This window comes from Bradyrhizobium sp. AZCC 1577 (assembly GCF_036924575.1).
Taxonomy (GTDB): Bacteria; Pseudomonadota; Alphaproteobacteria; order Rhizobiales; family Xanthobacteraceae; genus Bradyrhizobium.
In genome coordinates this window covers 3,482,418-3,539,156 of record NZ_JAZHRQ010000001.1, presented here as the reverse complement: position 1 = coordinate 3,539,156, position 56,739 = coordinate 3,482,418, and the positions used below count along the sequence as shown (strand labels likewise).

Below are 56,739 nucleotides of genomic sequence, written 5' to 3'. Positions count from 1 at the left end.
GTCCGTCGGAGCGACGGAAATTATTCAGGTTTTTCGCCACCCGCACAAGCGCAGCGCTACCTCGGCGAATGTTGCTGCGCCCGCACGAGAGCCATCAAACCCGCATGTTGCATTCCCGGGAACAACCAGGCGGAGGTTTCGTCGAGGCTCAACAGATTGGCTTTCGGAACGGCCCTCCGCTGGGCGTGCCGGCCAAGCCTCGGATGTCAGTGGCCTTTAGCGGACATGTCTGCCAGACCAACTGATGCCGATTTCGTGGGCAAACCGACATGCGGCTGGACGCGCCGCATCCACATCGATGCGTCGATGGGTAGCTGCCGCACTCCGGAACGTCCCCTCCCGCCCCTCGTTTTTCGTTCATCCATCTAGCCGGAGGAGAATCCCATGGCACTGGAGGCAAACGAAACCGGCAACCTGATCGGCAGCGACAAGGTCGAGGGAACTGCCGTCTATGGCGCCGATCGCAATAAGATCGGCTCGATCGAGCGCGTCATGATTGACAAGAAGAGCGGCCGAGTGTCCTACGCCGTGCTCTCCTTCGGCGGCTTTCTCGGCATCGGCGACGACCACTATCCGCTACCCTGGCAATCGCTGAAATACGATACCTCGCTCGGCGGCTACGTCACCGGCGTGACGGAAGCGCAGCTCAAGAGCGCGCCGCATTACGGCAGCGACAACGCCTGGAACTGGAGCGATCCGACCCGGACCCGCGCCGTCAACGACTACTACGGGATCGCGATGTAATCGTGGTTACGCCCTAACCTCCGAAAGGCCCGCCTTGATGGCGGGCCTCTTTCGCTTGGCAGGGGCGAACGCGAACGCAGAAGCCAGCGTTCGCCTGTCAGCGGAGAACTATTCCTGCTGCCTTGCGTTGTGATCTGCGAAAGGCGGAGCAATGGGAAAATTCTTCTTGATCGTTATCGCTGTCAGCGTCGCCGTTTTGCTGGCGATGAGCGCGTACGTCATCAGCCTGTGACAACGATACGGCTTGCCAAACAACTCGATCAAACAGCGCCCGGCCTGGAATCGGCCACTGGTCAGCCAAAAAGCAGGCCCCGGCGCCTCTCGGGGGAAGATTGCGCCAGAGCCTGAAGGGTTGCCTCGTGTCCAAAAACACGATTGCATAATTTTCCCGACCAGGAATCGTTCCCCGCCCGAACGTTACTTCTTCATGGTTCCCGCGGGAGAAAGTAGCATCGCCCTTCTTGTCCACGGCGCCTGCGGTCCCCGCGCCCTGCGTACCGGCGTTCTTGGATGAGGGCCTGGAGTTGCTGGTCGTGGTGCCGATTGCGCCGTTCTTCATGGCGGCTCCGCCCGGTAGCAGCACCTCGGGGTGCGCAAGTTTGTCGCAGGGCGACATCAACGGAGCGAGCAACCGCGCGGACGAGCGGCGAAGGTTCTTCGAGCCCGGCAAAGTTTTGATTAACCATTAATTAATTCGCCAGCGACGATGGCAATGGATCCATGGCCGGGGAGACGGCCGGGGAAAGCACGATATAAGCCGGCTAGACTCATTGCGCAGGGCAGCGCCGGTGATCGGCACACCCTGCGATGATTACCGTATGCTTACTACCAATACACACGGATGGCGGGTGCTGCGGGCATCTGGCGCTCCCGCTCCCTCTTTCTTTTTTGAGGGAACCCGTTAGCATGACCCGGCAAGCCGTGGGGACGCAAGCACACATCCAGTTGTCATTCGCCCGAGAAGCAGGCGATCGAGTATTCCAGAGACCGCAGTGATGGAAACGACAGGTCGCGGCGTACTGGCTACCCCGCAAGTGCGGGGTGTGACCATTTCTTGTGGGGCCATGCTGCTTCTCTTCCTCGTGATCCTGATTCCGGCCTCGCCTGCATTCGCCGAGCCGTGCAGCAAGCCGACGGCGCGCTCCAAGATTGCCGAAACGCTCCGCCTCGCCTCGGAGCAGCGGCCGGTCAATCTCACGTTTCGCACCGGTGCCGACGGCGTGAAACTATCGATCGGCCTCAAGACGAAATATCCCGACGATATGACCATCATCCTGCAGAATGACTTCGAGCAGTTGAACGTAAGGGATGACCGCTTCGATGTCCTGCTACGATTAAGGGGGGCTCGTGAACGGGTCACCGTCCCCTTCAATGCAATCAAATCATTCTGGGATAAGTCCGAGCTGAAGTGCTCCGACGGCTGATGCCTCACTCCGGCGTCGCGCGCCGGATCAGGGCGCAGAGCCCTGTCATCCGTGCGATCGGGTGTTCGACGAACAGGCGGCAGGAAGCGATAGCGCCCTTCAGCGTGTCCGGCGGCGCCGGCGGCTTCAGTTGCTTTGCGAGAGTGGCACCATGCGCGTGCCCGAGCGCGCGAGTCGAAAGCGTCAACGCGTTCAGTCGCCCTTCCCGCTGCAGTGGCGCCAGCATCGTTCGCACCAGCGCTAGATAGGACGGCCAGTACGCCAGATGCCTGTACATACTCGCAATCAGTTGCGGCTGGGTGTCCTCGCCGAACGTATTCAGTTCGGCGACCAGCGTCGCCACCTCGGGGTCCAGCGCCTCCATCGGCGGCAGTTCCGGAATTTTGGTGCCAGGCGCCGTTGGCGCTGTATCGACGGGGCTCACGACATTGGCCGGGCACGGCTCATAATGCGCCAGCAACGCCGAGAGCACGACGAGCGCGAGCGCATTGGTATACTGATAGCTGTCGAGCACGTCACGAATCAGCGCGCGCTCGGTCTCGTCCACGCCTACGGCGAGCAAGGTGTCGATGGAGAAGCCGGGCCAATCCGGCAGCGCGATCGTTCGCCTGACAGCTTCGGCATGCAATGGCGCGTCGCCGAGATAGAGCGGTCGCACCGTCGCCCACGTCCATTCCAGCGCGCCCGGCATGGTCGCGAGGTTGCGCCAGATCAGGTTGACCACGCTGGTGCCGAGCACCTTGCGGATGTCGGCATAGATGTCTGCGATTTCGCCTCTCGCCTCGGATTCGAGAACCGACGGAACGCTCTCAGCCATCACTCTCACTCCGACCGCAGGGGGCAAAGCCAACGGTCGCGCGAACGCGCGCCCGATGACAGGCTCCGCGTACCCACCGACACAAAAAAGGTGGGCACGGCGCAAGCGCGCCTTTGCCCACGCTACGAGATCTACGCAAAAGTCGCGGTTACCGTCCCCAGCCCCTCCAACTCCATCTTCACGGCATCGCCCTGGTCGAGCCACACGGTTTTCAAAAGGCTGCCGGTGAGAACGATCTGCCCGGCATGCAGCCCCGTGCCCTCTTCGGCGAGATGATTGGCAAGCCAGGCCAGCGCGTTGTGGGGATGGCCGAGCACGTCGGCGCCGGTGCCGCGGCCCACCTCCTTGCCGTTGACGAGGGCACGGCCCTTGGCCGTGAGCAGGTCCGGCGCCTTGGTGCGCGCCACCGCCTTGCCGAGCACGCAGCCTGCGGCGAAGAAATCGTCCGCGACCAGCGTCGGCGCGCCCATCGTCTCCCATTTGACGTACCGGTCGTCGACGATCTCGATTGCTGGGTGATACGCCTCGATTGCCTCCATCACCCACTCCGCGGTGAACGGGGCTTCTGACGGAGCGAGACTACGTGCCAGCCGCACCGCGATCTCGCATTCGACGCCGACGCGGACATAATCGCCGAAGCGCAGCTTGGCACCGGAGTCATGCACGCCCTTGGCGAACACGCCACCGCCGCAAGGATGGGGAATGTCGAGATATTCCTGCATCACCGGGCTGGTGCAGCCGATCTTGTAGCCGACCAGCGCGCCGGTCTGCGGCAGCAGCAGATCGTGGACGGCGCGTTGGATCTGATAGCCTTCGGCTTCATCTGCAGGCGCTAGCTCAGGCGGCAGCGCGGCCAGCGGCGCGCAATTGCGGCGGGCGGTAGCGATGTTCTGTGCGGCCGCGAGAATCTTGTCCATCAGCGGCGGCTTTCATGGTTGCAGCCTGTTGCGCTGACCGCCCCTCGCGGTCAGCCGCCAGGCCCTGCCTATTCGTCCCGATAAACCTTCTCGCGCTTCTCGTGACGTTCCTGCGCTTCCACCGACAGCGTTGCAATGGGGCGGGCCTCCAGCCGCTTGAGCGAGATCGGTTCGCCGGTCTCCTCGCAATAGCCGTAGGTGTTGTCCTCGATGCGTTGCAGCGCCGCGTCGATCTTGGAGATCAATTTGCGCTGGCGGTCGCGGGCGCGCAGTTCGATGGCGCGATCGGTTTCGGAAGAGGCGCGATCAGCGAGATCCGGATGATTGACGTTCTCTTCCTGAAGTGTCTGCAGTGTGATCTTCGATTCCCTCAGGATCTCGTCCTTCCACGCCAGCAGCTTGGCGCGAAAATACTCGCGCTGGCGGTCGTTCATGAAAGGCTCTTTTTCGGAGGGTCGATAATTCTTCAACTTTTCCAAGGCCAGCCCATCTTCGCGTGCAAGGCGGGGCGGAAAATTGTCCGTCCGCGCGGGCCTTATATAGCGGCGGGTTGTGACAGACAATATGAGCCGTCTCCTTGGGGGTACCTCCCCCAAGGCCTTGCACAGGCAAAGTTATCGGGACCGCCTGGCGCTAGTAGCCGACTGTGAAGCGCTGGCGGATATGGGCGGGACGCTCGATCTCGTCGGCGAGTGCAACTGCGAAATCCTCGAAGGAAATCGAACTTTTGCCGTCGGCAGCGGTCAAAAGCTGGTCGGTCCCGAGGCGGAACTTGCCAGTTCGCTCGCCGGCGGTGAACAGGGCCGAGGGCGACAGGAAGGTCCAGTTGAGTTCCTTTTCGGCCCGGAGCAGATCGAGGAAGGCGGCGCCCTTTTCGGCTTCCGCCTTGTATGCCACGGGAAAACCCGGGGTAGTGACCAGCCGAACGCCCGGAGCCACTTCAAGACTGCCGGCGCCCCCGACCACGAGGTAGCGGCCAACCTTCGAATTCTTGGCAGCGCCGATCAGCTTGGCCGGGTCGCTGGCGAGAAAGTGGATCGAACTGATCGCGGCATCATGACCGGCAAGCAGCCGGGCCAGTCCCGCCTGGTCCATGGCATCGCCTGCGGTGGGCGTGACATTGGCCTGGGCGGCGATCTTTTCGGGATGGCGGGCGATGGCGGTCACGGTGTGGCCGCGGCGGGCGAGTTCGGCGGTGATGCGCGAACCGGCATTGCCGGACGCGCCGATGACGGCGATTTTCATGGAGGTCTCCCTTGCGATACGCGAATGTGGTATCCAATGGTGACTAGATAGCGAAATGACTGTAAGTGTTAAGAGAGCACTTTTGGGTCACCTGATTACGCCGGAGTAACCGCCGTGAAAGCCAGCGCCAAAACCCCGAACGCCTATTCGGCTCAATGCCCGACGCGGCAGATTCTTGATCGCGTCGGCGACAAATGGGCCGTCCTCATCCTGCTTCTCATCCGGCACGATCCGATGCGCTTCAATGCGTTACGCCGCACCATTGAAGGCATCTCGCAGAAGATGCTGAGTCAGGTTCTCAAATCGCTCGAACGAGACGGATTGATCAAACGCCGCGCGATCGCGACCGTGCCGGTCACGGTGGAGTATTCGATTACACCGCTCGGCGCGACGCTCGCCGACGCGGTCGATCCGTTGCGGGACTGGGCCGAGAAGAACCTGAAGGAGGTGCTGAACGCGCAGCGCCGCTACGACGCGGCGCGCAAGGATATGGCGGCGTGAATCAATCCACCGCCGTCATGCCCCGCTTCAAGCGGGGCATCCAGTACGCCGCGGCCTTTCGGTCGATCACGAACGCCTCTGGAATACTCGGTCGCCCGGTCCCTGCTACGCCAAGGCTTCGCCGAGGCTTTCATGTGTTGGCGCGCCGAAGCTTTAGCGGAGGCGGCAAGCCGGGCAATGACATCAGGAGCTAGAACCGCCCGGCCTTTGCCAGTTCGACTTCAACACGCAGCTCAATCTCGGCCAGCACCGCATCGAGGCCGGGATCGCCGGAGGACGACTTCAGATTGGCAGCGGCATCGCGCAGCCGGTTCACCGTGGAAGCATCGAGATTGCCGGAGAGCAGGCCGATCTTGAGTTCGTCGAGCACGTCGAGCGCGCCCCTGCCCCGTGCCACCGAACGCTTGCGGCGCTCCGTCGGATCCTCGACGCCCTGCAGGGCGAGCAGCGCATCGATGTTGCCGGCGGCTTTGGGCGCTACAGCCGCGCGCGGCTCCTCGGGCGTGGTCGGCGTCTCCGGCAACGAGAAGCCGGTCGAACTGGTTCGCCGCGTATGACTTGCGGGCGATCCAAGCGTGGTGCCGTTCGGTCCGTAGATGCGCATCGTGGTGATCTCGCCCTGAGAATGGAGCGACCTTCGCCTTCTTATGGTTAATGACGCGTAAACGGCCCGGCAAATTCTGCCGACATGCGGCAGTTTCGCCCATTGTGGTGAAGCCGCCGCGACCTCGCGCCTCTAACGAAGACCTAGCAATATCAATGCATTGCATCGGAAACGCAGTGTGGCATGGCGCTCGCATAGTTAATGCCGGACCGTCGTCATGGGAGTGGCGCTTGCGGTCCGACGGAAGACCTCGAGGGGAGCACAGGATGCCCGGCATCCGTTCGGCAAGAGTGATTTGGGTGGCCTGCGCCGCGCTGTTGGCGCTGGCGCTAACGCCCTCGTCCGCGGGCGCGACGTCGCGGATCAAGGATCTCGCCAATATCGAAGGCGTGCGACAGAACCAGTTGATCGGCTACGGCCTCGTCGTCGGTCTCAACGGCACCGGCGACACGCTGAACAACATCCCCTTCACCAAGCAGTCGCTGCAGGCGATGCTGGAACGCATGGGCGTCAACATCCGCGGCGCCACCATCCGCACCGGCAACGTCGCCGCCGTCATGGTCACCGGCAATCTGCCGGCCTTCGGCACCCAGGGCACGCGGATGGACGTCACGGTCTCAGCGCTCGGCGACGCCAAGAATTTGCAGGGCGGCACCCTGCTCGTCACCCCCCTGCTCGGCGCCGACGGCAATGTCTATGCGGTAGCCCAGGGCTCGCTGGCGATCTCGGGTTTCCAGGCCGAAGGCGAAGCCGCCAAGATCGTGCGCGGCGTGCCCACCGTCGGCCGCATCGCCAACGGCGCCATCATCGAGCGCGAGATCGAATTCGCGCTCAATCGCCTGCCGAATGTGCGGCTCGCGCTGCGTAACGCCGACTTCACCACCGCCAAGCGCATCGCGGCGGCTGTCAACGACTTCCTCGGCGTCAAGACCGCCGAGCCGATCGACCCCTCCACGGTGCAGTTGGCGATCCCCGCCGAATTCAAGGGTAACGTCGTCGCCTTTCTTACCGAGATCGAGCAATTGCAGGTCGATCCCGATCTCGCCGCCAAGATCGTCATCGACGAACGTTCCGGCATCATCGTGATGGGGCGGGACGTTCGCGTCGCCACCGTGGCGGTGGCGCAAGGCAATCTTACCGTAACAATTTCCGAAAGCCCGCAGGTCAGCCAGCCCAATCCGCTGTCGCGCGGCCGAACTGTCGTCACGCCGCGCACCGGCGTCAGCGTCTCCGAGGACGGCAAGAAATTCGCGGTCGTGAAGGACGGCGTCTCGCTGCAGCAACTCGTCGACGGCCTAAATGGTCTCGGCATCGGCCCACGCGACCTGATCGGCATCCTGCAGGCGATCAAGGCCGCCGGCGCGATCCAGGCCGACATCGAGGTGATGTGATGAACGGCATCGCCAATTCCTACGACAAGACCTCGCTGATCAACGGCCGCAAGGACCCGCTGCTTGCCGACGCCCTGACCAAGATTTCGCCGGAAGCGCAGAAAAAGACGCGCGCCAAGGCCGAGGATTTCGAGGCGATGTTCCTCAACTCGATGTTTTCGCAGATGACCACCGGCGTCAAAGGCGAAGGACCGTACGGTGACACGACCGGCACCGGCGTCTGGCGCTCGATGCTGACGGACCAGTATTCGAAATCCTTCGCCAAGTCCGGCGGCATCGGCATCTCCAACGATGTCTTCCGCACCTTGATCCTCCAGCAAGCCAACCGCGTCGGCTGATCCAAAGGAAACCCCCGACATGAATCAGCATCCTCAGGCCAGGCCCGCACCGGCCCCCGCGTCAGCAAGAGCTATCTCCACGCCAACCGAGGCGCGCAAGCTCGCGGAAGAACTGATGGATGTGATGAGCGGGCTGCTCGGCATCATCGAGCGCGAAACCGAACTGGTTCGCGCCGGCAACGTGCGCGAGGCGATACGGCTGGAAGAGCAGAAGGGCGAGCTGTCACGCCGCTACATGGTCGCGGTCGAGAATCTGAAGAACGCGCAAAAATATCTGGCGCAGGTATCGCCGGAATTACTGACGACGCTGCGCCGCCATCACGACACCTTCCGCGCGATGCTGCAGATCAATCTCACCGTGCTTGCGACCGCGCACGCGGTGTCGGAGGGCATCGTGCGCGGCGTCAACGCCGAGATCCAGCGCAAGAACATTCCGAATACCTATACGGCTTCGGGACAACGGGCCGCGCCGGGACCGCGCAACATCACCCCGCTCTCGGTCAGCCGTTCGCTATAAGCGATCGCGATCTTCGGTCCGCTACAATTTTCACTAAATCTGCGCGCCCACATCAAAGCGGGATTCAGCGTATTCCCTAACACCGTGTTGAGAGGTGCCCGGCTATATTGCGATCGATGAGGGGTTGGATTTGACTCGCAGCAAGCCTGGAGGCTGCCATGAGTACAGATTTCAACATCAAACCGGTGGGGGCACCGGTTGCCGCGCCGATCGTTCAGCACGTGAGCGAGGCGGCACAACATGCGGTCGCAACCGAACTGCCGGCGAGCCAGAGCGTCTCGGCAGTCGACTCAAGCGCGCGCGCCAGCATCGATTCCGCCGCGGTCCGCGTCTCTATTTCAAATCCAGCGGTATCGAACCAGGTCGTGATCGACCGCGATGCGCGCGCCGTGGTCTATCAGGTAGTCGACGTCAAGACGAGCCAGGTCGTGAAGCAGTTTCCCGAGGAAGCCGTGCTGCGCCGGCGGGCCTATTTCCACACGCTCGACCTGACCAAGGACGCCCCGACGCGGCTTCTCGCAACCGACCGCAAGGCGTGAGCCGACTTCTTCAGCTGGAGCGTGCGGCGTAGGCCTGGTCGAGATAGGTCTGGCCGCTCGCCGCATCGGTGACGACGTTCTTGATCTCCGCCTTGCCAAGCGCGGTCAGCGTAAACTTGGTGTCACCGATCCGGAACGAAAGGTCCTTGATCAGAACTTCCTGGAATTTATTGGTGCCGCCGCTCTGGTACTGCACCTTGGCGCGAAAGCCGGTGACGTTCGAGATCGTGAACTTGAACGTCTTGTTGTCAGGATACTTCCCGGTCCAGGTGCCTTCATAGAGCTTGGGATCGACCGCCACGTACGGAGTCTTGGACGGAACGGTCAGTCCCACCGTCTTGTAGTTGGCCGATATGATGCTCCAGAGGTCAGCCATCTTGGCATACTCGGCCGTTAGCTGCGGCCGGAGAGGCCGGCGGCGAGATTGCAATTGATGTCGATCAGCGACTTCAACTTGGCCGGATCCGGGTTCATTTGCATGTCGACAGTCTGCTTCATCACGAAGACGCCGATGTTCGCGATGTTCTGCCGCACTTCGATCGGTTGAGGGTTCTCGTTCGCTTCCACGGCGCTCATGAAGATCGACCAGAGCCGGCGGTTGAACAGCAACGCGTTGTGCATGGCCTTATCAGGGCCATTCCAGTTGGACTGGACTTCCTGGAGTTGTCGTGCGGCCTTCAGCAGTGCCTGCGCTTCAATTTCACGGGGGGACGTCGTCGTTTGCGATGTACGCGCGTAGGCTTGGGCTGCATTAGACATTCACGAACCTCGATGGGAGCGGTTGACAGCGGGACTGCAGAAAAACTGCCCAACTTTCATACAGGTTGCGCCTTTAAATATGGTTAGCAAGTGTTACCGATTGTGTCGGTAGCCCGGCAGAAATCCACATTTTCGTCAGCATGCCGGCCGTCAGGTTCTGATGGAATTAACATCGGAGCCCAAATTCTCACCTTCGGTGCTTTTCTTCATGCCGGGATTTTTCTTCTCGAGCGGAAAAGTTTCGTGACGGATCTGCACGATCGACAGGATCGCATCCAAGACTGACGCCTGCGTGCGAAGCAGCGTCGAAGCGCCGGCCGGGTTGGCAACGGCATTGTTAGTCGCCGTGTTGTCGATGAAGTTGGCGAGACCGACACCGGCCGCGTTGAAGCTGACGCCGGTGAAATCAATTCGCCGGGTTGGAATCTGCTCCGTATTCCTACTGGTCAGAGGCAAGAAAGCCCCGCCAAATGGGCACTATTTGCATGTTCACCATTGGTTAACCATCATCGGGAAGGATGCGAATCTGCCGGCGGGCAATCGACAACGCGCGAAAGCGTCAACGGAGAACAGGCATGGCCTTGAAAGTCGAGCTCAAACCGCACGAGCGAATCATCATCGGCGCATGCGTGATCACCAATACCGATCAGCGCGCCAGGCTGTTGATCGACGGCGACAGGATTCCGATCCTGCGCGAGAAAGACATCCTCACACCAGAGACCGCCGACACGCCGGCCAAGCTGGTCTATCTCGCGGTACAGCTCATGTACCTGTCACCGGATCCGATGGCGCACCATCCAACCTATTTCAGCCTGGTACGCGACATCCTCACGACAATGCCGAGCGCATGGCCCTTCATCGAGGGTATCAACAACTGCACTCTGAACGGCGATCTTTACCACGCGCTGAAGGAAGCGAAGAAATTGATCGGCCATGAAGAGCAGATACTGGAAAGTGCCCGGAAAATGCAATCGCTCAATGAGCCGGATCGCAAATCCGCGTAGCCATCGCATCGCTCAAAAGTACAAAGGCCTCCGCGAAGGAGGCCTTTTGCTTTTGAAGCGAACAAGTTTTCTTCAGATCGGCAGGAACTTGGTCAGCGTGGTCTGGTACAGCATCGATGTCGTTTGATACGAGGCCTGCAGACTAGTCTGCAGCGCCAGGATCTTGGTCGCCACTTCGTCCTGGTTGATGCCCTCGATCTGGTCGAGCATGGTCTGCGCCATCCCCTTGAGCTGGGTCTGGCGGTCGGTCGAAGCCTTGATGGCGTTCTGCGCGCCGGCGAACTCCGCCTGCATATCCTGAATCGACTGTTGGCCGGTCTGCGGCGCCAGGTTTGCCGAAATCCGCTGTTGCAGCGCGTTCACCTGCGCCTTCGAATTTGGGTTGGCGGCATTGGTCGTGACCGCTGCATACACCGCGATGTTCTGCAACTCGTAGCGCAGCGCCTGCTCGTTGGCGCGCGCGCCGTATTGCACCGTGATGGACTGGTCGATGCGCGCGATCGCCGTGCCGCGCGGCGGATCGGTGCCGACTTCGCCGGTGTACCACGAGACCGTGTTGGCGGTTGTGCCGCCGATCAGATTGGTGGCGGTGGCAAACGGCGGACCGTTCACACGCAGCGGCGCCGGATTTGCGCTCGCCGTGGCGCTGAAGCCCAGCGCCGCGAAGGCGGCCGCGTTCGAACTGGAAATCGTCAGGCTCGCGCCGTCACCACCATGCAGCGCAATCACGCCACCAGTGACGGTCGACGGGGTACCGGTGCCGGTGATCGAATCGATCTTGGCCAGCAAGGCCTGAACGCTGTCGGTGATGTTGAGCTGGTTGCCGGTCGCTCCCGATGCGACGAAGGTGATCGGCGTGCCGTTGACCGTGATGGTGTCGCCGGCCGCAAAGCTCGCAGCCAGCGAGTCCGTCCCCGCCAGGCCGGACAGCAGCGTGGCACCGGTGATCGGCGCCGGCACCGCGGCCTGGTTGTTGACCGCACTCCCGGTGACGGTTGCGGACGGATTGAAGAAATTGTCCGACGCCGCGATGGCGGACGCGGCAACCAACGCCGTGTCGCCCAGTGTCTGGATCGAAGAAGTCAGCGCCGCCTGCATGTTCGCGGTGGTTGCAACCGTATCGACGCCAATCAGAAACGAGCCGGCAGGCGGCGGATTGGTGGTCGTCGCGGTCAGCGCGATCGACTCCGTGGTGCCGTCGGGCAGGTTGAAGTTGAACGTGATCTTGTCGCCATTGTTCGGATTGACGGCGCCGAGATCGACGGTGGCGGCCGGCGGCGCGCCGGTCGGCTGGGTCACGGTCGCCCCGGTCAGTGATGAGCTGATCGCACCGAGCTTCAACCCGAACGATGAACCGTCCTCGGCGAGGCTGGTCACGGTGGTCGTCAATGGCGGCGACGAGACAGTCAGATGCGCCATGTTGCCGACGCCCTGATCGGCCTGACGGCGCTCGTTGATCAGTTGCTTCAGGCCGGCCTGCGTGCCCACGCCGTCGAGCATGACGTCGGCCGGCACCGTCGCTGATGTGTCGGTGGTGCGGCCGGAAAACAGATAGCGGTCGCCTGACTGGCTGTTGAGCAGCGACACCGCATTCGAGAACGCGGCCTGCGCCGTGATCTGGCCGGAAGTCTGACCGTTGTCGTTGAGCACGATGGTCGATGTGCTGGCAGCGCTCTTCACCGACGTGCCGATGTCGACCAGGCCCTGCAGCGCCAGGTTAACGACGTTGAGCCTTGTATTGACGTTGGTTGCGGTGTCCTTGAACGCGTCGATGCTGCTGACCTGCGCGCGCAGGCTGAGCGCGAAGCCTCGATTGGCCCCCTGCCCGGCGTAGGTCGTCGAGACCCGGCCGCTGGCGAGCTGCTGCGTAAGATCATCGAGCTGCTTGCGGATGTTGAGGATCGAGGTCCCAATATAGGATGTCCTGCCGTTAACGCCATCGATCGACATGATACCCTCACATGGCCTGGATCAGCGTGTCGTACATCTGCTTGATGGACGACATCACGCGCGCGTTGGCGGAATAGGCATTCTGCAGCGCAAGCAGATGCGCCATCTCGTCGTCGATATTGACGCCGGAGGCATCCGTCACCTTCTTCTGCAGGGTGTTCAGCACCACAGACTGACCGTCGGCGAGTTGCTTGGCCGCGGTCGCGGCTTCGCCCTGCTGGCTGATGAACTGCTTGGCGAAATTTGTCAGCGTGCCGGTGAACGGAGCGCCGGTAGTTCCGATACCGGTCTGCGGGGAATAGCGATAATTCCCCGACTGCAGTTGCGTGAGAATGAAGTCGGATCGCGTGGTGTCGCCCGAAGGCGTCAGCGGGCTCGTGGAAAACACAATGGCACGCGAGGGATCGCCGAGCAGCCCGAGATTGACGCTGATGCGGCCGGCGAGACCCGTCTGCTGCGACCCGTTGGCGGTGATCGCCCCGGAAAAGAGGCCGCCATTATCCGTGAACAGCGGAAGCTGTGGGTTGCCGCTGGTGAGCGACGACATTGTCGTGGTGACCGATGCCGCCAGCACGTCCGAACGGTTTGGCGCGCCGTCGTCCAGCACGCGCAGGGTCGAGCCCGACGGATTTGAGAACTGCAGATCGCTCGCCCCGAGCGCGGCGTTGAGCTGGGAGACGACCGACGCCATACCGCCGGAAAAATCGATGCCAAGCACCTCGTCGTTCGGATCGAGCGTTGTGGTATTGCTCAGCGGCAGCACGCTCGGATCGTCGACACGCACGATCGAGAGATTATGCGTGATGCCGGTGGTGTTGTCCTTGTAGGTGACGTGAACGACGTTGCCTGACTGCAATCCCGTGAGATCGAGATCATAGCCGGCCTGCGGCAGGACGGACGCGGGAGCGGCAGTGCCTGCGGTCGTCTTGTCCGACAGCGCGCTCGACATCGCCGCCGCGAACTGGTCGATCTGCGCCTGCGCCTTCACCAGCGTGTTGTCGCGCAGCTCGAGATAGGCAGCGATCTTGCCCGAACGAATCGAGTTGGTCGACACCAGATCGTAGCTGCCGCCGTGCGGGAAGTTGATGGTGATGGTGCCGACGTTGTTCTTGGTCGGGTCGGGATTGTACAGCGTGTTGGGCGTCACCGTGCCCTGGGGATTGAACGAAAGCTGCGCCGCCTCGGTGCCGACCAGTTGCACGCCGGAATTCGTGAACACCGTCACCTGGTTGAGGTCGTTGACGACCGTTCTGATGTCCATCAGGCTCGACAACTGGGTGATGTATTGATCGCGCTGATCCAGCAGCGATGCCGTCGCAGCGTCCGTCTTGCCGTTGTTCTGGAGCTGATTGTTGATGAACGCGATCTGGGCCATCGCGTTGTTCGCCGTAATGATGGAATCGTTGATGCCCATCTCGGCGTTGGCGCGCAGAGCCTGGATCCCCTGCGTCGCCGCATTGAGCGTTTGCGCCATCGTCTGCGCGGCGCTGACGGCGCCGATCCGCGCCGACTGCGAGTCCGGGCTGGTGGACAGGCCCTGAAATGCGGTCAACAGCTTGTTGAACGCGTCCTCGATGGTACCGGTTTCAGCCGGATTTCCGTAGACGTTCTGCAAATTTTGGAGGTAGGTCGAGCGGATATCGGCGTAGGCTGCACCGGAGGTTTCCGTGCGCAGTTGCGTCTGCAAGTACTGATCGAGCTGCCGGTCGACGCCGTGGAGCAGAACGCTCGAGCCGTAATCGCCGGTCACGCCGGCGGACTGGATGATCGATTTCCTGACGTAACCGGGCGTTTCCGCGTTGGCGACGTTCGATCCGACCAGCGAGATCGCAGCTTGCGTCGCGCGCAGGCCGGACATTGCGGTGGAGAGAGCTTGACTCAAACCCATGACTAATTGCCCATCTCAAATCGCGTCGCGAATGGCGCGTCGAACTATCGCAGCACGTTCAGGAGATCCTGCACCATCGTGTTGGAAGTCGTGATCACCTTGGTGTTGGCCGAGTACGCCTGCTGAGTGACGATCAGCTTGGTAAACTCGTCGGCGATGTCCGTGTTGGATCCTTCCAGCGAGGAGCCGACGATGGTTCCGGCCTTGCCGAACAGCGCCTGTCCGGATGCGTCGGTGACTTCGAATGCGCCGCCGTTAACGCGCTTGAGGAAATTGGTGCCGTTGAAGGTCGCGACCGAAATTTCAGCGAGGTCGAGGTTGCGGCCGTTGGAATAGTTGCCAACGATTCGGCCGTTGGTGCCGACGCCGACGGACTGCAACTGGCCGGCCGGGAAGCCGTCCTGCTGGATCTGGTTGACCTGGACGTTGCCATTGGCATCCGCGAATTGGGTGACGCCGCCGGTACCGAAGTTGATGACGGGACTGCCCAGCGCGACGCCGTTGACGACGGCATTGGTGAGCTCGATCGAAGGGATCGCCGGCGTCATCTGGCCTGAGGCAGAGAAGGTGAAATTGGTGTTGACGTTCTGCCATGAGACCTGGGTGCCGGTTGCGTTGGGATTGACCTGGTAGAACAGGTTCCAGGTGTCGGTATGGCCCGCACCGAGCGAGGCGCTGTCGACCTTGGCCCAACGGAACTGCAGGTTCACCGGAGCGCCCGATACGTCGTAGGTCGTAACCGCACCACCCGCGATCGACTCGGCGAGGAACGTCGAATTGTCGTTGCCGACGACCTGACCGGTGCCGACGCCGCCGCCGCCGCCGCGCGTCGCCGTCACGGTGCCGGTAAAGCCGAGGGCAGCCCAAGCTGCTGTGTTCGAACTTGAGATCGTGAGGTTGTCGGAGGTGCCGGAATGCAGCGTGATCGAGCCGCCGCTGATTGTGGATGCGACTGACGTTCCCTGGAGCACGTCGATCTTGCCCAGCAAGGTGCCGATGCTGTCGTCGACGTTGATCTGGTTGGGGCCGACGGCGGTGCCCGACGCCATGAAGGTGAGGGTTTGGCCGTTGACCGTAATGGTGTCGCCCGCGACAAAATTGGTGGAGATCGAGTTGGTGCCGGCCGCGCCGCTGAGCAGGGTCGCGGCTGTGTTCGCAACCGACGGCGTCGCTTTGTTGTTCTGGGTGGTGCCGCTCCTGGAGGCGTCGGTATAGGGCGCCATAGGCGTGCCGAGCGCCAGCGGATTATGTCCGGTACTGTATGATCCGGGAACGATCAATTCCGATCCGGGAACGGAAACGTCGTGCTTGGTCGTCAGCGGATAGCTGGCGAGGTTGGCGCGATAGTCGATCCTGGTGGTTTGCTGCGCCGGCAAAAAGTCGTTCTGGAATCTGAGGACCTGCGGCGAACTGCCGGACGGGTTGCCGGTGGTCGGGTCGATCGGCACACCCTGCAGGTAATAGCCAGCGCCGTTGACGAGATAGCCGCTCTTGTCGAGCTGAAAGTCGCCGCGGCGGGTATAGCGGTCGACGCCGTCGAACACCGGTGTGCCGTCGGTGAAGTTGCCAGGCTTTTGTACCGCAAAAAACCCGTTGCCGTTGATCGCCATGAAGGTCGCCACCGAGGCCGTCTGCACGTCGCCCTGCACCGAGTTGGTGGAGCGAGATTGCGTGGTCACGCCGCCCGCGAGTTGCGCGGTCGCTGAGGTCTGCGGAATCAGATCGAGAAAGGAGGTGTCGACGCGCTTGAACGCCGTGGTCTGCGAGTTGGCGATATTGCCCGAGACGTTTTCCAATGCGTAGGAGTTGGCGCGGAGGCCGCCGACCGCGGTGGTGAGAGCGCCGAAGATACCCATGACATTTTCTCCAAATTCGATCCGGGCGGCTCGCCGGTCCACGTAAACCCAGGCCGCGTCGGGAGAAGATGTCGCAAGCGTTGTGCCAAACAACAAAACCAATATAAATCAACGTCTTAAGAAAAAAGCCCCGGTCCAAAGACCGGGGCACATTTGCCGGGCGGGCAACAATTGCCGAGTGGCGGCCTTCAGGAGGCCGACGGCCCCGCAGGGTGGAACACCAGAGCAAACCCGTCGATGCAATAGCGCAAGCCGGTCGGTTTTGGCCCGTCATCGAAGACGTGTCCGAGATGGCCGCCGCAGCGGCGGCAATGCACCTCGGTGCGCAGTATGCCGTAAGTGCGGTCCTCGGTCTTGCCCAGGGCATTGTCGAGCGGCTGCCAGAAGCTCGGCCAGCCGGTGCCGCTGTCGTATTTGGTTTCCGAGGAGAACAGCGGCAGATCGCAACCGGCGCAGGCGAAGATGCCCTTGCGCTTTTCCTTCAGAAGCGGGCTCGAGCCCGGCCGCTCGGTGCCGTGCTTGCGCAGGATTTCATACTGCTGTGGCGTGAGCTGGGCACGCCATTCGGCGTCGGTCTTTTCCACCTCGAATTTCCCGGCGGCCTGCGCTGGCGTGGTGCGCAGCCAGCGGAAAGCGGCCAGGCCAAACAGGCCGGCTACGGATGCGAGCAGGAAACGGCGGTCGAACATGGAATTCTCCGTGCGAGGCGGGCCTAACGGTTCGCCATCAAGTACGGCCCGGAAGCGCCGAAGTTACACCGATCCGTCCCGGATCTTCTCACTTTCCTGCGAGGGAACGACCGACATCCCGCCGTCCCGGGCCTCTGCCGGCCGTGGCGGCTGTGGACGCACGGAGCGCGGCGCGACCGGCGGACGGCGCGGCGGCCTGGTTCCGGCCTGCCGGTTGGCCTCCGCCAACCGCGCCTCGCGCACCCGTTCCCGGGCGCGGGCGCCTTCGCGGTAACGGGCCAGCGCGCCCGCCGCCGCGGAATGGCCCCGCCCCCACAGGCCGATCAAATGGCCGGCTACGCGGCCGGTGGCGCCGCCCGCCCAGACCAGTTCGAATGGCGAGAACAGTTTCCAGCGGTCCTCACCCCACAGGATGCTGCGCGCGATGACCTGGCCGGCCATCGCCGAAGTGTTCAGCCCGTGGCGTCCGAAGCCGCTGGCAACCCACAGCCCTTTGCGCAACTGGCCGATCTGCGGCATGCCGTGCACGGTCACCCCGACCGCGCCGCCGAACACGTCTGATATCGGTACTTTGCCGAGGCTTGGGAAGATGGTGGCAATGCGGCGCTGAATGAGGGGGGCAAAGCGGCGCGGCCGCGCCTCCCAGGTGGTTTCCGGACTCGCCCACATCAGCCGGTCGCCGTCGATGATTCGGAAATGATCGATGCCGTCGCTGTCGGCCACCGAGCCCCTGAAGGCGATCACCTCGCCGAGCCGTTCGCCGAGCGGCTCTGTCACGGCGGCATAGCGCCAGACCGGCAGCAGCGTCTCCGACAGGCGTCGTAACGGGGCGCCGAGATGAACGTTGCCGGCCAGCACGATATGAGAGGCGCGCAGCCGCGCCGACGGCGTCACGATGCGCTTGCGAATGCCCGACGGATCGATGCTGACGACTGGGGTATCTTCGAAAATGCGCGCGCCCGCCCGCCTTGCCTGCGCGGCAAGGCCATGGATGTATTTGCGGCCGTCGATCTGGAACGCGCGCGGATAATAGATGCCGTGGAAATAGCGTGCCGTCCCGAGTTGATCGCGAACGCGATCGACCTGCCATCCCTCGACTTCAGTCTCGAAATCCTCGCTCAGTGTCTGCAGCCGGCTGATCAGCGTCTCGCCGGCATCGACGTTGGAGACCTCCAGCGCGCCTTCAGTGAGCGCAATTCCCGGCATCGCCTCTTCGGTTGCGGCGCCGCGAACGTAGTCAGCGCCCTCCTTCGACAGCGCCCACAATTCGCGCGCGTCTTCGATGCCCACGCGCTCGATCAGGTCGCCGATCGGAAGACTGTAGCCTGGCATGACCGTACCGAGTTGATGGCCGGACGCGTTCCAGCCAACATGCCGGCCTTCGAGTACGGCCACGCTGGCGCCGCGTCGCGCGGCCTCCAGAGCTACCGTAAGACCGGCAAGTCCGGCTCCCACCACGCAAATGTCGACATCCAGGTCGAACGAAAGACGCGAGCGAAAAGGGCCGTCGTCGGGGCCGTTGGTCGCACTTGAGAAAGTCTCGGGCATGGCGTTTCTTACGGCCGGCTGCAGCGCTTGTCACCTCGTCCCAGACATGAGCTTGTAGATTAGTCCAGACTAAGACCGAATCGAGATCGCGCCAATGCGCCGTTTGATGCTGCTGCGTCACGCCAAGACCGAACACGATGCGCCTTCGGGCCATGACCACGACCGCCGACTCGACGAGCGCGGACGGCGGGATGCCGTCGCTATCGGAACCTGGATCGGCCGGCATCCGCCTTTTCCCGACGCAGTTCTGGTTTCGACCGCGGTGCGGGCGCGGCAGACCTGGGAAATCGCACGCGACGCGATTAAGGATGCAGTGCGGGAACGGCCGCCGAAGCCACAGGTCGAACTGCTCGATGAACTCTACGGCGCTGAGCCGACGCGGCTCCTGCGGATCATCCGCATGGCCGAGGTCACCGACCCCGCGCGCCTGATGCTGGTCGGCCACAATCCCGGCATGCATGAGCTGGCGCTGATGCTCGCCGGCAGCGGCGACGCGGCGGCGAAGAAGGCGCTCGAGGACAATCTGCCGACCGCGGGACTGGCGATCCTCGACTTTGCCACCGAGGACTGGAGCGAGGTGGCGTTCCGCCGCGGCAAGCTCGTGCGCTTCACCAGCCCGAAATTGCTGAAGCAGGCGCTGGACGATTGAGGTGCGCGGACATCCAGGCTCTCCCGTGCTAAACTCGCCACGATGCAGTTTTCGAGCGAATTAAGAACAAGTTCGCGTAAAAGAAAGCGCGTCAAAACAAAGGGCTGGAGTCGGGTTCTGACAAATCAGAACCGGACAGGTTGCAGCGGGAGGCTCAGATGTTCAAGTCGATTCTCGTGCCGATCGATCTGGCTGATACCGATCTGGCCAAGCCCGCGATCGCGACCGCCGCAACGCTGTCGCAAACCTGGAGCGGCTCGGTACGATTGCTCAATGTGTTGCCGATGACGCCAGTGATGCTGGCGGAATACGTACCGGCCGATTTTGACGTCCAGCAGCGCGCGACCTCGGAGGAAGCGCTCGCGATCGTGGCACAGGAATCCGGCATCGAGGCGCCGCGCATTTCCACCGCAGTGCGGAAAGGCGGCATCTATCACGAGATCCTTGAAGAAGCGGCGGCGGTCAAGGCCGACCTGATCGTGATGACCTCGCACCGGCCGGCGATGCGGACCTATTTTCTCGGCTCCAACGCCGGCCATGTGGTGCGCTATGCCAAGTGCTCGGTGCTGGTGGTCCGCCATTAGGCCACCTGAGTACCGCGCGATTCTGGTGGCCCTTCCACCCGTGCAGGACCAGCGCGAGAAGAGACGTCAGCGCCAGCACGGTTCCAAGCCCGATGGCCGGGTCGCTGGAGAGGATCGCCGCGAGCGAGGCGCCACATGCGGCCCCAGCCATTTGGGAGAAGCCGAACAAGGCTGCCGCCAGGCCGGCCTTACTACCGAATGGCGACAGCGCGGCCGCACTCGACAGCGGGCTCGCGATTCCCATCCCGAACAGAAAGAGCGAAGCGGCGACGAGAAACGGCAGCAGCGAGTTCCTCGCGACCAGAGCCGCGAGAAGCAGCGCGACACCTCCTATAACGACCGATACCAGGCCGACCAACGTCGCATGATAGGAACCGAACCGTGCCGAAAGTCTCGGCGCCAGCATACCTGCTCCAAACACCAGGAAAACAACGGCTGCATACAGCAGACCCAGCATAACCGGGGACAAGCCGAAGCCTTCGAGAAATATCCGTGGCGCGCCTGAGACAACGGCGTACAGGCCGGCCATCAAGAGACCTGCAGTCCTGGCAGGCGCAACGAACCGCGCGTCTCGAAGCAGGCCGAGATAGGAACCGGCAATGTCGAGCGGATGCAGGGAACTGTCGGAGGCCACCTTGGTTTCGCCGACGAATATCGCATACGCCGCCCCGGCGCAGATCGCGAAAATCGCGACAAAAGCAAATTCCGAGCGCCAGCCGAAAAGATGATCAAGCGCGCTGCCGACGAGCGGTGAGAACCCTGGGGCAGCGGCCGTTGCGATCGTGATCGATGCCATCACCTTTGCCAGCGCCTGGCCATCGAACAGATCCCGGGCGATGGCGCGCGAGAGCACGGCAGCCGTGCATGCGCCACAAGCTTGCAGCGATCGGCCAACCAGGAGGCCCAGCAGATCGCCCGCAAACGCGCACCAGATCGTTCCGAGCACGAAAATGCAGAGCCCGATCAGGATAGGCATTTGCCGTCCAAGTCGGTCCGACAACGGGCCCACAATCAACTGTCCGACGGCAAAAATCGCCAGAAAAACCGTAATGGTCGAAGTGACGGCCGCGCTGGAAACGCGCAGATCGGCCGCGATCACCGGCAGCGAGGGCAGAAAGATATTCGTCGAAAGAATTCCCGTAGCTGCAAATGCACAAATCACTGCCCTGGGGGCTATTGCTGGTCGCTGCCTGGGCGCGATCGCAGGCAATTTGCTCAGAACGACTTCGATGCTCATGGCTTGCGTGCCTTCCGCCGATCGGGACGCTGGCCACCCTGAACAATTGATTGTTGGGTGTCGTCCTACGAATGCCGGAGAAACTTGCAAATCATCAACATCCGGGCCCAGCCGAACGTCGCGCTTAGTCGGTCAGAGGTGTCGCATATCCTGCAACGAGCTTGACGAGATCGGCCTGACGCGCGGTGCCCGTCTTTTCGAACAGACGGCTGACATGCGTCCTGATCGTGGTATCGGCAACACCGAATGCGATCGCGACTTCCGGAATACCGCCGACTTCGACGATCGCCAGCAACACGCGAAGTTCGGTCGGCGTCAGCTTGAACGCGCTGCCGATGGCTTGAGGCGCGGACGAGACCGCCAAGGCCGCCTTGCGAACGAACAAGGCCGCGGCAGCGGTATGGACAACACCGGCGCGGCGGCGTGCGCCCGAGGTCAGCGGCAGTGCATGGGCGACATAGCGCTCGCCATCGCTTCCGATCAGAGGAACGGCGATCCCCTTGTTGCCGAGCGCCGCATCGCCCTGCCCTGCAGCCGCAAAGACGTCTCGCAAGGCGCGGTCGACCTGCGCATCATTGGCTGCCAGCCGCCCGCCCACCGAGCTCAGAATGTCGCTGGTGCCGAGAATGGCGTTGCCGGCGGCATTGGCGTGAATGAGGCGTCCTGCCGCATCGACGAGATACATGCCCGCACCAAGCCCGTCGAGCGCATCGACGAACGTCGCCAACTCCGCCGCCTTGAACTCGAACAGCCGCCCGATCAACACGGCGCGCCTGATATGCGGGGCGATCAGCCTCATCTGCCGGCGCGCGTAGTCGTCGACCATGCCGTTTCGCTTGTGGCGGAACACTCCGAAGATGGCTGAGCTGATCACCGTCCTGTCGAGGACCGCGCTCAGGAAATCAACCAGGCCCTGAGGCTCGGCCCATTGTCGATAAAAGTCGGTCTGAGCATAGTCTGCGAAAGGCATCAGATCGGTGGTGGCAATCGGCACTTCGAGATCGCCGAGAAAGTGCCCCTCCGCAGCCGAATAGATCTGTCGAAAGAGGGCAACGGGCAACGGCCGCTCAAAGCCAACGCTGTGCGGTATCGCGGCGTGCGGCACTCCGACGTCCTTGCAGAAAAGTCCGGCGCCGGAGCCGCCGACAAAAAGGGCGACCCTTTCGAGGGTGCGCTGCCAAAGCGATGGATCAATGGCGGCATCATAAACGATGCCAATCAGGTCACTGAGCTGTTGCTGATTATGGAAAGCGCCTTCGGAGACCGACCGCAGATGTGACACTGTGTTCATTCCGAAACGCTTCCCGGTGCAGGCGTCATGATGCGCGCTTGCGTACTTGCGATGATCCGGGCTCATCGTCGCCTCAAATTATATTGATCCGGTCGCCGGGAATAACAGCCATCCTCCGAATGGAGGATGGCTGTTGGGGCTCAGGCCAATCGCGGTGCCGCGGCGCATCATTACGATCGCGCCTTACCGGCGCGGGATGGCCTGCCCCCGTCAGAAGGCCACACGAATTCCTCCCCTGGCAGTCCCGATGCGGCTCTGGTCGGACATCGCAACGCCTTCCACGGCGCCGAACAGAGCGACGTTCTTGGCGGTGTGGTAGTCGAAGCCGGCGCCGAACACCGCGCCCATCGTACTGCCCTTGCCCGGTGTCGCGAACGAAAGCCCCTGCCCGATCAGCACCGTGTTGACGGTGGTGTCGCCGACGCGTTGCTGCGCGATCACGCCGCCATGGACACTGGTCTTCAGGCTGTGATCGCCGCCGAAGAAGCTCGTCGTCTTCGACACTTCGAGTTGGCCGCGCTCCTCGAAATTCTGCAGGGTGCGGCTGCCCACCGTCAGCCCCTGCGCCGAACCCGTCTCGGAGTAGCCATCGAAGAAGCCCGCGACATAGCGCACGCGCGCCGTGGGCGTCAGCACATAGCCGTTGCCGATCTGGTAGCGCATGCCATAGGCCAGTTCCGGACTGATGAACCAGCCGTCGTATCGCGCCTTCGCCGTCTCCGCAGCACCGTTGTTCAACACCAGCCGGTCCGACTTGTTGGAGGAGCTGCCGCCCTGCACCGTGAAATCGAAGAACTGAGCGGCCCATTCGAAGCGGCTGTAGGCGCCGGCGAACAAATAATCGGTATCGACATGCTGCGAGCCGAGATCGACCGACAGCCGTCCCGAGCCGCCGCCGATGAAGGCGCCGACCAGCCAATCCGGCCGCACCCTGCGGTCGATGCCCAAGGCGCTGCTCCAGGCGGTGTTGGTGGCGCGCAAGGTGGCGCTGGTCTCGTCCTGGGTGCGCTGACCGCCGAAACTATTGGCCCATACCGTGATCGGCGCAGCGTTGCTCCAGCCGGCAGCGCTGGGAGCCTTGACGAAGCGCCCGGCATCGGTGCTCTCCGGCGCGTATGCCATCGCCATCATCGATCCGTTCGCCGACGGCGGCGCACCGTTCAGCCGGCCCTGCACCAGCGACGACACGCCGCCGGTGAAATCCATCACCGCGCGATCGGCCAGCGCCAGCGCGGTCGGATCGAGGGTTGCGAGCGTCGTCCCGGCCGAGACCGCCGGATTGTTGTTGCCGGTGGAGAAGCTGGTGTTGAGGACACCGGTGAAATTTATGAAAGTTGGAAGCGCCACTGACGTCAGTGACGACACCCGGGTTTTGGGCGCGCTGATCGCAACGTTAACGATGTCGTCGCCAAAACCCATGTCGACCACGCCGACGATGCGCGAACCGGTCCGCAATGTCAGCGTGTCGGCGGCGGAGGTCAGCTTGATTGCGGTACCGCCAGTGCCGACGATGCTACCGGAATTGTCGATGGTGCTGCCGTTACCAAAGGAAAGGATGCCAACGTCGCCCGACACCGTGCCGGAATTGGCTATCGTGCCCCGGTCAACAAGGATGCCGCTAAGCGCTCCCGAAATGCTGCCGGAATTGGTGATGGTCGCAGCGTGTGCCGCCACACCGAACCTGCCTCCCGCAATCGAGCCGGAATTGATGCCCTTGACGTTGTCACCGAAAACAGCCGATTCGCCGCCAGACATGGCGCCCGAGTTGACGAGATCGATATTGTTCGCGCTGATCGCTCTATTGCTGCCGGAGATATTGCCGGAATTAGTGAGGTTGACGACGCCGGCCGAGAGCGCGATGTCGCGCGAGATGATGCTACCGGAATTGGTGACGTCGATCCTGCCATTACCGCCGTTTCCGGCGGCGATGCCGAATACGCCACCGGAGATGATGCCGCCGTTGTTCACGGTCGTGCGCGTGAAGGCGGTGATGCCGCTGTTCCCGCCCGAGATGGTGCCGGAATTCGCCACGTTGGCGACGTCGCCTCCCCGAATGCCGGTGCCGTCTACAGCCGTGGCCTCGATGGTGCCCGCGTTCTCTACACTGGCGACACGGGCGGAAATGCCGAACTGCCCACCCGAGATGGTGCCGCGGCCGGCATTGTTCACGCTAGCGGTATCACCCTCGATGGCGGCGCTGCTTGCTCCCGCGATCGTGCCGGAGTTGTTCACGTTCAGGGAACCGAGGGAGACAACGCCCCCACGAGCACCCGCAATGATGCCGGTGTTGCGCGTCACGTTGATGTTGCCGCCATCGCGACTGACACTGACAATGCCAAAATTGTTGCCTGAGATGGTGCCGGCATTCGCTACGTTCGCGAGCGTCGTGACGTCGATGCCAGCGAATCCGCCCGAAATGGTGCCGGCGTTAGCCACATCCGCGAAGGTGAAAGTCCTGATGCCCGCCAGCCCACCCGAAATGGCGCCCGAGTTGTTCACAACGGCGGTGGCAGCCGCGATGCCGTCCGCGTTGGCCGAGATTGTGCCCGTATTGACTACCTCGGCATTGGCAGCACCGATCCCGATGCCGACACCGTTTGTGCCCGGCGCCAAGATACTGCCGGCATTGTTCACCCGGGCGGTTTCGGCATTGATCCCAATCGCCCCACCCGAAATCGTGCCGGTAACCCTATTAATGGTATCGGCGAAGGTGGCGCTAATGCCGATACCGCTGACGCCGGTCGCCGTTATCGCGCCAGCATTGTCCACCTTGGCGGTGACAGCGCGGATGCCCTGCACCTCACCCGAGATGGTGCCGGTCGACCTGTTGATCACGTCGCCGAAGGTATTCGCAAGGATGCCGGCGCCGTCTGTGCGCGTCGCCAATATCGAACCGGCATTATCTACTTTGGCAGTACCGGCGGCGATGCCCGCTTCCTCGGCCAATATGGTACCGGAGTTCGTCACGGTGGCGGGGCCCACGGCAATGATACCGGCTGTAGCGGCAATAGTGCCGAAATTATTAACCGTGCCGTCGTTAAATACCAAGCCAATGTCGGTTCCGGCCACCAGGCCACCAGACAGGACGTTGATGGTGTTGCCGCTGTCGGTAAAGCTGCCGTAACCGTCAAAGCCATTTGCATTGGTCGTCGTCCCGGTACAGGTGACGGTGACATTGCTGGCCGGCGATGCCGGATCGCACGCGGCCTCGGCGCGGTCCACCGGTGCGGCCAGGGCAATCAACGGCGCCAGCCCGATTGCGTGTCGCAGCATAGAATGGGGTTGAGCCAACAATTTCATTTCCATCTCCAGATTCGTTCGATTTCGCGCTGATCGTTGGGGTACCGATCGCGCACGAAGTCCGCGTCCTACGAACCTGGGAGATGATGACCCGCTTCATTTCTATTCGGGGTAGTGAGCTATTTTAGCCACGCTGCGTGATCACGCGTTGCGCGGTACGCGATCCGACAAACAATTTCGGCCCGGTCGATCGACCGGGCCGGCTGGTCTTCATAGCAGTCGATCGAAGCGCGCCTTTGCCGTTGCGAGATGCTCCGCAGCCTCTCAGAACGCGACGCGAATGCCGCCCCTGGCAGTCCCGATGCGGCTCTGGTCGGACATTGCAATGCCTTCCACGGCGCCGAACAGCGCGACGTTTTTGGCGGTGTGGTAATCGAAGCCGGCGCCGAACACCGCGCCCACCGTGCTGCCACTGCCGGGAGCCGCGAACGAAAGCCCCTGCCCGATCAGCACCGTGTTGACGGTGGTATCGCCGACGCGCTGCTGCGCGATCACGCCGCCATGCACGCTGGTCTTCAGGCTGTGATCGCCGCCGAAGAAGCTTGTCGTCTTCGACACTTCGAGCTGGCCGCGCTCCTCGAAATTCTGCAGCGTGCGGCTGCCGACCGTCAGCCCCTGGGCGGAACCTGTCTCGGAATAGCCGTCGAAGAAGCCCGCGACATAGCGCACGCGCGCCGTCGGCGTCAGCACATAGCCATTGCCGATCTGATAGCGCATGCCGTAAGCGAGTTCCGGGCTGATGAACCAGCCGTCATACGTCGCTCTTGCCGTCTCCGCAGCACCGTTGTTCAGCACCAGCCGATCCGACTTGTTGGTCGAGCTGCCGCCCTGCACCGTGAAATCGAAGAACTGCGAGGCCCATTCGAAGCGGCTGTAGCCGCCGGCGAACAGGTAGTCGGTGTCGACGCGCTGCGAGCCGAGATCGACCGACAGCCGTCCCGAGCCGCCGCCGATGAAGGCGCCGACCAGCCAGTCCGACCGTATCCTGCGGTCGATGCCCATGGCGCTGCTCCAGGCGGTGTTGGTGGCGCGCAAGGTGGCCGCCGTTTCGTCCTGGGTGCGCTGACCGCCGAAGCTATTGGCCCACACCGTGATCGGCGCGGCACCGCTCCAGCCGGAAGCGCTGGGAGCCTTGACGAAGCGCCCGGTATCGCTGCCGTCCGCTGCGTAAGCCATCGCCATCATCGACCCGTTCGCCGAAGGCGGCACGCCGTTCAGACGCCCCTGCACCAGCGACGACACGCCGCCGGCGAAATCCATCAGCGCGCGGTCGGCCAGTGCGAGCGCAGTGGGATCCAGCGTGGCGAGCGTGGTCCCGGCCGAGACCGCCGGATTGCTGTTGCCCGTCGAGAAGCTGGTGTTGAGGACGCCGGTGAAATTGATGAAAGTCGGAAGCGCCACTGACGTCAGCGACGACACCCTGGTCTTGGGCGCGCTGACCGCAACGTTGACGACGTCGTTGCCAAAACCCATGTCGACCACGCCGACGATGCGCGAACCGGTCCGCAATGTCAGCGTGTCGGCGGCGGAGGTCAGCTTGATTGCGGTACCGCCAGTGCCGACGATGCTACCGGAATTGTCGATGGTGCTTCCTTTGGTGAAGGTTGTCCGGACGCCGATATCGCCCGAGATGGTACCGGAATTGGTAATGGCAGCACTAGCCGCAAAGATGCCGGTCTCCGCTCCCGATATGCTGCCGGAGTTGGCGACAATCGAATCTCCCGCGTCCATCCCGAATCTACCTCCGGCGATCCTACCCAAATTCACGATGTTGACGTTACCACCCAGAATGGCGGATTCGCCGCCCGACATGACACCCGAATTGACGAGATTGATATCGTTCGCGCTGATCGCTCTGTTGCTGCCGGAGATATTGCCGGAATTGTTGACGTTGATGGTGCCGGACGCGAGAGCGATGTCGCGCGAGGTGACGCTGCCGGAATTGGTGAGGTCGATCGTGCCATTACCGCCGTTTCCGGCCGCGATGCCGAACACACCGCCGGAGATCATACCGCCGTTTCGCACAGTCGCGCGCGTGAAGGCGGTGATGCCGGCGTTCCCTCCCGAGATGGAGCCGGAATTGATGACATCCGCGGTGGCTTGAGCGCGGATACCTTTGCCGCTCACATTCTCGCCCGATATGTTGCCTGCATTATTTACCCTAGTGGCGCCGGCGCTGACGCCGGCGTCATTTCCTAAAATGATGCCAGAATTGTTCACCGTGGCATCTGCGGCGCTAATCGCGATTCCGCCCGCAATCGTCGCGCGGATCAGGCCGGTGCTTGAATTGGTTACATCGACCGCGCTCCCGCTGCTGATCGCTTGTGTGATACCGAAGAGGTTGCCCGAATTAATCACCTTGTCCGGGCTACCGCCGATGGCCTCCACGCCCGTAATCGTGCCTGTGTTGTTGATGGCACCACCGGAAAATCGCACGGTCTGGCCAAACGATGAGATCAGGCCGTCGTTATTGATAGTGCCGTCGACAACAGCAATCGCAGATGTTCCTCCGAATATCCTGCCTGTCGCGAAGTTGTTGATAGTAGCACTAGTGATGGCATTGATGCCGATACCGGCCGCATCGGTCGCTGCAATGCGGCCCGCATTGTCGATCCTGACGGTGGCGGCTTCGATGCCAGCGTGAAAACCAGAGATGTTGCCGCTAACCCCGTTGGCCACATTGACCTCGGCATCAGACCGAATGCCAAACGCTGCAAGCCCAACAATGTCGCCTGTATTGGCAACGTTAAGAGATTTGAGGCTTGATATACCGTCGATATCGCCCCTGATGGTGCCGGTGTTGGAGATTTCGCCGATTCCGCCGTCCCTAAGAAAACTGACACCGGCACCTCCGCCCGAGATAGTGCCCGCATTAGACACCTTGGCTTGATCGACAATCAGAACACCATCACTACCGGTGATGGTGCCGCTTTGCGCGTTCGTCACCTCGCCGCTTTGCAGTTCAACGCCGACTCGCAGTCCGGAGATAATCCCAGAGTTGTTTACAGCCCCTAACAATGCCCCAAAAATTCCGCTGGAGCCTCCCGCAATGGATCCGGAATTGTTGACGGTTCCGCGGCTAAACGTCAGGCCATGGCGCGTTCCTGTCACCGAGGCGCCGGAAGCGACGTTGATGGTGTTGCCGGTATCGGTATCCGTGCCATAACCGTCGGTACCGTTGGCGTTAGTCGTGGTACCCGCGCAGGTGATGGTGGAATTGTTGACCGGCGACGTCGGATCACATGCCGCCTGAGCGCGATCGAACGCCGCGATTGGCGCGACCAGCGGCGCCAGCGCGATGGCGTGCCGCAACATAAGGTGGCTTGCGCGTAACAAGGTCATTTCCATCTCCAGATTCGCTCGGTTCCGTTGCGTTGATCGTTCACGTACCGATCGCGCACGAAGTCGGCGTCCTACGAACCTAGGAGACGGCCACGGGTCTTCATTCTATTCTGGGTAGTGGGATATTTTAGCCACGCATGCGCCATTGAACGCCGCCCGGGAGGCTCGCTCGGTTCAACGGAGCGGCGCACGACGCAAGTCGGCCCGATCGATTGACCGGGCCGTTGGCATTGCAGATCGATGAAGCCGAACGCGTCTCACATCATTCGCCCGTACATCGGATCGATGACGCCGCGCACGGCCGATTCGATTTGGCTGCGCTCGACACCGATGTCGCGAAGCGCGCGATCGTCCAGCTCACTCAACGTTTTGATGGCCTCGCGGTGCGCAAAATGAGTAACGATGCCGTTCACCCAGCGTCCGAGCAGGCCGAAAAATCCGACCGGGCCCTTCCGGGAAGCAGGCTGACCCGCCGTCTGGGATATCGTCGTCATCGTTCTTCTCCTTGCTTGCGAACGGCAAAGCGCTGCCGCCGGCGCAAACGCCGTCTAAGCGCCTGCACCTATTGAGTTCTGATTGCTTGCACCCCTCTCAGTGCAATCATGGGCTTGATGGGTCCAAAATGATCCGATACCTTTCTCGGTGCAAGGAAAACATTGCTCTCGGTGCAATAATGTCGAAGTTCGAGTACTTAAAGCTTGCCGATACCGTCGCCGCCGAGATCGCCAACGGCGCGCTCAAGCCCGGCGATCGCCTGCCGCCGCAGCGCAGCTTCGCCTATCAGCGCAAGATCGCGGTCTCGACCGCGAGCCGCGTCTATACCGAGTTGTTGCGCCGTGGCCTGGTGGTCGGCGAAGTCGGACGCGGCACGTTCGTGTCTGGCGAGACGCGCCGCGGCATCGCCATGCCGGCCGAGCCGCGCGGCGCGCGTATCGATCTGGAAGTGAACTACCCGATACTGCCGACGCAATCGGCGATGATCGCAAGAAGCCTTGCAGGGCTGGAACGCCCCGAGGTGCTCGATCTCGCGTTGCGGCACTCGACCACGGCAGGCACTCTTGCCGCGCGGACCATTTCCGCCGAGTTTCTCTCCCGCGAGGACTGGTCGCCGGCCCCCGATCAACTCGTCTTCACGGCGAACGGGCGGCAATGCATCGCCGCCGCTCTTGCGGCGGTGGTGCCGAGCGGCGGCCGCTGCGGCGTCGAGGCGCTGACCTATCCGTTCATCAAGGACATCGCCGTCAGGCTTGGCGTGACGCTGGTGCCGCTTGCGATGGATGAGAACGGCGTTCGCCCGGACGCCGTGCAGAAGGCTCACCGCGAAGCGCATTTGTCGGCGCTGTACGTTCAGCCGACGATACAAAACCCGCTCGGCATGACCATGCCAGCGGCGCGCCGCGCCGATTTGCTGCGCGTGGTCGAGAAGCTCGGCCTCACCGTCATTGAGGATACGGTCTACGGCTTTCTTGACGAAGAAACCCCGATGGCCGCGCTCGCGCCGGATAGCTGCATCACGCTCGACAGCCTGTCGAAGAAGGTGGCGCCCGGCCTTGCCCTCGGCTTCATCGTGTCGCCGCCGCGGCTGCGCGAACGCGTCATGTCCGCGGTTCGATCGGGCGGATGGACGGCTTCGGGATTTGCGTTTGCCGCCGGACAGCGGCTGATGGCAGATGGCACGGTAGCCGAGCTGTCACGCCTGAAACGCATCGATGCGGCACGGCGCCAGCAGATGGCGGCCAAATACCTGGCCGGATTCGATGTTCAGGCCAATGTCAAATCCTACCATCTCTGGCTGACCTTGCCCCAGCACTGGCGCTCGCAGACATTCGTCGCGGCCGCGGCCCGGCGCGACATCGCGTTGACGCCTTCGACCACCTTCGCGGTAAGTCCAGGACACGCCCCCAACGCGGTCCGCCTGGCGCTCGGCGCCCCCAGCACCGAACAGCTTGATCTGGCGCTGCGAACGTTGGCGGGAATGCTGACGGCGAAAGAAGATGTCGATACGACCGAGTAGAACTATCGGTCGCCTGCCGGGCTTGCCGGCCATTCCGCGATGAAGCCCCTCGCCTGGTACGGCTCGATCTTGTCCCATTCCTGGAGCATGCGGCGGCTGAATTCGGCGTCGGTGTGCCAGAGCGCCCGCGGCGTTGTGAAACTGTCGACCATGACCAGCATCTTCTCCACTTCCGGCCAGTGTCGGTGCAGCGTCATCGGATAGCGGCGCGCGGTCCAGGTATTACCGAGGCAGATCACGCTTCGGATGTTGGCAAGGCCGAGCGCAGCGTCGATGATCGGCAGCGAAAGAATCACGTTTTCGCCGGTGTTCATCGCGCGGTCCTCTCTCAGGATGATGTCGGCCGGAACGCCCCGCGCGATCATGGCGCCCGCAATGACCTCGCATTCCGACAGATCCAATCCCGGCGTCACGCCGCCGCTCACGATCGCCCAGCGAAAATATCCGTCGCGCCACAGCCTGCAGGCTTCATCGACGCGCTCCTCGACATCCTCGCGCGTTCCGAATACGAACAGCAGATCGGCCGGCCGTAACGGCGTCTCGATCAGATGCCGCGTGTTGATCGCGGCAATCTCGGCCTCAGTTGGCGATCGCCTGTTTCGATCCGTCACGGCAGTTCGTCTGATAGCGAAAACGGTCCGATCATCATGCCGTGCGTCACGCGTCCGGCGAAGTCACATTTCATTTCGCCGGATTGCGAGGCGCCGCCGGCAGCAACGTCTCGGGCAGCTCATCGAACGTGTAGAGCCGGGGCTTGTTGCGCCAGATGAAGCCGCCCATCTGCCATCCGAACAGGGCGGCGAACCCGACCAGAAACAAAGCGCCCGCGAATTCACCCGTAGCGACTGCGCGCGCGAGCAATCCTGCGATCGCGATCGCGACCAACGCCAATAGCAGACAGCCGCCGGCATAGGTCATCGGCCCGATGCCGCCGACCAACGCGACCGTGCCGCGCGCGGCCTTCAGGCGCGCATGCAATTGCTCGATAAAGGCGCGGTAATCGCGGTCCTGCGGCGTCATCAGCACGACCGTGTGCCAGCTTGTCGAAAAAGCGGTGATGCGCTGGCCGCTCTTGTGTTCGATGTCGGCGCGAAACCGGCGCGACTGCATCGACATTGGCCGGTAGGAGAGACGCACAGCCACGATATCGACGTACGGCCAGATCCCGGCCTTTCCCCTCGCCTGCCACGACAGCCCTTCATCCCTGAGTTCGAATTCATGCGCCGATCCGACCAGCGATGCCTTGTAAACATAGCGGGTTCCGGGCGTGCCCTCCCCTGCTGTCGTGGCCTGTTCCGTTAATGAAGGGGGCAATTCAAAAATCCCGTTGTCGGTTGAGTGCGGCCTGCTTGCGCGGCGAGCTGGCTTTACCTTACAAGCGGGCCATGGCCGATACGACTTATTTTCCGCGTCGCCTGATCCTGGCCGGCGCGATTGTTTCCGGAGTGCTGCTGGCGCTGGCCGTGCACATGCTGGGCGCGCGTTACGGGCTCGATCTCGGGGGCCTGTGGCGAACCGACACAAGCGAATTCATGCCCGCGGGCGCGGCAATCGCGTGGTGGCTGATCGCGACAGTGGGCTTTTCCGGCGGCTATTCTACCGCCAACCTAATGCACAGCGCGGCCTCGGGCCAAATTCCGCAGCGGATGCGACAATTCCTGATCGCGGTCGGCGTGCTGATCCTTGCCGGCGCCGGACAGGCCGCCTCGGCGCCGAGCCCGGTCCCGACCGTGTCGGGCGTGCTCGCCGGCCTTGCGGCCTTGTGCCTCGGCGCCGTGATGGCATTCTGCGGCGCGCATTTCGCGCTGCGCAAGGCTTAGAGAAGCAAGACTTGAGAAACTAAGCGACGACCCGCGCCCGTGGCTTCGATAGCATCGTTTCCACTTCGGCAGCGGGGCGCGGCGGGCTGAACAGATAGCCTTGCGCCTGCGTGCAGCCCTCCTGGCGCAAGAGGTCGAACTGCGCGTCGGTCTCGACGCCTTCAGCCGTGGTGATGATACCCAGGCTCTTGCCGAGGCCGGTCACGGCGCGGACGATCGCCATCGAATCATCGCGCGTCGCCAGTTCGGTGATGAACGAGCGATCGATCTTGATCTTGTCGAACGGGAAGCTGCGCAGGTAACTGAGGGACGAATATCCGGTTCCGAAGTCGTCGAGCGAAATCCGGACGCCGAAGGCGCGAAGCTCGTGCAGAACCGAGAGCGTGGCCTCGCTGCTCTGCAGCAGCACCGATTCCGTGATCTCGAGCTCGAGCCGGTGCGCCGGAAGACCCGAGGCTTTCAGCGCCTCCGTCACCGTCGATACCAGATTGGGATTCTTGAACTGCACCGGCGACAGATTGACGGCGACGCCGACCTCCTGCGACCAATGGGCCGCGTCGAGGCAGGCTCGGCGCAACACCCAGTCGCCGATCGGCACGATCAGGCCGGTTTCCTCTGCCAGCGGAATGAAGTTGGCCGGAGAGATCATGCCGCGGAGCGAATGATTCCACCGCACCAGCGCTTCGAAACCGACGACGACATCTTTGGCGACGTCGCGGATCGGCTGGTAATAGACTTCGAATTCTCCGCGCTGCAGCGCGGCGCGCAAGTCGAGCTCCAGGAGCCGCCTTGCCTGCGCGCGGGCGTCCATCCCGGTCTCGAAGAAGCGGTAGGTGCCGCGGCCGTCCTCCTTGGCGCGGTAGAGCGCGAGGTCGGCCTTCTTGAGGAGCTCGTCGGGGTTCTTGCCGTCCTCCGGCGCCAGCGAAATGCCGATGCTGACCCCGATGACGAGTTGATGGCCGGCAATCTCGTAAGGCGCGGAAACCTTCTCGACCACGTGGCTGGCGAGCAAGGAAACGGCGGACGGGTCGCAATCGTTGCAGAACTGCACGATCGCGAATTCGTCCCCACCCAGCCTCGCCACCGTGTCATTCTCGGTGATGCATTCGCCGAGACGGCGGGCGACTTCTTTCAAAAGCGCATCGCCGACTGGATGGCCGAGCGAATCGTTGATGTCCTTGAAGTGGTCGAGGTCGAGACAGAGCACCGCAAGCTGATCGCTGCGTTTGGCGAGCCGCAACGCCTTCTCGAGTTGCTCGCGGAACAACGTCCGGTTCGGCAGATTGGTCAGCGCGTCATGGCGCGCCATGTGGGAAATCTGTTCCTGGGCAGCCTGCCATTCGGTGATGTCCTCGAACGTCGCGACCCATCCGCCGCCCTTCATCGGCTGGTCGACGACGCGGAGCGAACGTCCGTTGCGGCCGATCGACTTGGTCACGGTGTTGCCGGCCTTGGCATCCGCTACCACCGCAGCGAAGAATTCATCGGGATCGCCGTCCCATTCGCCGACCGATTTCAGTTCGCGCAGAACGTCGATCAGCAACCGGCCTTGCAGTGGCATGCCGGACCGGTCCATCAACTCGACGTAGCGTTGGTTGAATAGCAGGATGCGGCCGTCCGCATCGAACATGCAAAGTCCCTGCGACATGTTGTCGAGCGCGGTGTCGAGCAGGACTTTCTGTTGATGCAGCTCGCCCTTGGCGCGGCGATCGATCATGGCCGCCAGCAGCGATAGCCCGAGGATAGCGAACGCCGCCACCGCTGTCAGGAAGGAAAGCGCGGTCGGTGAAATCGACAGCCCGTCGGTCCCGAGCGTCGGGTCGGGAATCAGCGTGACGGCGCCCATCGCCGTGAAATGATGCGAAACGATGGCAACCGTCAGCAGTCCGGTGGCGCCCATGGTATAAACGGGATCATCGCGACGCACGGCAACAAGAAGTGCCATGGCGGCAAACACGCTGCCAAAAACGATCGAGGCCACAACGATGCCAGGCGACCACACAATGAACGCCGGAAGCTCGAGTGCGGCCATGCCGGTATAATGCATCGCGGCGACGCCCGCGCCAATCACGGCACCACCAATCGCAACCACCGGCCACAGTGCGCTCGACAGCGCAATGCACAGACCGACAGCGACGATGCCTATCGCGAAGACCAGCGACAACAGCGTAATGGGAATGCTGTATCCGGCTCCGGCGCCGGGATCGTAGGCCAGCATCGCGACGAAATGGGTGGCCCAGATTCCGCAGCCGCCGACCGCTGCGTCGAGGCCGATCCAGATCGCGCGCGTACGGCCGCGCGAGGCCCTGGCACGATGAAACAGACTGATGGCGACTGCGCTGGCGAGCCAGCAAATGGCACCGGCGAGCACGACCAGACGCCAGTCATGCTCGGCAGTGAGGCAAGTTAGGACGCGGTACATACAGACCCCCGAAGGCCTGTAACAGCACCCTATTGGTATATTTGGCGTAACCGCCGCGACGCAGTTGCGCGGATGGTGAACAAACGCTTTTTGGCATGCCAGGCATGCCGGCACGGAGACGCCGCGCGAGCCACTTGCCCGCGCGGCGTTTTGCCTCAATGGCGCGATGAATCAGCTTGCGGCTCGCAGGTTAACCTTGCCTTCCGCCAGCGAGGTCAGCTTCTTGTCGACCGTCTTTTCCTCATCGAGCGTCTTCTGCAGGATGCTGGCGCAATCGTTGCGGCCGAGCTGCCGTGCCCACGCGACCAGGCTGCCGTAACGGGTGATTTCGTAGTGCTCGGCAGCCTGCGCGGCGTTGATCAGGGCCGCGTCCAACACGGCCTTATCAGCGATCTCGCCCGCGACATCATCGGCTTCCTCGATGATGCCGTCGATCGCCGGGCAATCGACCGCCTTCACCTCGGCGCCGTGCATACGGAATATCTCTTCGAGGCGCTGCACATGCGTCTTGGTTTCGTCGAGATGGCTCAGGAATCCTTGCTTGAGCTGCTTGTCGGTGGCCTTTTCGGCCATTTTTGGCAGCGCTTTCACGAGCTGCTTCTCGGCATAGTAGATATCCTGCAATTGATGGACGAACAGGTCGTTCATGGTCTTGATGTCTTTGGTGAACAGTCCCATTGCGGTTCTCCTTCATTTGGGAACACGCAGGGCGCAGGCCTCGTGCTGGCCGGGCGCGCGCTTCATGTTCGGTGCTGTTAGAGGCTAACTTGCTTGCGAAAAGGACGTTCCTGAAAGCCGCGAAAACGCCGCGATGGAACGGACGGAACGGCGCGGCAAAAAGTGCCCGCGGAACGGACCTCGTTGCGACTCAAATTCGTTAACGCCGCGACATATGTATGGCGTATGACAAAGGCGGCGAACGACGCCAAAAGGCATGCTTGTCAAGGGCTGCACAACGGCCCGGTTTTGGCTTATGGGTTTCGCGCACGGTGCCTCTGACCGTCGACTGTCACCCGTCGTGACAGGCCCCATCTTTACGTACTGCCGCCCCGCCGGGAGGATGAATGCATCGGCTGCTGACCGCGCTCAGGCGTGGCTTCAAGGAGAAGGTCGGCTGGAAACGGCTGGGAATTGTCGCGAGTCTTCTCATCATAGCTCTTGCGATCACCCATCTGGTGCGCACCCTCAAGGGCGTCGACACCGGGGTCATTCTGACTGCGCTGACCGAAATCGCACCGCATCGCATCGCGCTGGCTGCGCTGTGCGTGGTGGGAGCGTTTTGCACGCTGACTTTCTATGATTTCTTTGCCTTGCGAACCATTGGCAAGACGCACGTGCCCTATCGCATCGCCGCGCTGTCGAGCTTCACGAGCTACACCATCGGCCACAATATCGGCGCCACCGTGTTTACCGGCGGCGCGATCAGGTTCCGGATCTATTCGGACTACGGTCTAACGGCGATCGATGTCGCAAAAATCTGCTTCCTCTCGGGCCTCACCTTCTGGCTCGGCAATCTGTTCGTGCTCGGCCTGGGCATGGCTTGGCATCCCGAGGCGGCGTCGGCGATGGACCTGTTGCCGCCGGCCATGAACCGCTTGATCGCGATCGGCTGCCTTGCCGGCATCGCCGCCTATTTCGTCTGGCTATTGATGGGCGAAGGCCGCCGCGAACTCGGCCAGAACGGCTGGAAGGTCGTGTTGCCCTCCGCCCGGCTGACGCTGCTGCAGATCCTCATCGGCGTCGTCGATCTCGGCTTCTGCGCGCTGGCGATGTATCTGTTGATGCCGATGGCGCCGCACATCGATTTCGTTTCGCTGGCGGTGGTATTCATCCTGGCGACGCTGCTCGGTTTTGCCAGCCATGCGCCCGGCAGCATCGGCGTGTTCGACGCGGCGATGCTGGTGGCGCTGCCAGAGTTCGGCAGGGAAGAATTGCTGGCGACGCTGGTGGTGTTCCGGATCCTCTACTTCCTGATCCCCTTCGGCATCTCGATTTCGATCATGGGGACGCGCGAAGTCTGGCTCAGCGTGGTGCAGCCCTGGCAGGAACGGCGCCGGCTCAGCGAAGCCTGTACGGCCAAGGCCAGGGTGCGGCAACCGATCAAGGGCCGGCAACCCTGAAGCTGGTAACGGCGTCGTTATCTGCGCCGTCTGGTGTTTTGGGCCGGAGCTGCCTCATTCTCTTATTTCTGCCTTACCACTAACGTCAAACGACGCCATGGCTGGAATTCTCCTACGTTCGATGATGTCGGCCGCGCTGCTTGCCGGCGTGCTGACTGGACTAGTCACGTCCGCGGCGGAAGCCCAGACCGCCGGCGGCTACGGGCCGCTGCAGATTTCCTGGGAGGTGCGTAACCGCTTCCGCCTGTTCCGCGAGGAGCGGGATTTCCTGCTGCATGCCGAAACCGGACGCGGCCGCAGCGTGCTGGCTTCGGAGCAGGTGCTGGCGATCCAGAGCGACGGCCGCGGCTGGGCGCGCAACACCGTGAACCGGCTCTGTATCGATCTTGCGGGCCGCGTCAGCGAGCCCTGCACGCGCGACAACACCAAAGAAAGCTATCTGACGCCGATCGATCATCCGGTCGTGATCCGTCTGACGGGCCCGGTGCCGGTCGGCGCGACCTGCGCCTGGACGGTCGACGACGGCGACGGCCCGCAAACTTCCACTTTCGACTGCGCCGAACCGGTCAATCTCCGCGTCCGCTATGGCCGCACCACAGTCGTGACCGCCGACATATCCAGCTCCGAGGGCAGTCAGCGCGCTTTCACCGAGATCGCGGTACGCGACATCTTCATCGCGGGTCTCGGCGACAGCATCGCGTCCGGCGAGGGAAATCCGGACCGTCCCATTGCGCTCGCTGATGAAGGTTTTTGCTTCCGCTCCTATCTCGGAACAGCGGCCTCGCAATATTACCGGCCGAGCCGCGCGGGGTATAAAGGCGGACGGGCCTGCGAGGCGCCCGATTCCCTCGCCGTATTGCAGCGGCAGAGCGCGCTCTGGTTCAACCCTGCCTGCCACCGTTCGCTGTACAGCTATCAGACCCGGACCGCACTGGCCCTTGCCATACGATATCCGCACATCGCGGTGACCTATCTGCCGCTGGCCTGCACGGGCGCCACGATTGCCGATGGGCTGTTCGGCTCGCAGCGCGCCCGCGACTGCTTGCCGTCGAAATCGGGCGGTGCGTGCCAGGGCACCGTCAACGGGCAACTAGCCGAACTGCGTGAAGCCGTGACTGCCGCGAAGCGCCGCCAGCCGGACCGCCAGCTCGACTTGGTGCTGCTGTCGATCGGCGCCAACGACATCTACTTTTCCGGCCTTGTCGCTGACGTCATCGTGGACACGACGACCGAACGCGCGCTGTTTCGGCGCAGCGGCGTGATGGCCTCGGTGGACGACGCACGCAGTGCGATGACGCGGGACCTGCCGCAGGGCTTTGCCAAGCTGCGCGAGGCGCTGAAGCCGCTTCTCGGCGGCGACCTGTCGCGGGTGGTCTACACCGCCTACGCCAATCCGACGCTGTCGAATGGCGGCGCGCCCTGCCCCGGCGGACGCGCCGGCTTCGACATTCATCCCTCGTTCAATGCCCAGCCGCAGCGGCTGGCGGCCGTGTCGAACTTCGTCGAAAGCGAATTCCTGCCGCAGTTGCGAGCGCTGGCGCTCTGTGAGGGCGGCATCCTGTGCCGCAATCCGCGCGCCGACCGCATGACCTTCGTCGACAGCCATCAAGCCAGTTTTGCCAATCACGGCTTCTGCGCACGCGCCGAAAACGACCCCGAATTCGACCGGCAATGTTTCTCGGCGACCGGCGACAGCTTCGATCCCGATCTCGTCACGGCCGCCAACCAGCCGATGCTGTGCGGCCGCAGCGCCGGCGAGTACCGCGCCTATCTGCCGCGGGCGCGCTGGATCCGAGACGCCAACGACAGCTACTTCGCGGCGATGACCTACCCGCAGGGCCTGCCGGCGTCGCAGCAGCCATCCGATATTCATGATGCGACCTGGGGCGTCTTGTCGGCGGTCTATGGCGGCGCGGTGCATCCGAGTGCCGAGGGCCACGCTGCGATGGCGGATGCCGCCGTGCCGGCTGCCGCCGCCGTGCTGCAGCTCGATGCGGCGGTGCCTGAAGTCACCTCACAACCAATGCAGCCGATACCGGTTTTGCCGGGCGTGCCACGTCCACCAGGCAGAACCGGATTGAACTAGCGCGCAGGTGCAGTAACTGGCGCCGGCGCCATTGTCTTCTTGGGCGCTGCCGGGGCCTTTGCCGAACCTGCGGGTTGCTTCGTGACCGCGGCATGCGCCGGCAGATATTTTGCGATGACAGCAGGATCGACCTGCGCCAGCGCCGTATCAGGCAGCCGGGTCCATACTTCATCCTTGCCGAACAGCGAAATGCCGAGATAGCCGCGCATCGTCAGCGTCTGCCCATCGGGACTGAGCGTCATCTTCGCCTTGTAGATCTTGCCATCGCGCGGATCGAGCACGTTGCCATTCTCGTACTTCAATCCCTCGCGCTTCATGTCGCGGATGAAGGAGAGCCCGAGCCACGGCGCATCCTTTCGATCGTCAGTGCATTTCGAGCAGGTCGGATTGGGAGCATCGCCGGGTTCGGAAAAGAGCTTGGCGAACGCGCCTTCGAAGGTGCCGTTGCGATCGACGACGAGAAACCATCCGACCGGCTTGCCCTTCTCGACCTTCTCCCACAGCCCGGCGGCAGAAGGTTCCGCCGGCTGCGCGGCGAGTTCACCGGCGAACGCGAGCCCGATCAGAAGCGGGAGTATCAGTTGAAATCCGGCCAGCTTGCGCATCGTCATCACCTGATCAATTCGCTAGAGGAATGGCCGCAGACTAAGGCCATTTCGCGGACGGTTCCAGCGACGATCGCCGCGCGCCCCGACAAAGCTCCGCGAGCCCAACTGTCATTTTTTGGGAATCAGCTGACCCCGAGTTTCTTCTGCAGGCTCGACGACGAGGTGGTGTACTGGAACACCAGCCGCTTGTCCGGATAGACGTAGCGGTGCGCCTTCTGCGCCATCAGCGCGCCCTCATGAAATCCGCACAGAATCAACTTGAGCTTGCCGGGATAGGTGTTGATGTCGCCGATCGCGAAGATGCCGGGAACATTGGTTTCGAACGCCGCGGTGTCGACCGGCACCAGATTGTTCTCGAGCGCGACGCCCCAGTTCGCAACCGGACCGAGCTTCATCGTCAGCCCGAAGAACGGCAGCATCGTATCGCACTCGATCCTTGAGACCGCGTTGTCGTTGCCCTTCATCATCGCCGCGGACAGCTTGCCGCCCTCGCCTTCGAGCGACGTCACCTGACCGATCTTCAGATCCATCTTGCCGCTCGTGACCAGTGCACGCATCTGCTCGACGCTGTGCGGCGCGGCGCGGAAATCGTCGCGCCGGTGCAGCAGCGTCACGCGCTTGGCGATCGGATGCAGATTGAGCGTCCAGTCGAGCGCGGAATCGCCGCCGCCGACGATCAGGATGCTCTTGTCGCGGAACTGCTCCATCTTGCGCACGGCATAGAATACCGAAGTGCCCTCATACGCCTCGATGCCCGGCACCGGAGGACGCTTCGGCTGGAACGAACCGCCGCCCGCGGAAATCACCACCACCTTGCACTCGAACACCTTGCCGGCATCGGTGGTCACGCGGAACAGCCGATCGCCGATCTTCTCGATCGTCTCCACCATCTCGTTGAGATGGAAGGTCGGACCGAACGGTTTGATCTGCTCCAGCAGTGCGTCGGTGAGGCCCTGCCCGGTGACGAAGGGAATGCCGGGAATGTCGTAGATCGGTTTCTCCGGGTAGAGTTCGGCACACTGGCCGCCGATCTTGTCGAGGATGTCGACCAGATGCGCCTTCATGTCCAACAGGCCCAATTCGAAGACGGCGAACAGGCCGCACGGACCTGCGCCAATAATCAGCACATCGGTTTTGATCGCTTCGCTCATATCAGCTTCTTTTCGGTTGAACCTGGCGAAATGCCGCATCTGTCTAGCCAAGGCAGCGGCAACAGGAAAGCCAAATATCGTGCTCCTGGCCGCGGCAACCCCTTGCCGTCACTCGACAAGTGGGCTGTAAGGAAACGAGACTTTCGGAGATGGCCCCGTGAATGCCCACTTGCGTCCCGACGCGACCCCGCGTCTGGAGGATTTTCCGTACCGATTGTCGGACAATGTGAGATTTGCCGACCTCGACCCCAACCAGCACGTCAACAACGCAGTCTACGCGACCTATTTCGAAACCGGCCGCGTCACGCTGATGAAGGACCGCAGCTACGGGCTGATGCCGGACGGCGTCACCTGGATCATGGTCCGGCTCGACATGTATTTCCGCGCTGAATTGCGCTGGCCTGGCACGATCGAAATGGGACTGGGCGTCGTCAAGTTCGGCCGAACTTCGGTCACCTTCGATCAGGTGGTTTTCTCCGAAGGCAAATGCGTTGCATCGGCGCAATCGGTTTCGGTGCTGCTTGACGAAGCTACGCGCAAGCCAACGCCATTGACGCCGGAGATCCTGGCCAATTTTGAGCGCTGGATTCGCCGCGGAGCAAGACCGGCATGATGCGCGCGGTGACGTCTTCCAGAGTTCAGGCCTGCCGTTCCGGCGTCGACACCACGAGGCCGTCGAGGTCGTCGCTCACCTTGATCTGACACGACAGGCGCGAGTTCGGCCGCACGTCGAAGCCGAAATCCAGCATGTCTTCTTCCATCGGAGTCGGCGCGCCGACCTTCTCGCGCCAGGCCTCGTCGACATAGACGTGACAAGTTGCGCAGGCGCAGGCTCCGCCGCATTCGGCTTCAATGCCTGGAATGGCGTTGCGGATCGCGGCTTCCATCACGGTCGCGCCGTTCTCGACTTCAATGGTTCGTTTTTCGCCCGTGTGGTCGATAAAGTGGATTTTGGCCATGATCGCTCGTGCTGCCGGATAGGTAAGGAGTCCCGGCAGTCCTATAACGGGTCGATCCGCGCAGCGCCAGCGGTCGGGAAGAAAACCTGAGGCAGCATTTTACCGGGATTTTGGCCGATCCGGACCGCTTTCCGATCAGGAACGATGCAGAACCGCTTCGATCGCTGCCCGCGCCTGCGCAACGGCCTCGTCCAGTTCGGCGAGCGGCGCTGATGCATTGGAGCCACCAGCGATTGCCGCCTCCAGCCGGGCTGCAGCGTCGGCGACCGCAAAAGCGCCGATCGCACGGGCCGAGCCCTTGAGCGTGTGCGCCAGCGTCCCGGCATCCGCAGGCATGGCGGCGAGCCTGTGCACCAGTCTTGCCGATTGGGCCGAGAACATCGTCAATACCTCCCGCTCGAGGCCAGCATCGCTGAGCGTCATGCGGTCGAGATGTTCGAAATCAATCGGCCCGTCGCCGGGAACCAGCGGTGGCGATGGCATCCATTCTACCCGTTCGAGATGAAGCGGCATGGCAAGGTCCGGATCGCCCTGCCGCGTGATTCCCGGAGGGCATTTTGGTCAGCCAATCACGACAGCAGTTAACGGAACGTTCTCGGAATGCGCCGCAACTTTGCCTTGCTTTTGTCGACAATCCGCCTTGATTCCAGATTCGGTTCCAAAAAATTGTGTATCCTTAGGGCCTTAAGGAACAAAGCTGTTAACGATGATTAAGAATGTCTTAATCACGGCCATTTCATTCGTATCGCTCAACCAATAGGATGTTCGCGGATGAGCGGACAAGCTGCCGGCGGGCATGCTTGCGGTCCGCGGGGGATTATGAATCCGGCTTCGAGCTTGCGGGGGCATTTTTGCCAGAGCGGCCGGATGCGTAAGTTTAAGAGGGCTCGGACTGCACATGGCGAACAATCCCAAGAAGGTCAAAGATCCCACTGAAGTCGCGCTCTCCGCCATTCAGGAAGCGCTCAACATCAGCGATACGACCGTCGACCCCAGCCGAAATTCGATCGGCGGCGAACTCACGCAGCCGATCATGCCCACCGCCGCGCCGCCCTATTCAGAAACGCAGTTCGACACGCGTGCAGGCGCCGAGCGGCCGGCGTTTGATTCGATCGAAGAGCCGCGCGGCCCCCGCCGCGCCGCCAACGACGATCGCGAAACCATCGGACAGATTCTGCAGGCGATCCAGAAGAACCATCCTGCCCGCAGCGTCTACACGCTTGCCACCGTGTTTGGCGGCGTCTGGGTGCTCGGTTGCGCCCTGCTAACCGCCAGCTTCCTGCCCTCGCTGCAGGCGGCGATTGGACAGAGCGGCGGCGTGCTGGTGCTCGCCGGGCTTGCGGCGTTGTTCTTTGCGCCGGTTCTCTTGTTCTACTTCCTCGCCAGCCTTGCCTGGCGCGGCCAGGAAATGCGGATGATCGCGCAGTCGATGGCGCAGGTCGCGATCCGCTTCTCCGAGCCCGAGGGGGCCGCCGCCGATTCGATGGTGACTGTCGGTCAGGCAATCCGCCGCGAAGTCGCCGCGATGGGCGACGGCGTCGAGCGCGCGATCGCGCGCGCCGGCGAGCTGGAAACGCTGGTCGCCAATGAAGTCGCAGCGCTGGAGCGCGCCTATAGCGACAACGAAGTTCGCATTCGCGCGCTGCTGCAAGACATTGCCCATCAGCGCGACAATCTGGTCGGCCAGGCCGAGCAGGTTCGCAGCGCCATCTCCGGCGTCCAGATAGACTTGCGCCACGACATCGCGCTCATCTCGGACGCGATCGCCTCACGCGTCGACGAGGTCGCAAAAAGCATCACCGGCGCACTGGAAGAGCGCGGCCAACACATCACGAGCGCCTTGAGCCATGCCGGCGACAACATGATCCTCGCGCTCGGCGAGCGCGGCGGCGACCTGCTCGATCGTCTGGAAGAAGCCAGCGCCGAGACCACGCGTGCCGTGCTCGACGCTTCCGAGCGGCTGACCACCAGCCTCAACTTCAAGACCGGGCACGTCCATGACGAGTTCGTCGATCTGGCCGATCGCGTCCACGAGATGCTGAACGAGCGCCTCGATCGCATCACCAGCGAATTTGAGCAGCGCTCCTCGACCATCGTCGACGGCATCTCGGATCGCACCGAGCAGGTCCACGACTCCCTGAAGAATTCGTCCGACTCGCTCTTGCTCGAACTCGAGTTGCGCTCAGGTGATCTCGTCAGCAAGATCGACGACGCCGGCAACCGCCTCGCGAGCCGCATTCTCACCTCCGGCGACAAGGCCAGTGACGCGCTGGACGTGACCGTGAACACGCTGGTTGCCAAGGTGATCAGCCAGACCGAGAACGCGCACGACAGCCTCGCCCTGCAGATGAACGCTTTCGACGAGCTGGTGAAGAACCAGGGCTCGGAACTTTCGGAAAAGTTCGCCCGCGACAGCGGCACGCTGGGCGCGCTGATTACGCGGCACATCTCCGAATTCGACCGCACCGTCAAAACCTTTGGCGGCGAGATCGTTGAGCGCATGGGCCAGCGGACCCAGGAGATATCAGACAACCTGAAGAATTACGTCGACACTTTCGACACCCGCCTGGTCTCGAACAGCGGCGAGATCACCGCTTCGCTCGATCAGCGGCTGCTGCAGTTCGAAACCCAGCTCGGCACCCGGGTCAACAGTCTCGACGCGTCGCTCGACAACAAGATCAAGTCGTTCGACGAGACCATCGACGGTCGCCTGAAATCGCTGGAAACCACTTTCGACACCCGCGCCAAATCCGTCACCGAAACCATCGACGGCCGCCTCGGCACGCTGGCAACCTCGTTGACCGATGGCGCGGCGCAGGCGATCCAATCGATCGACCAGCGGCTCACCCTGCTCACCTCCTCGCTGACCGAGGGCACTGCGCAGGCGATTGCCGCGGTCGACCATCGCATTGCCAACGTCACCGAGACCATCGACGGTCGCAGCGCCCATTTGACCGACATCATCCAGGCGCGATTCCAGGAAATTCATCAGGGCATCGAAACCCGCGTCGGCGACATTGCCAACGGCGTCGAGACCAGGGTCGGCGGCATCGCCAGCGACATCGACACCCGCGTCGCGCAATTTGAGGATCTGCTCGGTTCGCGCATCGAGGCTGTGGCCGGCCGGATCGAAAGCAGCGGCCGCCAGGCCAGCGAAGATCTGATGTCGCGCGCTGAAATGCTGTCCTCCGGCATCAAGTCGCATGTCGAGGACGCCGAACGTTCTCTGACCAACCTCGTGGTCAATACCTCCGAGACCATCCAAACCGGTGCACGCAGCGCGCAGCAGGCGCTGCTGACGGTTTCCTCCGATGTCGGCGCGCAGCTCAAGCTGACCTCGGCCGAGGTCGAGGCCGCCCTCACCGCGGTCGGCACCGGCGCGGCCAATTCGATCCTGACCAGCGCCAAAGATGCCCAGACCACGCTGGTGTCCGCGTCCTCCGAGGCTGCCGCCCAAATCAAATCTCTCGCCGCCGACGTCGAGCGCACCCTCTCGGCCGCAGGCGACGCCACGGCCGCATCGGTTCTCGCCGGCGCGCGCGAGGCGCAGACCACGCTGGTGACCGCGTCCGCCGACGCCGCAAGCCACGTCAAGTCGCTCGCCATCGATGTCGAGCGCTCGCTGTCGGTCGCCGGGACGGCAACCGCCGAAGCCGTTACCGCAGGTGCCCGTGAAGCACAGAGCACGTTGGTCGCCGCCTCCACCGAGGCCGCCAATCAGGTCAAGTCGCTTGCAGCCGACGTCGAGCGTTCGCTGTCGGTCGCCGGCACGGCAACCGCCGAGGCCGTCACCGCGGGAGCCCGCGAGGCGCAGAGCACGCTCGTTGCCGCCTCCAACGAGGCCGCCAATCAGGTCAAGTCGCTTGCGGCCGACGTACAGCGTTCGCTCTCGATCGCCGGGACGGCGACCGCCGAGGCGATCACGGCAGGCGCCCGCGCGGCTCAGAATACCCTGATGAATGCGTCCGCCGATGCATCGACCCAGGTCAAGGCGCTCGCCGCCGACATGGAGCGTTCGCTCTCGATGGCCGGCAATGCCACCGCTGAATCGATCACGTCGGGCGCACGCGAAGCCCAGAACGCGTTGATCACGGCATCGACGGAAGCCGCCAACCACGTCAAGTCGCTGGCGATCGACGTCGAACGCACGCTGACTTCCGTCGGCACCGACACTGCGGCCTCCATCCTCGGCACCGCGCGCGAGGCCCAGAACTCGTTCTCTGCGACCTCTGCCGAGGCAGCTAACCAGATCAAGGCGATCGCCGCCGACATGGAGCGTTCGCTCGGCGTCGTCACCGCCAGCACGACCGATACCATCCAGACCACCGCGCAGAACGCGCAGAGCGTGCTGGTCGCCGCAACGAACGAGGTCAGCTCCAAGGTCAAATCGACCTCGGCCGATATCGAACGTTCGGTACTAGCCGCGAGCAGCAATTTCGGCTCGACGATGACCGGCAAGACCGACGAAATCGTCACCTATGTCCAGCAGCAGACCGACCGTCTGGCGCAGATCGTCGACAGCCGCCGCGGTTCGTTGGTCGAGGCGCTCAGCGCCAGGACCACGCAACTGACGACAGACATCGACCGTGTCACCGGCGACGCCCTGAAATCGATCGAAACACGCGGTCAGGCGTTCTCGCAATCGATGTCGACCCACGGTTCGGAAGTCGCGCGAACGATTACCACCGCAGGCGATCTCGCCACCGGCGCGGTAGCCAAGTCGCTGAAGGACCTCGAACAGGCGTCGCGCTCGGCCATCGACCAGTCGCGCCAGGTATCGATCGCCGCCGTCACCGAAATGCAGGAGACCAGCAAGATCCTGCGCACCGACACGGTGGCGCTGTTCGAGCGGCTGCGTGAAGGCAACATCCTGCTGCAGGAAGTGCTCACCGGCGCCCACGACAATCTCAACTCGCTGGAACGCGCGCTGGTGACCCGCGTGGCCGACTTCGTATCCGCGATGAACGATGTCACCGCGCGCAACGGCGTCGCGACCCAAACGCTGGAAGACCAGTTGACCGTGTTCAACTCCAAGACGACGAAGGCGCTGGAGGATCTCGGCGCGCTGTCGAGCGAGTTCGAGAAACACGGCAAGGAGCTGGTCGAAGCAGCCGGCGTGGTCGAACAGGCCAACCGCTCCACCTCGACGTCGGTCGCTGACCGCAAGTCGCAGCTCGAATCGCTGGTGACCACCATCGACCTGCGGACAACCGACCTCGACCAGCGGCTGTCGCGCTTCACCGGCCTGCTCGACGAATCGCTTGCGGCGGCGGAAGAACGCGCGCGCGATATCGCGCGTGTCGTGGCGGAAACCGCCGGCGCAGGATCGGCCGCGATTAGCCGCCAGTTCGAAGCCGTGCGCGCTGCGGCCGAAAACGAGCGGCAGCAGACCCTCGACGCCATGAATGATCTGTACCAGCAGAGCACGCACGAAACCGATGCGATGTTCAAGCAGTCGACCGAGAAGTTCGCTGCGATGGTACAGTCCATGAAGCAGATGGCCGCCGAAATGCATCAGGAGCTCGAGGCGACGCGCAACGAGCTGCGCCGCGGCGTGCTCGAGATGCCGCAGGAAGCGGCCGACAACACCGCGCAGATGCGCAAGGTGATCGTCGACCAGATCGAGGCGCTTGCGGAGCTCAACCGTATTGTCGCGCATCATGGCCGCGGTCTCGACGTCGTGACTTCCGGCCGCGCCAGCGTGCAACGCCAGGAAGAGCCCGTGATGGCAGCGGCCGCCGGCGGCCGCAACGAAGTGCGGATGCGCGACGCCGGCAGCGCATCGACGCTACCGCCGCCGGATCTCGGCATGCCCGCCCCGCGCCGCGCCGAAGCCCCGCCGGTCAGTCCGGTGAGCCAGGATGCCGGACGCGGCGATGGATGGCTGTCCGACCTGCTCCACCGCACCGACGCAGGTACAGGACGTGAGGCTCCCCGTGGCCGCCCGCCGCAAACCCCGGTCAATCCGCTGGAGTCGCTGTCGCTCGACATCGGCCGGCTGATGGATCGCAACCTCGCCGCCGAAATGTGGGATCGCTACCAGCGCGGCGAGAGCAAGGCGTTCAGCAAGCGCCTCTACACGCCGGCCGGCCAGAAGGCGTTCGATGAAGTCGCCCGCAAATATCGCGCCGACCGCAGCTTCAAGCAGACGGTCGATCGCTATATCGCCGAGTTCGAACGGCTCTTGGACGAAGTTGCACGCGAGGATCGCGGGCCGCAGGCGCTGCGCGGCCACCTCACCTCGGAGACCGGGCTGGTCTACACCCTGCTCGCTCACGCAGCGGGACGGCTGGGGTAAGGCTCAGACCATTCTAGAACGCGAAACGGAGGCAGTGATGCCTCCGTTTTTCTTTTCAGCACGGATGAAGGGTACGACCGACGGCCTCGCAAGCTTGCAGTGCGACCGACCGATCGACACCCTCGCTACTCCCCACCTTGCAGCACGTCTCGGCTCTGGATATATATCTGGAAATATCTAAATGGAGTGCCGCTTTGGCCAATACCGCACAGAAGAGAGCCATACGGAACTATCGGACCCGGCTGGTCAAGCGCGGCATGGCGCGATTTGAGGTTCTCGGCCTCGACGCCGACCGCGACCTGATCAGATCCCTGGCCAGACGCCTGGCGGAGAACGATTCCGACGCCGCACGGATTCGGGCGGCTGTAACCCAGACCGTGGCAGGCGAACCTCCAAGGAAAGGTGGCATCCTCGCCGCATTGCGCCGCTCGCCGCTGGTCGGGGCCGACCTCAATCTCGCCCGTACGCGCGAAACCGGCCGCAAGGTCGTCTTGTGACGCGCTATTTGCTCGACACCAACATCATCAGCAATGTCACGCGACCAAATCCGTCCGCATCGCTTCTCACATGGATGTCGGAGCAGGTTGATACCGATCTATTCACCTCCGCGCTCACCGTTGCAGAAATCCGACGTGGGCTGCTGCAAAAGCCCTCCGGAAAGAAGCGCGCCCTGCTGGAAGCCTGGTTCGCGGGCCCTGAAGGTCCGCTAGCGTTGTTTGCCGGCCGCGTGCTCGCCTTCGATGAGAAAGCAGGCCTGATCTGGGCGCGGCTGATGGCCGATGGCACGGCCAAAGGGCGGCCACGCAGCGCGCTTGACATGATCGTAGCCGCGATAGCTGAGGCCAACGGCTGCGTCGTCGTGACCGACAATGAAAAGGATTTTGCCGGATTGAAGTACATCAATCCGCTTCGGGCCCTGAGAACACGATAAACAGCGCGGTCGCACCCGATCGCTGCTTGAGCCTCGATAAGCAGACTAGTGGCCTACTGCCGCTTCTGCCCGCTCGGTGGCCTCGCCGGTGGCGCCGGTGTCGGCGGCGGCGCCGCCGCCTGGCTGTTGCTGCTGCTCCCGCCGCCGAAGATCACGCGGGTCGGGTTGCGATCGAAATTGTTCACGGCGCGGCTGATGTCGGAAAGGGTGCGGCGGCCATCGGCCATCAGCGCGCCCGACCGCTTGTCGAAATCCTCGGCCAATTCGCGGATCGACTTGACCATGAGATTCAGTTCGCCGCCGGCGGCGCCGCCTGCGATGGTGTTGAGCCCGAGCATGAGACTGTCGGCTTTGCCCATGACGCCATCGACCCTGAGCATGACGTTGTCGATCTTCTCGGAGTTGCGCGCGAGCGCTGCCGTAAAGGTCTCGAGGTTTCGCAGCGAGTTCTTCACCGATTCCTGATTATCGGCGACAAGCCGGTTGACGTTCTGCAGCGTGGCGCGGATCGACTCCGTGACATCCTGCAGCGCGCTTGGGTCGGCGGTCAGCATCGGCACTCCATCCTCATCGAGCGGCACAGCAGGAGCGGTCTCCTCGCCGCCCTTCAGCGAGATCGCCGCGACGCCGGTTAGCCCCTGGAATTCGAGACCGACGAGCGTGTCTTTCCGAATCGGCGCGTTGTTCTCGACCATCGCCAGTGCGACTACGCGCCGCGGATTGTCGAGTTTGACCGAGACAACCTCCCCTATCCTAATACCGTTAAAGTTGACGCTGCCGCCGTTGCGCAACCCGGACGCCGGGCCTTCGAACACGATGCGGATCGGGCTGCGCTGCTTGGTGGTGTGCAGGCTCTGAAACCACAGCACGAAGCCGAATGCGGCGGCGATCACCGCCAGCGTGAAGGCCCCGATCAGGACGTAATTCGCCCGCGTTTCCATAATTCAAGGTACTCCGAAATCAGATCTATCCAGCGTCGGCGATAGACCCGTCATTTATCTCATGTTTGAGCACGATCTGATCCGAAAAACCGATCACACTTTTGGGGCCCCTAGCCCATCACAGCGCGGGCGCGCTTGCCGTGAAAATATTGCCTCAGCCAGGGATGCTGCGAGGCCTGCATGTCGGCAATCGATCCTGCAGCAATGATCTTACCGTTCCCTAAAACCGCGATGCGGTCGCAGGCCGTATAAAGGCTGTCGAGATCGTGAGTTACCATGAAAACCGTCAGGCCCAAAGTACGCTGCAGGGTGCGCACCAGCTCGTCAAAATCCCCGGCGCCGATCGGATCGAGCCCTGAGGTCGGCTCGTCCAGGAACACCAGCTCGGGGTCGAGCGCCAGCGCGCGCGCCAGCGCCACGCGCTTGATCATGCCGCCCGACAGTTCCGACGGATAGCGATCGGCGACTTCGGGCCGCAGGCCCACCATGCCAAGCTTGGCCACCATGATCTCGTCGAGCAGCCGCTGCGAGACGTTGAGATATTCGCGCACCGGAAACTGGATGTTCTGCCGCACGGTAAGAGAAGAAAACAGCGCGCCTTGCTGAAACAGGATGCCCCAGCGGCGCTCGACGCCGCGGCGTTCGGAGGCGCTCGCCGCATCGAGATCGACGCCGAACACCTCGATGCGTCCACTGAGCTTGGGCACGAGGCCGATGATGGTGCGCGTCAGCACCGATTTTCCGGCGCCCGACGGGCCGACAAATCCCAAGATCTCGCCGCGCTTGACGTCGAGGTTGAGTCCGTCGAGCACCCGCGTCTTGCCGAACTGCACGGTGATGTCGCGGACCCGGATGATGGCGTCGGAGATTTCGTCCGCCATGGTCACATTCCGATCGACGCGAAGAAGATGGCGAACACGCCGTCCATCACGATCACGAAGAAGATTCCCTTCACCACCGAGGACGTCGTGTGCTGCCCGAGCGATTCAGCGCTGCCCTGCACGGCCAGTCCCTCGACGCAGGCGACGATGCCGATGACAGCCGCCATCACCGGCGCCTTGATGAGACCAACGACGAAATGGTCGATCGAGATGGCATCGCGCAGCCGCAGCAGGAAAGCCTCGGGCTCGACCCCGCCATAGAGCCACGCCACCAGCCCGCCGCCGTAAAGCGCCGCCATCGCGCCGAGGAACGCCAATATCGGCAATGCCAGCACCAGCGCCAGCATCCGCGGCAGGATCAAAACCTCAATCGGATCGAACCCCATGGTGCGCAGCGCGTCGATCTCTTCCCGCATCTTCATCGAGCCGAGTTCGGCGGTGTAGGCCGAGCCCGAGCGTCCCGCTACCATGATCGCCACCAGGAGCACGCCGATCTCGCGCAGCACCAGCACGCCCAGCATGTCCACCACGAAGATGTCGGCGCCGAATTTGCGGAAATGGAAAATGCCCTGTTGCGAAATGATACAACCAATCAGGAACGTGATCAGCACCACGATCGGCACGGCGCGCCAGCACACCTGCTCCAGGTGATGGATGGTCGAGGTCAGGCGGAAGTGGCGGGGACGAATCAGGACACGGGCGGCCGCGGCGAGCACCGCGCCGAGCATATCGATCAACCCGATCAAGGTGCCGCCGATGCCGGCCACGGCGCGGCCGATCTGCTCCAGCATGCCTGATATCGTCAGTCGGTCGGTTTCGACGATTGGCTCGGCCTTCACCCGCCGCACCTCGTCGACCAGGCTGGAATAATTGGCCGAGAGCCCGGCGATCTGGGCCTCGATGCCGCCATGGGTCAGGCTGCGGCGCAGCCGCTCGATTAGCCAGGCGCCGAACGTGTCGAGCTTCGACACCTGCGAGACGTCGATGGAGATGTTGGGCCGGGTGCCGCTGAGCTTCTCGGCGTCGGCGACCATTCGTTCCAGCACCGGCGCAAAGCGCGCCGTCCAGGAGCCGGCTGCACACAGCGCCAGCCCGTTGCCCCTGGCTATCCGCTCCAATGTCGGGTCGCCGCTCACCAATGCCCACCCCTCGGCCGATACCGATGCGAATCCCTTGGGTTCCGCACGCCGTATTGCCTTGTCGAATCTGTCCCTAACCAGCCATAGTTGGTAGCGGCGGGCAAGCTTGCGGTTCAGAAAATTGCCAGATTTTAAAATGACTTCCGGCCTATCTCGAAAGCTTGCCGTCAGCATCGAACGCTGGCCCATCGCAGGCGCGTTCACGATCAGCCGCGGCGCCAAAACCGAAGCGGTCACCGTCGTCGCTGCCGTGAGCCACGGGGACTGTGCCGGGCGCGGCGAATGCGTGCCCTACCCGCGTTACGGCGAGACGGCGGAAGCGACGCTTGAAGCCCTTAATGCGATGCAGGAACCTCTTGCCAAGGGACTGGACCGAGCGGCGCTGCAGGCGGCGATGCCGGCCGGCGCCGGCCGTAACGCGCTGGATTGTGCGCTGTTGGATTTCGAAGCCAAGAGCTCCGGCCAACGAGTCTGGACCCTGCTCGGACGGCCGGCGCCGCGCCCCTGCACCACCGCCTTCACGATTTCGCTGGGTACGCCGGAGGCGATGGCGTCGGCAACGGCCAGGGCCTCGCATCGGCCGCTCCTAAAGATCAAGCTCGGCGGCGATGGCGATGACGCGCGGATATCAGCGGTTCGCAAGGCGGCTCCCGATTCCGAATTGATCGTCGATGCCAACGAAGCCTGGACGGCGGACAATCTCGAATACCACCTCGCCGCCTGCGCCAACGCCGGGGTCACGCTGGTCGAGCAGCCGTTGCCGGCCGGGCGCGACGAGGCGTTGGCCAGCATCAAGCGCCCGGTCGCGGTCTGCGCCGACGAAAGCGTGCATGACCGCGCCTCGCTCGAAGGCCTGCGCGCGCGCTATGATGCTGTCAACATCAAGCTCGACAAGACCGGCGGGCTGACGGAGGCGCTCGCGATGGCGGATGCCGCCCAGGCGCTAGGCTTCGAGATCATGATCGGCTGCATGGTCGCGACCTCGCTGGCGATGGCGCCGGCCATGCTGCTCGCGCAGCAGGCGAGATTCGTCGATCTCGATGGCCCCCTGTTGCTGGCGCGCGACCGCGACGGCGGCCTGCGCTACGACGGCAGCCTGGTCTATCCGCCGGAAGCCGCCTTGTGGGGCTGATGCGCGAGCCGGTCCCGCGCGAGCCAGACCACCAGCCCGCCGAGAGCGGCCATCGCCGCCATCAGGTAGTAGATGCCTTGTCCCCAGGTCTCGTAGATCGTGCCTGACGCGACCGAGGCGAGGCCGGCGACGATGCCGCCGCAGGCGGTCAGATAGCCCTGTGCGCGCGCCATCACGTGGCCGGGCACGTGATGCAGCATCAATCCCATGATGCCGACCTGCGTCAGCCCGAAACTCAGCGCATGCGCGAGCTGGACGATCGCAAGGATAGCGAGCGGCAGGTCCTGCGCCGTCAACACCCAGCGCGCGGCCGCGCTCAGCGCCGCGATCACCACCAGCATCGACGGCTGCAGGGTGAACCGCGGGGACAGCGCGAACAGCACGATCTCGGCGATCACGCCGAGCACCCACAGAACTGCAATCGTCAGTCCGTCGAACCCCGCTTGTTGCCAGGCAATCGACGCGAAAATGTAATAGGCGGCATGGCTGCCCTGGATCAGCGCCGACGCCACGTTGATCGCGATGAAGCCGCCGTCGCGCAGCAATGTGCTCGCGCCCCCGGTGACCGGGCGGGCGCTCTTGACGTCGTCCAGCGGCTGCAACGCGAGGCTGGCGAGCGCCCCAAGCGCCGCCGAGCCGGCGATGATCCAGATCAGGTTTCGGGCGGCGATAAGGTCGAACAACATTCCGCAGACCAGCGCGCCCAAGACGAAGGCGGCCGAGCCCCACAGTCGCAACGGCCCATAGTTGAGGCCGTAGCGCTTCACTCCCCGTAACGCATAGGCATCCGTGAGCGGCACCATCGGCGTCCACAGGCAGCAGGTCAGCGCGTAGATCAGGAACACCAGCACCGGCAAATGCTGGGTGCCCAGCACGAAAAAGCCCAAAGCGGTGGCAAAGGCGGTCAAGATGATGCCGCCGCGCAAGGCCTGCCGCCGTTCCGCAAGGCCCGTCACCACCGGAAGGACGGTAAATCGGCTCACCGGCGGCACGGCCGTGATCAGCCCTATCCAAAACGCATCGATCCCGACCGCCTTCAACCATACCGTGAAAAACGGCAGATGGGTGCCGGTCATGCCGAACAGCGTGCCATAAAACAGCGCCACCCGGGTCGCGAATCGCTTCGATGCACCTTGAGAAGCGATGGGGATTTGTGATTCGCTTGGCATCAATTCAATTGCGATTCGGTCAATATCGTGTTGTTTCGTTATCGCAATGCGCGCCGATTTGCGCGAAGAGTTTGACATGGCCGACGAAGCATTCGCCCTTTCGCCGATCTCAGCACGCGCCGCGCTGCCGAGCGAGGAGGACTATGCTGCGATCGCCGAAGCCTTCATGGAGACTTCGCGGGGCCGCTGGTTCCTGACCGAATACGCCAAGCGCAACCGCAATGCCGACACCCGCATGGTGCTGGACGCGGTGGCGCGGATCGAGCAAAGCCTCGCCGCCCAACGGGAAGAGACCCTTCAGCGGGAAGCAAACCTCCAGCGGGAGGAAGGCCTTTCGGCGCAGCAGGCGGCCGAGGCCGTCGCTGCGGCTGCCGCGGCGCAAGAGCGCCTGACCGAGGCGCTTGCCGCCATCCGCGGCGCGGTCGAGGCGGCCGAGGAATCGGCGGTCGAGGCGCTCGACAGCCTCGCACTGGAGCAGCGGCTGGCCCCGGTCCGCAAGGGCGCGCGGGTGCTGCGCGAAATCGCCTGGCGGTTGCGGGAAATCGGCAATGACGGGCGAATTTGCGACCTGATCGATTCGCAGGTCACCGTCATCGAAAAGGGCACCGAACAGTTCTCATCCGAGGAGGCGCGAGCAGCGCTGCGTGCGGCCTTCGCCGCCCTCCAGGGCCGGCTTGTGGAATTCGGAGACGACGACCAGTCGCCAGCGCCGGCTGCCGAGTCCGAGGCGGCGGCGCCTTCCCCGACCGCGCAGGAAATGCCGCCGGCAGCGGAGACAGCCTTCGCGCAGGAAGCACCGGAAACTGCCGAGACGCCGTTCGCTTCGATGGCCGCATCCGCGGAGGCCGTGCTGACGCAAGCGGAAACGGCGCTGGCTGCCGAAAGCGCCACGGCTCCGGAGGCCTCGGTCCAAGATACCTCTGTGCAAGACGCGACCGTCCAGCACGCGGCCGCCCAAGACGCTGCTGCCCAAGACGCTGCTGCCCAAGATGCTGCTGCCCAAGACGCAGCTGCCCAAGACAACTCCGTCCAGAACGCCGACGCCCAAGACGCTGATGCGCAAGACGAGGCGCTCCTCGACATGATCGCGATGGAGATGGGCGCACCGGATCCGATCAGCGACGAGGAGATGGCCGAAGCGATAGCCGAGCAGGTCCGCTTGGCGGAGCCTCCCAAGATCGTCGCCGAAGCGCCCGAACCGGTCGCCACACCGTCGCCGCCGGTCCAACAGACGGTTCAGCCGCCTCCGCCGCCCGCTGCCGCACCAGCACCCGTCGCGGCAGTAGAAGTGTCGCTCGGCTCGACCCTCATCGCGAGCGGCATACTGCGAAAGCCGGTCACGGCGGCCAACGACCCGCTGGCGCCGATCCGGCGCATGAGCCAGGCCGAGAAGATCGCGTTCTTTTCGTAAGAGCTCTGCGCCGCCGCCTGGAGACCGCGCCGGCTTCCATGACGCATCCGCAGCAAAGTGGGGCACCAGATCGCCCGGACGTCCCTAACAGAAAAAGGAGCGAGATGACGATTCGAAGAAAAGCCATCTCGCTCTAGTAGGCAGGGAGGAGCTACGCGCTTCGGGTGGTAGGCTGCCACGCGTAAGCCAACCACCCGATGCCATGGGATATCAGATCGACGCCGAGCAGGAATCCGAGGACCCACAAGCCGGTCATCGGAAATCCAGTCAGAATGACGAGGCCAGCCACTACGCCGAACGCGCCGGATAGCAGCATGATCCAGCCCGCCTCTCGCCAATGGCTGATGACGATCAGGATGCGGACGAAACCGGAAATCAGCAACACCAGGCCGAGGACGTAGGTGAGAATCAAGGCGCTGGCGACCGGCTGGCCCACCAGCACGACGCCAAAGGCGATGTACAGGATGCCGAGAAGCACCTGCCATACGAATCCTCCCCATCCCTTGGTCCAGAATGCATGGAC

Annotated in this window: 51 protein-coding genes and 1 pseudogene (1 of these 52 cut by a window edge); 20 read left to right on the top strand and 32 right to left on the bottom strand. The window is 63.2% G+C overall.

Features of this window, described 5'->3' with window-relative positions; all coding sequences use genetic code 11:
- Positions 1–384: 384 nt before the first annotated feature.
- Complete coding sequence (locus V1278_RS16375; RefSeq protein ID WP_334363728.1) at positions 385–744, top strand: PRC-barrel domain-containing protein; 360 nt, start codon at positions 385–387, stop codon at positions 742–744.
- A 97-nt stretch (positions 745–841) separates the two neighbouring features.
- Here the strand turns inward: V1278_RS16375 and V1278_RS16370 are convergent, their stop codons facing one another.
- Positions 842–1,303 (bottom strand): hypothetical protein, encoded by a 462-nt coding sequence (locus tag V1278_RS16370; protein ID WP_334381539.1) that lies wholly within the window; start codon positions 1,301–1,303, stop codon positions 842–844.
- 436 nt (positions 1,304–1,739) lie between these two features.
- On the opposite strand from V1278_RS16370, the gene V1278_RS16365 reads away from it, so the two are divergent.
- Entirely contained in the window at positions 1,740–2,168 is a 429-nt protein-coding gene (locus tag V1278_RS16365) for a ClpXP protease specificity-enhancing factor SspB (RefSeq protein WP_334381538.1), read from the top strand.
- Positions 2,169–2,172: 4 nt separating this feature from the next.
- Here V1278_RS16365 and V1278_RS16360 read toward each other — a convergent pair whose 3' ends face one another.
- From V1278_RS16360 to V1278_RS16345, 4 genes are all read right to left on the bottom strand, one after another.
- On the bottom strand, positions 2,173–2,985 hold the full coding sequence (locus V1278_RS16360) for a hypothetical protein (protein ID WP_334363731.1): 813 nt from the start codon (positions 2,983–2,985) through the stop codon (positions 2,173–2,175).
- Between the two features lie 131 nt (positions 2,986–3,116).
- Positions 3,117–3,902: a 2-keto-4-pentenoate hydratase gene (locus tag V1278_RS16355; RefSeq protein ID WP_334381537.1), complete on the bottom strand. Its 786-nt coding sequence runs from the start codon at positions 3,900–3,902 to the stop codon at positions 3,117–3,119.
- Positions 3,903–3,970: 68 nt separating this feature from the next.
- A complete protein-coding gene (gene dksA, locus V1278_RS16350; protein ID WP_141686941.1) occupies positions 3,971–4,336 on the bottom strand; it encodes an RNA polymerase-binding protein DksA in 366 nt (121 codons plus the stop codon).
- A gap of 199 nt (positions 4,337–4,535) precedes the next feature.
- Positions 4,536–5,147 (bottom strand): NAD(P)-dependent oxidoreductase, encoded by a 612-nt coding sequence (locus V1278_RS16345; protein WP_334381536.1) that lies wholly within the window; start codon positions 5,145–5,147, stop codon positions 4,536–4,538.
- Between the two features lie 114 nt (positions 5,148–5,261).
- Between V1278_RS16345 and V1278_RS16340 the strand changes: the two genes are divergently transcribed.
- On the top strand, positions 5,262–5,648 hold the full coding sequence (locus V1278_RS16340; RefSeq protein ID WP_334381535.1) for a winged helix-turn-helix transcriptional regulator: 387 nt from the start codon (positions 5,262–5,264) through the stop codon (positions 5,646–5,648).
- A 190-nt stretch (positions 5,649–5,838) separates the two neighbouring features.
- Here V1278_RS16340 and V1278_RS16335 read toward each other — a convergent pair whose 3' ends face one another.
- Positions 5,839–6,252: a flagellar assembly protein FliX gene (locus V1278_RS16335; protein WP_028348621.1), complete on the bottom strand. Its 414-nt coding sequence runs from the start codon at positions 6,250–6,252 to the stop codon at positions 5,839–5,841.
- Positions 6,253–6,518: 266 nt separating this feature from the next.
- Here V1278_RS16335 and V1278_RS16330 point away from each other — a divergent pair, with 266 nt between their 5' ends.
- The 4 genes from V1278_RS16330 to V1278_RS16315 all read left to right on the top strand — a co-directional run bounded on the left by V1278_RS16330 (position 6,519) and on the right by V1278_RS16315 (position 9,037).
- Positions 6,519–7,643: a flagellar basal body P-ring protein FlgI gene (locus tag V1278_RS16330; protein ID WP_334381534.1), complete on the top strand. Its 1,125-nt coding sequence runs from the start codon at positions 6,519–6,521 to the stop codon at positions 7,641–7,643.
- Positions 7,643–7,981: a flagellar assembly peptidoglycan hydrolase FlgJ gene (flgJ, locus tag V1278_RS16325; RefSeq protein ID WP_334381533.1), complete on the top strand. Its 339-nt coding sequence runs from the start codon at positions 7,643–7,645 to the stop codon at positions 7,979–7,981. The genes V1278_RS16330 and flgJ overlap by 1 nt, the downstream gene beginning before the upstream one ends.
- A gap of 19 nt (positions 7,982–8,000) precedes the next feature.
- Positions 8,001–8,498, top strand: a complete 498-nt coding sequence (locus tag V1278_RS16320) for a hypothetical protein (RefSeq protein WP_334381532.1) — start codon at positions 8,001–8,003, stop codon at positions 8,496–8,498.
- 158 nt (positions 8,499–8,656) lie between these two features.
- Positions 8,657–9,037: a hypothetical protein gene (locus V1278_RS16315; RefSeq protein WP_334381531.1), complete on the top strand. Its 381-nt coding sequence runs from the start codon at positions 8,657–8,659 to the stop codon at positions 9,035–9,037.
- A gap of 10 nt (positions 9,038–9,047) precedes the next feature.
- On the opposite strand, the gene V1278_RS16310 is transcribed toward V1278_RS16315, so the two are convergent.
- From V1278_RS16310 to V1278_RS16300, 3 genes are all read right to left on the bottom strand, one after another.
- Entirely contained in the window at positions 9,048–9,413 is a 366-nt protein-coding gene (locus V1278_RS16310) for a hypothetical protein (protein ID WP_334363741.1), read from the bottom strand.
- A 17-nt stretch (positions 9,414–9,430) separates the two neighbouring features.
- Positions 9,431–9,796, bottom strand: a complete 366-nt coding sequence (flaF, locus tag V1278_RS16305; protein ID WP_057843972.1) for a flagellar biosynthesis regulator FlaF — start codon at positions 9,794–9,796, stop codon at positions 9,431–9,433.
- 150 nt (positions 9,797–9,946) lie between these two features.
- On the bottom strand, positions 9,947–10,252 hold the full coding sequence (locus tag V1278_RS16300; protein WP_334381530.1) for a hypothetical protein: 306 nt from the start codon (positions 10,250–10,252) through the stop codon (positions 9,947–9,949).
- Between the two features lie 119 nt (positions 10,253–10,371).
- Between V1278_RS16300 and flbT the strand changes: the two genes are divergently transcribed.
- On the top strand, positions 10,372–10,800 hold the full coding sequence (flbT, locus tag V1278_RS16295; protein WP_334381529.1) for a flagellar biosynthesis repressor FlbT: 429 nt from the start codon (positions 10,372–10,374) through the stop codon (positions 10,798–10,800).
- 72 nt (positions 10,801–10,872) lie between these two features.
- Here flbT and V1278_RS16290 read toward each other — a convergent pair whose 3' ends face one another.
- The 5 genes from V1278_RS16290 to V1278_RS16270 all read right to left on the bottom strand — a co-directional run bounded on the left by V1278_RS16290 (position 10,873) and on the right by V1278_RS16270 (position 18,731).
- Positions 10,873–12,750, bottom strand: coding sequence for a flagellar protein (locus V1278_RS16290; RefSeq protein ID WP_334363744.1), 1,878 nt, complete (start codon positions 12,748–12,750; stop codon positions 10,873–10,875).
- 7 nt (positions 12,751–12,757) lie between these two features.
- Complete coding sequence (gene flgK, locus V1278_RS16285) at positions 12,758–14,638, bottom strand: flagellar hook-associated protein FlgK (protein WP_334363746.1); 1,881 nt, start codon at positions 14,636–14,638, stop codon at positions 12,758–12,760.
- A 44-nt stretch (positions 14,639–14,682) separates the two neighbouring features.
- Complete coding sequence (locus V1278_RS16280; protein WP_334381528.1) at positions 14,683–16,494, bottom strand: flagellar hook-basal body complex protein; 1,812 nt, start codon at positions 16,492–16,494, stop codon at positions 14,683–14,685.
- A 188-nt stretch (positions 16,495–16,682) separates the two neighbouring features.
- A complete protein-coding gene (gene msrB, locus V1278_RS16275; RefSeq protein ID WP_334363748.1) occupies positions 16,683–17,183 on the bottom strand; it encodes a peptide-methionine (R)-S-oxide reductase MsrB in 501 nt (166 codons plus the stop codon).
- A 63-nt stretch (positions 17,184–17,246) separates the two neighbouring features.
- Positions 17,247–18,731 (bottom strand): NAD(P)/FAD-dependent oxidoreductase, encoded by a 1,485-nt coding sequence (locus V1278_RS16270; protein ID WP_334381527.1) that lies wholly within the window; start codon positions 18,729–18,731, stop codon positions 17,247–17,249.
- A gap of 94 nt (positions 18,732–18,825) precedes the next feature.
- On the opposite strand from V1278_RS16270, the gene V1278_RS16265 reads away from it, so the two are divergent.
- Entirely contained in the window at positions 18,826–19,380 is a 555-nt protein-coding gene (locus V1278_RS16265; RefSeq protein ID WP_334381526.1) for a SixA phosphatase family protein, read from the top strand.
- 158 nt (positions 19,381–19,538) lie between these two features.
- Positions 19,539–19,964, top strand: coding sequence for a universal stress protein (locus V1278_RS16260; RefSeq protein WP_334363751.1), 426 nt, complete (start codon positions 19,539–19,541; stop codon positions 19,962–19,964).
- Positions 19,965–20,031: 67 nt separating this feature from the next.
- On the opposite strand, the pseudogene V1278_RS16255 reads toward V1278_RS16260, so the two are convergent.
- The 5 genes and pseudogenes from V1278_RS16255 to V1278_RS16235 form a co-directional block, all read right to left on the bottom strand.
- Positions 20,032–21,201: pseudogene (locus tag V1278_RS16255) on the bottom strand (multidrug effflux MFS transporter); the annotation flags it as partial.
- Between the two features lie 124 nt (positions 21,202–21,325).
- Positions 21,326–22,492 carry a helix-turn-helix transcriptional regulator gene (locus V1278_RS16250; RefSeq protein WP_334381525.1) on the bottom strand — a complete coding sequence of 389 codons (1,167 nt, stop codon included), beginning with the start codon at positions 22,490–22,492 and terminating at the stop codon, positions 21,326–21,328.
- Between the two features lie 210 nt (positions 22,493–22,702).
- Positions 22,703–25,792, bottom strand: a complete 3,090-nt coding sequence (locus V1278_RS16245) for an autotransporter outer membrane beta-barrel domain-containing protein (RefSeq protein ID WP_334381524.1) — start codon at positions 25,790–25,792, stop codon at positions 22,703–22,705.
- Positions 25,793–26,056: 264 nt separating this feature from the next.
- The gene (locus V1278_RS16240; RefSeq protein WP_334381522.1) at positions 26,057–29,134 is read right to left on the bottom strand and encodes an autotransporter outer membrane beta-barrel domain-containing protein; all 3,078 of its coding nucleotides are present in this window, start codon (positions 29,132–29,134) and stop codon (positions 26,057–26,059) included.
- A gap of 257 nt (positions 29,135–29,391) precedes the next feature.
- The gene (locus V1278_RS16235) at positions 29,392–29,628 is read right to left on the bottom strand and encodes a DUF1127 domain-containing protein (protein ID WP_334381521.1); all 237 of its coding nucleotides are present in this window, start codon (positions 29,626–29,628) and stop codon (positions 29,392–29,394) included.
- Between the two features lie 179 nt (positions 29,629–29,807).
- On the opposite strand from V1278_RS16235, the gene V1278_RS16230 reads away from it, so the two are divergent.
- Positions 29,808–31,148: an aminotransferase-like domain-containing protein gene (locus tag V1278_RS16230; RefSeq protein WP_334381520.1), complete on the top strand. Its 1,341-nt coding sequence runs from the start codon at positions 29,808–29,810 to the stop codon at positions 31,146–31,148.
- 2 nt (positions 31,149–31,150) lie between these two features.
- On the opposite strand, the gene V1278_RS16225 is transcribed toward V1278_RS16230, so the two are convergent.
- Entirely contained in the window at positions 31,151–31,759 is a 609-nt protein-coding gene (locus tag V1278_RS16225; protein ID WP_334381519.1) for a YdcF family protein, read from the bottom strand.
- Between the two features lie 70 nt (positions 31,760–31,829).
- Positions 31,830–32,462: a hypothetical protein gene (locus V1278_RS16220; RefSeq protein ID WP_334363761.1), complete on the bottom strand. Its 633-nt coding sequence runs from the start codon at positions 32,460–32,462 to the stop codon at positions 31,830–31,832.
- Positions 32,463–32,533: 71 nt separating this feature from the next.
- On the opposite strand from V1278_RS16220, the gene V1278_RS16215 reads away from it, so the two are divergent.
- On the top strand, positions 32,534–32,968 hold the full coding sequence (locus V1278_RS16215) for a hypothetical protein (RefSeq protein WP_334363762.1): 435 nt from the start codon (positions 32,534–32,536) through the stop codon (positions 32,966–32,968).
- Between the two features lie 19 nt (positions 32,969–32,987).
- On the opposite strand, the gene V1278_RS16210 is transcribed toward V1278_RS16215, so the two are convergent.
- Together V1278_RS16210 and V1278_RS16205 are read right to left on the bottom strand one after the other, a co-directional pair.
- Positions 32,988–35,390 carry an EAL domain-containing protein gene (locus V1278_RS16210; protein ID WP_334363764.1) on the bottom strand — a complete coding sequence of 801 codons (2,403 nt, stop codon included), beginning with the start codon at positions 35,388–35,390 and terminating at the stop codon, positions 32,988–32,990.
- Positions 35,391–35,561: 171 nt separating this feature from the next.
- Positions 35,562–36,068, bottom strand: coding sequence for a YciE/YciF ferroxidase family protein (locus V1278_RS16205; RefSeq protein WP_334363765.1), 507 nt, complete (start codon positions 36,066–36,068; stop codon positions 35,562–35,564).
- A 386-nt stretch (positions 36,069–36,454) separates the two neighbouring features.
- Here V1278_RS16205 and V1278_RS16200 point away from each other — a divergent pair, with 386 nt between their 5' ends.
- The gene (locus V1278_RS16200; RefSeq protein ID WP_334381518.1) at positions 36,455–37,510 is read left to right on the top strand and encodes a lysylphosphatidylglycerol synthase transmembrane domain-containing protein; all 1,056 of its coding nucleotides are present in this window, start codon (positions 36,455–36,457) and stop codon (positions 37,508–37,510) included.
- 97 nt (positions 37,511–37,607) lie between these two features.
- The gene (locus V1278_RS16195; RefSeq protein WP_334381517.1) at positions 37,608–39,596 is read left to right on the top strand and encodes a hypothetical protein; all 1,989 of its coding nucleotides are present in this window, start codon (positions 37,608–37,610) and stop codon (positions 39,594–39,596) included.
- Here V1278_RS16195 and V1278_RS16190 read toward each other — a convergent pair.
- Both V1278_RS16190 and V1278_RS16185 read right to left on the bottom strand, forming a co-directional pair.
- A complete protein-coding gene (locus V1278_RS16190; protein WP_334381515.1) occupies positions 39,593–40,201 on the bottom strand; it encodes a DUF2147 domain-containing protein in 609 nt (202 codons plus the stop codon). The two genes, V1278_RS16195 and V1278_RS16190, sit on opposite strands and share 4 nt — an antisense overlap.
- Before the next feature lie 125 nt (positions 40,202–40,326).
- Positions 40,327–41,355 carry an NAD(P)/FAD-dependent oxidoreductase gene (locus V1278_RS16185; protein ID WP_334381514.1) on the bottom strand — a complete coding sequence of 343 codons (1,029 nt, stop codon included), beginning with the start codon at positions 41,353–41,355 and terminating at the stop codon, positions 40,327–40,329.
- A 157-nt stretch (positions 41,356–41,512) separates the two neighbouring features.
- Here V1278_RS16185 and V1278_RS16180 point away from each other — a divergent pair, with 157 nt between their 5' ends.
- The gene (locus V1278_RS16180) at positions 41,513–41,968 is read left to right on the top strand and encodes an acyl-CoA thioesterase (RefSeq protein WP_334381513.1); all 456 of its coding nucleotides are present in this window, start codon (positions 41,513–41,515) and stop codon (positions 41,966–41,968) included.
- A gap of 25 nt (positions 41,969–41,993) precedes the next feature.
- On the opposite strand, the gene V1278_RS16175 is transcribed toward V1278_RS16180, so the two are convergent.
- Together V1278_RS16175 and V1278_RS16170 are read right to left on the bottom strand one after the other, a co-directional pair.
- On the bottom strand, positions 41,994–42,314 hold the full coding sequence (locus V1278_RS16175) for a 2Fe-2S iron-sulfur cluster-binding protein (protein ID WP_028348595.1): 321 nt from the start codon (positions 42,312–42,314) through the stop codon (positions 41,994–41,996).
- Positions 42,315–42,449: 135 nt separating this feature from the next.
- The gene (locus V1278_RS16170) at positions 42,450–42,827 is read right to left on the bottom strand and encodes an Hpt domain-containing protein (protein WP_334363771.1); all 378 of its coding nucleotides are present in this window, start codon (positions 42,825–42,827) and stop codon (positions 42,450–42,452) included.
- A 385-nt stretch (positions 42,828–43,212) separates the two neighbouring features.
- Here V1278_RS16170 and V1278_RS16165 point away from each other — a divergent pair, with 385 nt between their 5' ends.
- The 3 genes from V1278_RS16165 (at position 43,213) to V1278_RS16155 (ending at position 49,543) form a co-directional block, all read left to right on the top strand.
- Positions 43,213–48,612: a hypothetical protein gene (locus V1278_RS16165; protein WP_334381512.1), complete on the top strand. Its 5,400-nt coding sequence runs from the start codon at positions 43,213–43,215 to the stop codon at positions 48,610–48,612.
- A gap of 257 nt (positions 48,613–48,869) precedes the next feature.
- Positions 48,870–49,109 (top strand): hypothetical protein, encoded by a 240-nt coding sequence (locus tag V1278_RS16160; RefSeq protein ID WP_334384191.1) that lies wholly within the window; start codon positions 48,870–48,872, stop codon positions 49,107–49,109.
- Positions 49,106–49,543 carry a PIN domain-containing protein gene (locus V1278_RS16155; RefSeq protein WP_334381511.1) on the top strand — a complete coding sequence of 146 codons (438 nt, stop codon included), beginning with the start codon at positions 49,106–49,108 and terminating at the stop codon, positions 49,541–49,543. The genes V1278_RS16160 and V1278_RS16155 overlap by 4 nt, the downstream gene beginning before the upstream one ends.
- Positions 49,544–49,596: 53 nt before the next feature.
- Here V1278_RS16155 and V1278_RS16150 read toward each other — a convergent pair whose 3' ends face one another.
- The 3 genes from V1278_RS16150 to V1278_RS16140 form a co-directional block, all read right to left on the bottom strand.
- Positions 49,597–50,484 (bottom strand): MlaD family protein, encoded by an 888-nt coding sequence (locus tag V1278_RS16150; RefSeq protein WP_334381509.1) that lies wholly within the window; start codon positions 50,482–50,484, stop codon positions 49,597–49,599.
- Positions 50,485–50,594: 110 nt separating this feature from the next.
- Entirely contained in the window at positions 50,595–51,365 is a 771-nt protein-coding gene (locus V1278_RS16145; protein WP_334381508.1) for an ABC transporter ATP-binding protein, read from the bottom strand.
- Positions 51,366–51,367: 2 nt separating this feature from the next.
- Complete coding sequence (locus tag V1278_RS16140) at positions 51,368–52,501, bottom strand: MlaE family ABC transporter permease (protein WP_334381507.1); 1,134 nt, start codon at positions 52,499–52,501, stop codon at positions 51,368–51,370.
- Positions 52,502–52,640: 139 nt separating this feature from the next.
- Between V1278_RS16140 and dgcA the strand changes: the two genes are divergently transcribed.
- Positions 52,641–53,636 carry an N-acetyl-D-Glu racemase DgcA gene (gene dgcA / locus V1278_RS16135; protein ID WP_334381506.1) on the top strand — a complete coding sequence of 332 codons (996 nt, stop codon included), beginning with the start codon at positions 52,641–52,643 and terminating at the stop codon, positions 53,634–53,636.
- On the opposite strand, the gene V1278_RS16130 is transcribed toward dgcA, so the two are convergent.
- Positions 53,606–54,805: an MFS transporter gene (locus V1278_RS16130; RefSeq protein ID WP_334381505.1), complete on the bottom strand. Its 1,200-nt coding sequence runs from the start codon at positions 54,803–54,805 to the stop codon at positions 53,606–53,608. The two genes, dgcA and V1278_RS16130, sit on opposite strands and share 31 nt — an antisense overlap.
- Before the next feature lie 76 nt (positions 54,806–54,881).
- Between V1278_RS16130 and V1278_RS16125 the strand changes: the two genes are divergently transcribed.
- Complete coding sequence (locus V1278_RS16125; RefSeq protein WP_334381504.1) at positions 54,882–56,216, top strand: hypothetical protein; 1,335 nt, start codon at positions 54,882–54,884, stop codon at positions 56,214–56,216.
- Between the two features lie 151 nt (positions 56,217–56,367).
- On the opposite strand, the gene V1278_RS16120 is transcribed toward V1278_RS16125, so the two are convergent.
- Positions 56,368–56,739, bottom strand: partial view of an HdeD family acid-resistance protein gene (locus tag V1278_RS16120; protein WP_334381503.1) — the 3' portion only. The gene runs 192 nt beyond the window's last position; the window shows 372 of its 564 coding nt (coding positions 193–564); its start codon lies beyond the right edge, outside the window; it ends in the stop codon at positions 56,368–56,370.

What these genes read in the sequence shown, in the direction of transcription:
- V1278_RS16365 (WP_334381538.1), top strand. Translation starts at nt 1,740, where the DNA reads ATGGAAACGACAGGTCGCGGCGTACTGGCTACCCCGCAAGTGCGGGGT.
- V1278_RS16145 (WP_334381508.1), bottom strand. Translation starts at nt 51,365, where the DNA reads ATGGCGGACGAAATCTCCGACGCCATCATCCGGGTCCGCGACATCACC.
- flgK (WP_334363746.1), bottom strand. Translation starts at nt 14,638, where the DNA reads ATGGGTTTGAGTCAAGCTCTCTCCACCGCAATGTCCGGCCTGCGCGCG.
- V1278_RS16125 (WP_334381504.1), top strand. Translation starts at nt 54,882, where the DNA reads ATGGCCGACGAAGCATTCGCCCTTTCGCCGATCTCAGCACGCGCCGCG.
- V1278_RS16355 (WP_334381537.1), bottom strand. Translation starts at nt 3,902, where the DNA reads ATGGACAAGATTCTCGCGGCCGCACAGAACATCGCTACCGCCCGCCGC.
- V1278_RS16260 (WP_334363751.1), top strand. Translation starts at nt 19,539, where the DNA reads ATGTTCAAGTCGATTCTCGTGCCGATCGATCTGGCTGATACCGATCTG.
- msrB (WP_334363748.1), bottom strand. Translation starts at nt 17,183, where the DNA reads ATGTTCGACCGCCGTTTCCTGCTCGCATCCGTAGCCGGCCTGTTTGGC.
- V1278_RS16195 (WP_334381517.1), top strand. Translation starts at nt 37,608, where the DNA reads ATGGCTGGAATTCTCCTACGTTCGATGATGTCGGCCGCGCTGCTTGCC.
- V1278_RS16315 (WP_334381531.1), top strand. Translation starts at nt 8,657, where the DNA reads ATGAGTACAGATTTCAACATCAAACCGGTGGGGGCACCGGTTGCCGCG.
- V1278_RS16290 (WP_334363744.1), bottom strand. Translation starts at nt 12,750, where the DNA reads ATGTCGATCGATGGCGTTAACGGCAGGACATCCTATATTGGGACCTCG.
- flbT (WP_334381529.1), top strand. Translation starts at nt 10,372, where the DNA reads ATGGCCTTGAAAGTCGAGCTCAAACCGCACGAGCGAATCATCATCGGC.
- V1278_RS16240 (WP_334381522.1), bottom strand. Translation starts at nt 29,134, where the DNA reads ATGACCTTGTTACGCGCAAGCCACCTTATGTTGCGGCACGCCATCGCG.
- V1278_RS16330 (WP_334381534.1), top strand. Translation starts at nt 6,519, where the DNA reads ATGCCCGGCATCCGTTCGGCAAGAGTGATTTGGGTGGCCTGCGCCGCG.
- V1278_RS16165 (WP_334381512.1), top strand. Translation starts at nt 43,213, where the DNA reads ATGGCGAACAATCCCAAGAAGGTCAAAGATCCCACTGAAGTCGCGCTC.
- V1278_RS16245 (WP_334381524.1), bottom strand. Translation starts at nt 25,792, where the DNA reads ATGAAATTGTTGGCTCAACCCCATTCTATGCTGCGACACGCAATCGGG.
- flgJ (WP_334381533.1), top strand. Translation starts at nt 7,643, where the DNA reads ATGAACGGCATCGCCAATTCCTACGACAAGACCTCGCTGATCAACGGC.
- V1278_RS16215 (WP_334363762.1), top strand. Translation starts at nt 32,534, where the DNA reads ATGGCCGATACGACTTATTTTCCGCGTCGCCTGATCCTGGCCGGCGCG.
- V1278_RS16205 (WP_334363765.1), bottom strand. Translation starts at nt 36,068, where the DNA reads ATGGGACTGTTCACCAAAGACATCAAGACCATGAACGACCTGTTCGTC.
- V1278_RS16320 (WP_334381532.1), top strand. Translation starts at nt 8,001, where the DNA reads ATGAATCAGCATCCTCAGGCCAGGCCCGCACCGGCCCCCGCGTCAGCA.
- V1278_RS16335 (WP_028348621.1), bottom strand. Translation starts at nt 6,252, where the DNA reads ATGCGCATCTACGGACCGAACGGCACCACGCTTGGATCGCCCGCAAGT.
- V1278_RS16230 (WP_334381520.1), top strand. Translation starts at nt 29,808, where the DNA reads ATGTCGAAGTTCGAGTACTTAAAGCTTGCCGATACCGTCGCCGCCGAG.
- V1278_RS16375 (WP_334363728.1), top strand. Translation starts at nt 385, where the DNA reads ATGGCACTGGAGGCAAACGAAACCGGCAACCTGATCGGCAGCGACAAG.
- V1278_RS16150 (WP_334381509.1), bottom strand. Translation starts at nt 50,484, where the DNA reads ATGGAAACGCGGGCGAATTACGTCCTGATCGGGGCCTTCACGCTGGCG.
- V1278_RS16310 (WP_334363741.1), bottom strand. Translation starts at nt 9,413, where the DNA reads ATGGCTGACCTCTGGAGCATCATATCGGCCAACTACAAGACGGTGGGA.
- V1278_RS16185 (WP_334381514.1), bottom strand. Translation starts at nt 41,355, where the DNA reads ATGAGCGAAGCGATCAAAACCGATGTGCTGATTATTGGCGCAGGTCCG.
- V1278_RS16345 (WP_334381536.1), bottom strand. Translation starts at nt 5,147, where the DNA reads ATGAAAATCGCCGTCATCGGCGCGTCCGGCAATGCCGGTTCGCGCATC.
- V1278_RS16130 (WP_334381505.1), bottom strand. Translation starts at nt 54,805, where the DNA reads ATGCCAAGCGAATCACAAATCCCCATCGCTTCTCAAGGTGCATCGAAG.
- V1278_RS16250 (WP_334381525.1), bottom strand. Translation starts at nt 22,492, where the DNA reads ATGAACACAGTGTCACATCTGCGGTCGGTCTCCGAAGGCGCTTTCCAT.
- V1278_RS16235 (WP_334381521.1), bottom strand. Translation starts at nt 29,628, where the DNA reads ATGACGACGATATCCCAGACGGCGGGTCAGCCTGCTTCCCGGAAGGGC.
- flaF (WP_057843972.1), bottom strand. Translation starts at nt 9,796, where the DNA reads ATGTCTAATGCAGCCCAAGCCTACGCGCGTACATCGCAAACGACGACG.
- dksA (WP_141686941.1), bottom strand. Translation starts at nt 4,336, where the DNA reads ATGAACGACCGCCAGCGCGAGTATTTTCGCGCCAAGCTGCTGGCGTGG.
- V1278_RS16160 (WP_334384191.1), top strand. Translation starts at nt 48,870, where the DNA reads ATGGCGCGATTTGAGGTTCTCGGCCTCGACGCCGACCGCGACCTGATC.
- V1278_RS16370 (WP_334381539.1), bottom strand. Translation starts at nt 1,303, where the DNA reads ATGAAGAACGGCGCAATCGGCACCACGACCAGCAACTCCAGGCCCTCA.
- V1278_RS16360 (WP_334363731.1), bottom strand. Translation starts at nt 2,985, where the DNA reads ATGGCTGAGAGCGTTCCGTCGGTTCTCGAATCCGAGGCGAGAGGCGAA.
- V1278_RS16200 (WP_334381518.1), top strand. Translation starts at nt 36,455, where the DNA reads ATGCATCGGCTGCTGACCGCGCTCAGGCGTGGCTTCAAGGAGAAGGTC.
- V1278_RS16210 (WP_334363764.1), bottom strand. Translation starts at nt 35,390, where the DNA reads ATGTACCGCGTCCTAACTTGCCTCACTGCCGAGCATGACTGGCGTCTG.
- V1278_RS16175 (WP_028348595.1), bottom strand. Translation starts at nt 42,314, where the DNA reads ATGGCCAAAATCCACTTTATCGACCACACGGGCGAAAAACGAACCATT.
- dgcA (WP_334381506.1), top strand. Translation starts at nt 52,641, where the DNA reads ATGACTTCCGGCCTATCTCGAAAGCTTGCCGTCAGCATCGAACGCTGG.
- V1278_RS16170 (WP_334363771.1), bottom strand. Translation starts at nt 42,827, where the DNA reads ATGCCGCTTCATCTCGAACGGGTAGAATGGATGCCATCGCCACCGCTG.
- V1278_RS16265 (WP_334381526.1), top strand. Translation starts at nt 18,826, where the DNA reads ATGCGCCGTTTGATGCTGCTGCGTCACGCCAAGACCGAACACGATGCG.
- V1278_RS16280 (WP_334381528.1), bottom strand. Translation starts at nt 16,494, where the DNA reads ATGGGTATCTTCGGCGCTCTCACCACCGCGGTCGGCGGCCTCCGCGCC.
- V1278_RS16190 (WP_334381515.1), bottom strand. Translation starts at nt 40,201, where the DNA reads ATGCGCAAGCTGGCCGGATTTCAACTGATACTCCCGCTTCTGATCGGG.
- V1278_RS16270 (WP_334381527.1), bottom strand. Translation starts at nt 18,731, where the DNA reads ATGCCCGAGACTTTCTCAAGTGCGACCAACGGCCCCGACGACGGCCCT.